A 45,045-nucleotide genomic window follows, 5' to 3' on the forward strand; every position below is an offset into this window, starting at 1 on the left:
TTTTAGTAAGACTCGCTACACTGTGCGATCTAAACACCTTAAATGATAGGTGTTGCTTCATAGGCGGTTTTTATTTACGCTAGCTTGTATAAAGATCTGTTTTTATAAACATAATCTTTTAGCTCACGCGAGTTGATTACTCGTCGTCAGTTTTTGGCGCAACTTTCTTCTTAGGGATAAATACTGTATCACCCACTGCCACATTCTTATGGAAGCTCTTATCGCGCTTAACCGGTTTTTTCGGCGTTTTCTTAGCTTGAGTGTTGGTTTTCTTCTTCGCAGGACCGCCTTTAGCAAAAGCAGGTTTACGCGGCTTAATACCTTTGAACTTACCTTTTAGTCCTTCAAGTACAGAGAAGGTAAGATCTTGTTGAAGGTAAAGCTCAACACGCTTGAAGCTATCCCAGTCTTTTGGACCAACCAAAGAGATTGCATCACCTTTGTTACCCGCACGGCCAGTACGACCAACGCGGTGCACGTACTCTTCTGTATGCTTAGGCATATCAAAGTTGATAACGTGGCTTACGTTTGGAATATCGATACCACGTGAAGCAACGTCTGTTGTTACCAAGATCTTGTAAACCGCACGCTCGAACTGGCTCATGATTGCATTACGTTGCGTTTGGTTTAGGTTACCGCTCAATGCCACCGCTTTAAGCTTCTTCTCGTTTAGCTTCTCGGTTAGGCGATCAGTATCAGCACGAGTTGCCGTGAAGATCATCACCTGACGGTATTCAGCTTCTTCAATAACACGATCTAAAATCGCTTCTTTATGATCGAGATGGTCACACAGGTAAAACTTCTGAGTGATATCAAGGTGCTGTTCGTTAGAAACACCCACTGAGATGCGTTTAGGCGAATCTAGCATTTCATTTGCAATGTCGTTCACTTCCGCGTGATCAAGTGTCGCAGAGAACATCAACGTTTGACGGCGACGGTGTTTAGCTGCATTCGCGATACGACGCAATTCAGGTGCGAAACCTAAATCTAGCATACGGTCAGCTTCATCAAGGATTAGCGTTTCAACACCATCTAAAAACAGTGAGCGGTGCTCAAGGTGATCCGCAAGACGGCCTGGAGTCGCAACAATAAAGCGAGGGTACTTACGCAGAGCCTTAACTTGGTCGTTAAAGTTTTCACCACCCAAAATAAGTGTGGCTTCGTAAGATAGACCACCAAGCATGCTACGCAGCTCGCCATAAACTTGTTTTGCTAGCTCACGAGTAGGAGCCAAAATTACACCACGAGGATCTTTGGCAGAAAACGCTTTTGTTTTTAATGCCTTATGTATCATTGGCAACACAAACGCCAATGTTTTTCCTGATCCCGTTTTTGATGAAGCCAATAGATCCTTACCAGCAATAGCAACAGGGATCGCTTTTGATTGGATCTCTGTCGCTTTCTTGAAGTCGTAATGTTTTAAGTTCTTCAGTAAGCGGTTATCTAAGCCTAAATCTTTAAAGTGCAAAGGACTCTCCAGTCATGATGGTATTGAATAAAATTAATTTAACGTGACATGATACCGCGAAAGTACTTTATAAGGATAGAGATCACAGAAAATTTATCCCTTTATCTCTCGTTTGCTAGCACATTGTATGCATTGATCGTAAAGAAATAACTCTCCAAAACACATCAAAACCGGCTCTCACCCCTTCATCTCATAAACGAGACATAACGTGACGCTCAGCTAATTACCTCAAAAATTTAGTAATTTCTCTAGTTATTGTTTTTGCAGTTAAAAAATTAGTCGCTACAATCATTAATGAAGCGACTATATGATAAAGAATGTATAGCGCATCTTTTGATGATAAATAAGCAAGGAGTTCTTATGAATAAGACGTTAATCGCAGCTGCAGCCTCAGTTTTCATTTTAGCTGGTTGTTCTTCTGAGCCAGAAGAAGCTGCAATGTCACAAATGGATCAATTGACTAACCAAGTTGCTGAGCTAACCAGTGAAGTTGAAGCACTTAAAGGCGATAAAGCGGCAGCTGAAATGAAAGCTCAAGAAGCAGCTGCAGCCGCTATGGCAGCAAAAGAAGAAGCGGATCGTGCTAACGACCGTATCGACAACATCGCAGAGTCTTACACTAAATAGTTTGAGAGCTCAGTGCGATTAAGCTGTAGATTAAATCAGTCGCAAAATGCAGTAAATAGACAGCACCACCTCTTAACGGATGTGGTGCTTTTTTTGGGCGTTACTAATTCGAGTAAACAAAGATAAACGCCCCTTATTACAGAAGAGGCAATCAAATTAGAACTCAATCACAGGTGGTGCTATCTCAACAGGCACGCCATTTTGAGCAAATATCACCGCTTTCGCTTTTGAATTTGGTAGATCTGCATCTTCAAGCCACCATTTTAATTCAACGGGGATTTGCAATAATTTCTTAGAGCCGTCGCTTCGCGTCAATGGTTCGTGAGCTTCAACAAACACGCTTCTATCTGGCTCTAAAGACACTTTGATAGGCTCATCGATTATTGTGACTTGCTCACCACGACTAACCTGTTCAAAAAGCCACTCAATATCTTTAGGTTCCATACGGATACAGCCGGAGCTGACTCGCAAGCCTATCCCAAAGTCTTTATTGGTGCCGTGTATCAGATAATCACCTGCACCATAAGCAAGTCGTAATGCATACTCGCCCAGAGGGTTTTCCGGCCCAGCAGGAACCACTTTTGGTAGCTCAATCCCTTTCTCTAGATACTCTTTACGAATTGAGTTTGGAGGCGTCCAAGTCGGATTGGGTCTTTTTTGGCTTATCTTAGTGATCATCTCTGGGGTATCTCGCCCCACTCGACCGATGCCAACAGGAAATACGTGCACCTGATTTTTCTCAGGTTCAAAGAAGTACAACCTTAACTCGGCAAGGTTAATCACAATGCCTTTTCTCGGCGTATCCGGCAGAATCAGACGACTAGGAATACTTAACACATAACCTTCAGCAGGAAGAAAAGGATCAACGCCTTTGTTTGCCGCCATTAAAGAGAGAAAACCAATATCGTATTGCTTAGCAATGATGGCCAACGTTTCGCCCGCTGCCACTTCATGCTGCTGTATTCTGCCGACGATACGGCTTTCAGCCGGAGGCAGTACAAAGGTCGCCGCAGACACACACGACGAAGCCATCGCTGCCACAAGCATGGTGACCCTCACTAGAGGTAAAGCTACCTTACGTATCTGTGTTCTCATTGAGTGCAAAGGCGTCGAGTTAGCGCAATACGACATACAATTCCTTGGTTTGTCTTTTTATCAAAGTTTAGATTATCGCTGATCAAACGTCGCGACAACGTATTGTTGCTCCAAGCTGATATGCAACAGGCCTTTATTTGTCGTTTTTCTTCTGGACATAGCGTAATTTAACCACACAAAATCGATTGCCTCTAAATTTTCAACATATTTAGTTATCTATATGAATAATACTTTAAAGGTAGAGCAAATTTGTGACAAACATCTCACGGAGCCTCGTTTTAACTCGCTAATATTGCCTCAACAAAACGAATTCAATTCAACAGAATCGGTAATTAATAAAACCCTGTTCCTATAATTACCGTTAAAACTTTGGAGAACGACCATGGCTACACCTCATATTAATGCTCAAGCTGGTGATTTCGCAGAAACTGTACTTATGCCAGGCGACCCGCTTCGCGCAAAATACATTGCAGAAACATTCCTTGATGACGTGAAGCAAGTTTGTGACGTTCGCAACATGTTTGGTTACACAGGCACTTACAAAGGTAAGAAAGTTTCTGTAATGGGCCACGGTATGGGTATTCCATCGTGCTGCATCTATGTACATGAGCTAATTGCTGAGTACGGCGTAAAGAACGTTATTCGCGTAGGTAGCTGTGGTGCGGTACGTGATGACGTTAAACTAATGGACGTTGTTATCGGTATGGGTGCATCGACTGACTCAAAAGTAAACCGCATTCGTTTCAACAACCATGACTTCGCGGCAATCGCTGATTTCGGTCTTCTAGAAGAAGCCGTAAACCAAGCACGTGCACAAGAAGTTCCAGTTAAAGTTGGTAACGTATTCTCTGCAGACCTTTTCTACACTCCAGAAGCTGACCTTTTCGAAAAAATGGAAAAGCTAGGCATCCTTGGTGTTGATATGGAAGCAGCTGGTATCTACGGTGTTGCTGCGGATCTTGGTGCTAAAGCTCTAACTATCCTAACAGTATCTGACCACATCATCCGTGGTGAGAAACTAAGCTCTGAAGATCGTCAAAAATCTTTCAACGACATGATGAAAGTTGCTCTAGAGACTGCAATCAACATCTAACGAATTGATAAGATACATTGAAAAGCGTTACCCCGCAGCCAAGCTCACTTGGCTGCTCAAATAATCCCGAGGGGGAGATCGTGTCTAACGACAAGCTGCCAAAAGATGCGGATGGTTTGCAACTCAACTTTTGTAAAACATTGGCGTGTGACAACTTTGGCTTGAGCGATGCAAAACGGTATGTTTTGCAACACGCAAACCCTAAGCGTCCAGCGATGGTTTGTCGTGAATGTGGAGCTTTCCCCCCCTTACTTAACAATCGTGAAGTGTTAAGCGAACTTCATCGCCTAAGACAACTTCACAGCGACGGGCTCCCTGCTTGTCGTAATGATGATTGCGATAACTTTGGCTTATCGGTTCATACCCACAAACATCTTTATCATGCCTTCGGCTACAGTGGCGATAGGCAGCGTTACAGATGCAAAGACTGCCAATCAACCTTCGTTGATAAGTGGTCAGGATCCAACAAAAAACTTCAGTTTCAAGAGAACCTCATGGGCTTATTGTTCATGGGGTATTCAGTACGTGAAATTTGTAGAAAGTTAGAGATCAATCCAAAGACTTTCTATGATCATGTTGACCATATCGCCAGTCGCTGTCGTCGCAAGTTAGCGATGATCGATGCTCGTTGGGTCAACCATGCTAAAGATTACGAATTCGCTTCTCACTACCAACGCCTGCAACCGAAAAGCAACAATGGTGTAGTATGGATAGCGACTGGCGAGGCACACTCTGGCTACATCCTTTGCCAACACGTCAATTACTCTCAAAATGAAGAACCATCTGGAAGTGCTGATCACAACCCTTATGATGACGTTGCACGCTTTGTGTCTAAAGAGCACTCTTCAGAAGCGAATCTCGAACTTCCTCAGCCGTCTGACAAACTGAAAGAGCGCATTGAGCAGCAATATCAAGTAATTCTTGCGAGAGGCAATGTAGAGGACCCAATGGGGAACCTTACGACATTCAGTTACCCTTCGAAAGGCGCGCTAATTCGACCGCCTTATACTTCCTATGCTCACTTCCTACACGTGCTTGATATGTGTGACGAGAATAAGCATGTCACGATCTATATGCCACAAGATCCATTACTAAGATCTGCCGCTCTAAGCGTTTGCTTGCCGCGTATTCAGAGTCAAAATGTTGACCTTATGTATGTAGAGGAAGACTCAGGTTGGCAAGATGACCAAAATTTTGAAAAGATCGACATCGTTCATATGAGTTGGTGGCGCGATCGTTGGGCTATCGCGAGTCAAGGTGACAGTCAAAAAGGTATCTGCTACCTAACGGGTAATAATCCAGAACCAAAACAGTGGCTTAATACAGCTTCAATTCAGCAAACAAAGTTCTATCAACAACGTTTTCAGTTGTTATTTGATAGCTTCATCAATGAGCCAAGACGTAAACTTCGTCCTGGGGGCATTCTTCCATTGCTCGACATATTTAGATCTTGGCACAATCTGTGCTACCAAGATAAGCAAGGGTTGACGGCAGCACAACGCTTAGGTGTGACAGAGCAGCCATTAACTCTTAAGCAATTGCTTTCATAGAAATTTACCATCTAGACAAGCGCTCTAGAACTCATTGATTTCAAAGCAAAAGCATGAGATAACACCCAAAATTGGAAAAGATACGTGTCCCCTTTATGCTCAGCGAGAGATAATTGATGCTTATCATCAATCACACTCCTATAATGATTGTGTTATCAATATGTTCGATAATTATGGATCTAAGCCTTGGACAAAAATCAGTACCTTCTTGAAACCGAACTAGAACAACTCAAAACTCGCGTTGATTCTGAGCCATTGGTGATCCTAGAGATTGCACAACAATGCCTAGTCAGATCAGAGCAAGTTCTGTTTGAAGAGGGCGCTATCCAGTCATTCATGTTAATGGCGAGATGTTGTTGGAACCTTATGGATTACCAGAAAGGTTTAAAATACATCAAGGAAGCCTACAAACGCCAAAGCCGATTAGATACCGATCATTTTCTCCCTGAAATTCTCCACTTACACGCTCTCCAATTCTGGGGACAAGCCAAGTATTACTCCGCCCAACAGTTCTGGATCAATGCATTAGAACAATCTGCACTGGTTGATGAAGTGGAGATTCAAATTGAATGCCTCATTGGCCTTGGCAACATTTGGCGAATGACTCACGAATATAAACTTGCACGCTCTACCCACCAGCTCGCTGTAAAAGTAGCGAATAACAGCCGCATTGGTTGGTTAGAAGGCAAAGCAAGAATACTTCTCGCATGGGATTACTACCTGCTCAACAACTATGTTGAAATGCTATCGGTGCTCGACGGTGCAGAAGAAGCACTAAAAGAATATAAAGATAATACTTGGCACGCTGAAGTATGGGATTTTCGAGGCCTTGCCCTACTTGGCCTTGAACGTTTGGATGATGCAGAACGAGCCACAGCCAAAGCGCACAAGCTAGCAGTAGAGCACAACCTTGTATGGATGAAAGCGCATTCCTACATCAGTCGAGCTAGACTGGAGCTCTTAAGAAAGAGGCCAGAACAAGCCGCCGAGTTGCTAAGGCTGGCAGAAGAGTCAGCAAACGAATTCGATAATGGCGAACTGCTTAGCCAAATTTGTTATCAACAGTCTTTAGTCGCAGAAGAAAATCAAGATTTTGAAGCCGCATTGATCGCTTTTAAGAAGTATCGTCAATATTCTACCGGCATGCTTAAAGAACAAACAAATCGTGTCGGTTTAGACAAAGCGCGCAGTTCAAAACGCCAGCTTGAACAGAGAGCTCGTAAGCTAATTAACCGCATTCGAGGTCAACACGAACACGACCCGGAAAAGCACCTCTCTTATGTCGTTTCCGAAACCTTCTGGTGGGAAAAACTGGTACTATTTAAGACGGAGCTTAAACGCTCTAATCACTGCATCATCATGTTCCATCACATCGATACCGATTACTTAGATGTCTGTACCGAGATAGCACATACCTTGTGTAATCAGAACGACTTCATTGCAAGGCTAAGTTCGGAACGTGTGGCTCTTATGCTTTCCGAAAAAGACGAAGCTGCTGACCAGATCTTCAAAACTCTGACCACCATGCTAGATATCTATCCATGGCACAGAAAAGGATTAAAAGGTTCGAGACCGACCGTCAGCCTCAACGATATTTTGACGTTCCCGTTCACTCTTGAACAACTAGAAGAAGACGATGCTGAGGTAACAGAATGATGGAAACCCTATTAAGCAAGATTACAGATGCAGGTCTAGATCCTTCATCGGTATCGGGTGAAGAGGCGATCATATTCTGGAATCATATTCGCCAACACGTTTCGACGACACAAACAGAACAAGCACACTGTTACATCATCAGCTCTGAGTACCGCGCCGAGTTACAACAAAATCAAACCAGTATTGATGAATTAAAACTGGCACTCGACCTACTCCACCTTCCTACAGATATAGAAGATATTCTTACTGTAAAGACCAGCTTAAGTAATCGCTTGGTTGAAATTGGTGATTACACGTCGGCACTGAATGAATTCGTCAGCTCATCGACAATCGCCGTTGAGCACGGACATATCGATGAATATGTAATGGCTATCTTAGGTATGGGGAACCTGTGTGACGCTTACGGAGACCACAGCAGAGCTCTTCGCTACTACCAAAAAATCAATAGCATAGATCACGCGATAAGCAGTCGATCACTTCGTCTGAAATTCAAGCTTTATATGGTAGCAAGTCTGCTACTGCTCAACCGAATAACGGCGGCCAGCGACTTACTGAACGAATGCGAAGAACTGAGCATTTTAGTGAGTGATAAGCTACTCACAGCTCAGATACTGTTGTATCAAGCAAAAGTGCTCCGTGCTAAGAAAAAGCACCATGAAGCGCTTCGTTGTCTGTCAAAAATTCAATATCCAGCCAACAGTACTCAAGCAAGTTGGCTCGCGACCATGACTCGTCTAGAGTTAGCACATTGCTTGAGTGCGACCGGAAAGCAAGACTATGCAAGTATGATCTTGTCGAGCACCCACAAACGTGTGAAGCCCGGCTCGTCACCTGTGCTTGCGAAGCGCTTCTATGATTCTCTAAGTGATGTATGTTTGAATCAAGGTCGTTTTGAAGAAGCGCTGAGCTACGAGAAGAAAGGCTACCGAATTGAAACGGATCTGATGAAGCAGATCCCGATCAGCGAACTTGGTGCAAGCCAACTGCGCCGTCTATCACGGTTTGAATTACAACTTAAACTCATTCTCTCCGAACAAGAGAACAAAGAGCTTAAAGAGACAACAGAGCAACATAAAAATACAGTTGCTCAGCTACAACAAGATGTTTTCACCGATCCACTGACCGGGTTACACAACCGTCGCTGGTTAGATGTGAAACTGAAAGATCTACTGCTACACGAAACGCCTTTCGCATTAATGGTTATCGATATCGACCACTTTAAGTCAATCAATGATGAACTGAGCCACTTAGTGGGTGATAAAGCGATCGTCAGCGTTTCTCAAGAACTGCGTTCATACTTTAAGTTTAGAGGCGCGTCATGTGTCAGGTTTGGCGGAGAAGAGTTCCTCGTCATCCTTGAGAATACTGACCTTGCGAAAGCAGAAATGCACTCTGAAAATTATCGAGAGCGTATCTTCCAATTTGGGTGGCATGAAATACTCGGCGAGCGCGGTTTAACCGTTAGTATCGGTATCACTTTGCATCGCGATGGAGAAAATACTCAGCGTACCTTCTATCGTGCAGACAAAGCCCTATACCGAGCTAAAGCCAACGGCCGTAATCAAGTGTGTACAGAGTAGTAACACGTCTGTCTGTGGGTCTGTAGCTCTGTAGCTAAGCCCGCCTCTTATTGATAAAAGAACAAAGAAATTCCACCTAATGCGGCAAGTGTCCCGATGATACTTTGCTTTGACACCTTCTCTCCTCTAATCGCATAAATCACCAAAATAAAGACCGGGCTGGTCGCTATTAATGTTTGAGCAATCGCAGGGTTAGCATTTTTCAACGCCACTTGCTGAAGCCATAGAGCGAGAAACGTCCCGACAAAGATTGCCCCTAATAACCAAAGTTTATCGAGCTTGGTCATTGCCCATAAATCTCTTTTTATCGACGAGTACGGCTTCTTTTCAACGAAAGGGATAATCAGCATTACGGCAAACACGCCAATCGTCAGGCGAATCAAAGCACCTAACAATGGTGGAATGTCACCCGCCACCAATGCGTAGTGGGAAATCACCACACCCGACGCCTGACAAACACTTGCCATAAGCCCATATCCAATGCCACCCCACTGTGCTTTGTCATTAGAAATATCATTACCGTTCGCTGATTTCGACGGCTGAAAGACCACAAAGGTCACCGCTAAGGTTGTTATCACAACACCGAGCCAACTTTGCAAAGTGAGTGCCGCGCCAAGAAACATTAATGCCAAAACACCAGAAAGAGGTGGAGCCAGAGATTCCAGCAACAAGGTCTTATTGGCACCAATTCTTTTTAATGCCGCAAAATAAGCACTGTCACCAACTGCGATACCAATGACTCCCGAGATCGCCAAGATCCCAAAATGGTTAGCACTCAGTTCGAATTCAGGCATTGGTATTAACGGCATGACCAACAGCATCATGCCAGAGGCTACAACCCCCTTAACAATGTTCAACTGCATCGCAGAGAAGCGATGCCCAAACTGCCCATAAATCCATGTCGCACACGCCCACACCATCGCAGCGCCAATGGCCGCTAATTCACCTATATACATCCGCATTTATCCTTTATTTATTGTTGTTATGGCTATGATTATGGCTATGCGCATCGTTTGAATCAGAACTGTCATCTTGTCAGCAAGAAATCCGAAATAACCTATTCAAGTTCAATTGGATTTTATAAGATCCATCAATGATTTTATTCTCATTATTAGCAGCAACATATTATTTTCAGATTGGTAAATCATTTTTATAACAATTACTTGGATGATAGCGTAGTATATTTGTAACTAACATCTAACATTACAAGGATCTGTTATGTTTTTAGACTACTTTGCACTCGGTCTACTGATTTTCGTAGCATTAGTTATCTTTTACGGCATCATCGTTATTCACGATATTCCTTATGAAATTGCGAAAGAACGTAATCACCCTCATCAAGATGCTATTCATGTCTCAGGCTGGGTTAGCCTATTCACTTTACACACTATTTGGCCGTTCCTTTGGATTTGGGCTACGTTGTGGCGCAAAGATCGTGGCTGGGGCTTCGCTAAGCTTGAAGAAGAACAACATGATATTCATCACCGAGTCGACACTCTCATCGACCAAGTGAGTGCACTTCAGAACGAAATCGCACAGTTAAAGCAAGCGGGCACTGAGCAAAACAGCACAGAGAAACAGACAAACAACGTTCAAGATCAGGAGGCTAAGTAATGGATTTACTGCTGATAATGACCTACGCGGCGCTTTGTATTACGATTTTCAAAGTATTCAAAATCCCACTAAACAAATGGACTGTCCCCACTGCCGTACTGGGTGGTGTTGTCCTCATCGGTACTTTGATTCTATTGATGAACTACAACCACCCTTTCACACAAATCGGTAATCAAGTTTACTCAACGACACCGATTGTTTCAGGGGTTCGAGGCAAAGTCATCGAGGTTCCGGTTGAAGCAAATAAGCCTCTCAAGCAAGGGGATATCCTTTTCAAAATAGACCCGATTCCTTTTGAAGCTGAAGTTGCTAAGCTGCAAGCCAAAGTAAAAGAAGCGAGTCAAGGAGCCTTAGGTCTAGAGTCGCAAGTTGGAGAAGCTGAAGCTGCCAAAATAAAAGCCATTGCAGAAAGAGACAAAGCACAACGTGAATTCTCTCGATACAAGCGAGGCTTCGAAAGTGGCGCATTTACAGAGCAACAACTCGATACTCGTCGACAGGCATACAAAGCCGCAGAAGCTGCAGTGAAAGTAGCCGAAGCAAACCAACAACAAGCTCAGATCGCACTTAACTCTGAGATTGGCGGTGAGAATACAGCGGTTGCAGGCTTACTTGCTGATTTACGTAAAGCTGAATTCAATCTTGACCAAACGGTAGTAAGAGCACCAACCGATGGCTACGTAACTCAACTCGCTCTTCGTCCTGGTGTAATGGCTGTACCACTACCATTAGCGCCGGTGATGACCTTTGTTCACACTGAGGCGCAATTCTATACCGCAGCCTTTAGACAAAACTCACTACAACGCCTGCAACCTGGCTACGAAGCTGAGTTTCTATTTAGAGCACTACCAGGAAAAGTATTTAAAGGACGCATTGATGAAGTCATCCCAGCCATTGGTGAAAGCCAATTTCAAGCTCGAGGCACACTTCTAGGTACTGACGCACTGCGTACTAGCGGCCGTGTATTTGTTAAGCTGACCATCACTGATGATCTGTCTGAGTACCATTTGCCTATGGGTACTGCCGTGGAAGTGGCCGTTTATTCTGACAGCTTCACTCACGTATCTATCATGCGTAAAGTGCTTATTCGCATGAAGAGTTGGCAAAACTATCTATATCTAGACCACTAACCGTATCTAGACCACTAAACGGTCGTAGATATACGACACCCCCGCTTAACACATTGTTAATATGAATCAAAAAGCCAGACTCGTTCTGGCTTTTTTGTTGCTTGATTAACCGTAAAATTGCGTTTTTTACATGATATTAATGCGTCTAGATGGAATTTTAGACATCTAGACACTTACCTTCCCTTATGGAAGGGTTCTACTGTATAATGCGCGCCTTATTTTTTATATTTGCCCAAAAAACGTTCTCATTGAGACGCATATTAATAATGGCGAATATTATGCTTTATTTTCAGTATTCGAGGTTATCTATGAACTTTTCAGCTAAAACAGTCGTCGTTATTGCTATTGGCGCGGCACTGTACGGCATTGGTGGTTTACCTATGTTTGGTGTCCCAGTGTTTGCTAACACGACATTGAAACCAGCAATGGCAGTCCTAGCACTGTTTTCTGTTTTGTTTGGCCCTATTGTTGGCTTCTTGGTTGGCTTTATCGGTCACTGGGTAACGGATTTGTTCGCAGGTTGGGGGGTATGGTTAACTTGGGTATTAGGCTCAGGTATTGTCGGTATGGTTATCGGCTTATTCCCAATGATGACTAAGAATCGCCTTCAACAAGGTGAACTACCAATGAAAGATTTTGCACTGTTCGTGGTTCTTGCCCTTGCGGGTAACGTTGTGGGTTATGGTAGCTCTGCGTTCCTAGATACCATCCTATACGCAGAACCGTTTACTAAAGTCTTCACTCAACTGTCTATCATCGCTGCGGGCAACACTATTCTTATCGCAGTGGTAGGCTTCCTGATCCTAAAATCAGTCGCTAAACGTAACAAACAAAGCCGTAACCTGACCGAGGCATAAACGCTAATGACTATAGCATTTTCGAACTTCTCTTTTAGATATGAGTCGCTGGATAAACCGACGCTAAAAAATATCAATCTAAGGATAGAGAAAGGAGAGAAAATCGTCATTATTGGACCAAGTGGTAGTGGTAAATCTACGCTAGGTCAGTGTCTCAATGGTCTGATACCTCATGCAATTAAAGGTGAGGTATCTGGTTCTTTAGAGATCAACGGCAAGAATGTCTCTGAGTTTTCAATGCACGACTATACCGAGCAAGTCGGCACAGTATTACAAGATACTGACAGCCAATTTGTGGGGTTAAGTATCGGTGAAGATATCGCGTTCGCATTAGAAAACCAGTTGATGTCGAACATTGATATGTACCCGTTAGTTAAATCGACTGCAAAAATGGTCGACCTAGCGGATATGCTTGAGCGCTCTCCTCATGACCTTTCAGGTGGTCAAAAGCAACGAGTATCGTTAGCGGGTATTTTAGTCGATGATGTCGATATCTTGCTGTTCGATGAGCCTCTAGCAAGCCTTGACCCTAAAACGGGCAAAGCAACGATTGAGATCATCGACCAACTTCATAAAGAAACCAACAAGACTATCGTGATTATCGAGCATCGCCTTGAGGATGTTCTGCATCGCGATATCGATCGTGTGATCTTAATGGAGCGCGGTGAAATAGTCGCGGATATGACTCCGGATGACCTCTTAGCGTCCAAGTTACTTGATACGCACGGTATTCGTGAACCTCTCTACTTATCTGCACTTAAAGCAGCGAAAGCCCCTCTGACTAACGAAGATAAACTTTCAAACCTCAAAGCTTTGGATTACAAAAGATTCCGCCCAGCAGTTCAAGCTTGGTTTGCTGAGCGCCCGGCACCGGTAGCAGAGAAACAGTACCAGCCTTTGCTCGAAGTTCATGGCTTAACTTATTCTTACGACGGCGAAAAAAATGCACTCGAAGATGTGAGTTTCAAAATTGGTAAGGGTGAGTTTGTCTCGATTTTGGGCAAGAACGGTTCGGGTAAATCCACTATCACCAAACTCATCATGGGTGTGATAGATGCTGATTCAGGTTCTTCCTATCTAAATGGTCAAGACTTATCTGAACTTTCCATCTTTGAAAGAAGCCAGAAAGTCGGTGTGGTGATGCAAAACCCGAATCATATGATCTCACATCATATGATTTTTGATGAGATTGCTTTTGGTCTTCGTAACCGCGGTATGGCAGAACAGCTGGTCACAGAAAAAGTAGAGAACGTTCTTGAGCTTTGCGGGTTAAGTAAGTTCCGCCACTGGCCCATTGAAGCTCTGAGCTATGGTCAGAAAAAGCGTGTAACGATCGCGTCTATCTTAGTGTTGGAGCCTGAACTCCTCATCTTAGATGAGCCAACAGCAGGCCAAGACTACCGTAACTACACATCGATGCTGGCATTCATCCAAAAGCTTAACCGAGATTTGGGCATTACTGTTGTGATCATCTCACACGACATGCACTTGGTTCTAGAATACACCACACGTTCGATCGTAATCGCAGACAGTAAGTTAATTGCTAATGCAGCCATGACGGAAGTGTTTAGTCAGCCATCGCTTTTAGAACGTGCGAACCTTTGCACCACCAGCATTTATGAACTTGCGACTATGATGAAAATCGACGACACCAACGCTTTTATGCAGTACTTCATCGACGACGAGAGAAGCTCGCTATGAATGCATCAAAAGTAAAATTTGGCATCAATTACATTGATACTAAATCACCGTTACACGCACTGAACGGCATCACTAAATTTGTACTTTTTCTCGCTTGGGTCACTGTGGTTTTAACTACGTTCGACCTGAGATTGATTGCGTTGCTTATTGTGACTGGTTTATTTCTTCTAAAGCTCACCAATGTGCCTGTGCGCATTTATAAGCCTTTGTTATTGGGAACGGTGAGTGTATTAAGCCTAAATGCTTTGTTCATGTATCTGCTTGCTCCACAGCAAGGTACAGAGCTCATCGGCAGCGAGACCCTATTGCTGACACTGCCGGGTAACTACTCGTTGAGCCAAGAGACTCTGTTTTATTTAATCACTGTCACGCTCAAATACATGAGTATGTTCCCGATAGCGTTAATATTCGTCTTTACCACGCACCCGACCGAGTTTGCAGCAAGCCTCAACCGTATTGGCGTTCCATACAAAATCGCCTACGCGGTCAGCTTAACACTGCGTTATTTACCTGAAGTTAAAAAAGACTTCATCAATATCATGCACGCGCAACAGGCTCGTGGCGTTGAACTATCGAAGAAAGCACCTTTACTCACTCGCATCAAAAACGTTGCTAAGGTTCTAGGTCCGCTCATTTTTTCTAGCTTAGACCGTGCAGACGAGATTTCAAACGCAATGACGTTACGAGGTTTTGGCAGACATAAGTCACGGACTTGGTATAGCTATGCGCCTTTGAAACGTATCGATTATGTTTGGCTAATGGTTATCGCCTTTATCGTTGTGTTAGCGATCGTAAAGCGTGTTTTAGAACCACAATTATTCTGGTATCCATTTTAGGTTTTTCATTGAAAGCATCGCTTAAATAACGTGCTGTATAATGTTCTACTTAACGAAATTCAAGCCGTTTTAGAGTGAAAATCGAAACAAAAAAAGGGAGCCTCAGGGCTCCCTTTGTCGTCTTTGTGATCACTTACTTACTGTGATTGTTATTAGTTTAATTTGTAAAACACCGTTGATAGTGGTGGCAAGCGCAGCTCAATCGACGTATCCAAACCTTCGCTTGCTATTGATTCAACCTGAGCAACCTGCTTCACTTCAAAACCGCTGCCTGCGTAATCAGCCGAGTCAGTATTCAGCAATAGCGAGTACTGGCCTTGGGCTGGAACACCTAAGCGGAAACGCTCATGAGGAACGGGCGTAAAGTTAGAAACAACCAATACTCGTTCACCCAACTCACTAATACGTTCATGAGCTAAGATACTTGCTTCAGCAGAATCTTGTAGACGCCATTCAAAACCTTTCGGGTCGAAATCAAGATCGTGCATTGCCGCCTCAGAGCGGTATAGATTGTTCAAATCTTTCGTTAAGCGTTGAACACCTTGGTGGCGTTCATATTCCAACAAGAACCACTGCAGTTGATCATCATGATTCCATTCAGCCGTTTGACCGAATTCAGCGCCCATGAAGTTCAGCTTTTTACCCGGTTGTGCATACATGTAACCCATGTAAGCGCGTAGGTTAGCCGTTTGCTGCCACTCATCACCCGGCATCTTGTTGTGGATAGAGCCTTTACCGTAAACCACCTCATCGTGAGACAGAGACAATACGTAGTTTTCGCTGTGAGCATAAACCAACGGGAAGGTAATCGTATCGTGGTGATATTTACGGTTGATTGGATCTTCTTGAATGTAAGACAAGCTATCGTGCATCCAACCCATGTTCCACTTAAAACCGAAGCCTAAACCGCCCATAAAGGTTGGTGCTGAAACACCTGGGAAAGCCGTCGATTCTTCAGCAATTGTCATCGCATTCGGGAAGTGTTTGTACACTTCTTCGTTCATCCACTTAAGGGTCGCGATAGCGTCGTAGTTTTCATTGCCGCCGTCAACATTCGGAATCCACTGATCATGGCTACGCGAGTAATCGAGGTACAACATCGAAGCAACCGCATCAACACGAATGCCATCGATATGGAATTGTTCGAACCAGTACAATGCATTTGCTACTAAGAAGCGACGAACATGCTCTTTACCTAAGTCGTAAATGTACGAGTTCCAATCTTGGTGCCAACCACGGCGTGGATCTGGATCATGGAACAAAGGCGTTCCATCAAAGTTAGCTAAGCCGTGATCATCACTTGGAAAGTGTGCAGGAACCCAGTCCAGAACAACACCTAAACCGGCTTGGTGACATTGGTCGACGAAGAATTTGAAATCATCTGGAGAACCAAAACGACTTGTTGGCGCAAACAAGCCTATTGGCTGATAACCCCAAGAGCCGTAAAACGGGTGCTCTGAAACCGGCATCAACTCTACGTGTGTGTAACCGAGATCCGTTAGATATGGGATTAGCTCTGCCGCTAGCTCACGGTAGTTTAGGAATTCACCTTCAGCATTGCGCTTCCAAGAGCCGGCATGCAATTCATAGAATGAAAGGGCTTCTTTGCGCTTTTGCGTCACTGGGCGATTCTGCCATTGAGAATCTTGCCACTGGTAGCGAGCGTGATCGTAAGTCACAGATGAAAATGATGGGTACTGCTCAGAGTAGAAACCCCATGGGTCAGCTTTATGTGGCAAGCCTTCGCCATCAGGTCCTTTTAATTCAAACTTGTATTGTGCGCCTTCTTCCAGATCAGGAATGAATAAGCCCCACATACCATAATCTAGACGCTGCATTGGGTGGCGACGACCATCCCAAGCGTTGAAGTTACCCACCAAGCTAGCCGCTGTTGCATGCGGTGCGTACACCAAGAAACGCGTGCCTGAAATCGTCTGTCCATCACGCTCTAGCGTAATAAACTGAGCCCCCATGTGATGATACATATCTTTAGGTGTATGAAGATCCTCATAACTCGCGTACAGATCATGGTATTGGTATGGATCATCGATGATCTGCTCTACTCCATTCCAATCAACCGCAAGCTTGTAGTGAGTAAAACGTAAGTCTCTTTCTTGCTTAAGAATGAAACCACTTTCACCCTCTCGCGCTAACTTAATACGAGGTTCCTTTCCAACAATCAACTCGACTTTATCTGCCCCAGGAATCCACACTCGTAATGAACCTTGTTCAGAAGGTAAGTATGGCCCTAAAAACGCAAATGGGTCTGTGAAGCAAGCCTGTGATAGTTGGGTATATATTTGTTTTTGCTTTGAAATCGAACTTAGTTCCAAAACGCTTCTCCCTAACCAAACATCCAAAAAACATAATACAAAAATGCCCGCTATTAGTGCGGGCAATATAACGACGGTTTATTCTACCAGATGAGCATTCAATATTGAGTGACCGAGGTTGTAGTTTCGTACGGCGTAAGCAAAAAACCACCTCTTTTCAAGCCACTCGACTCCATTACTTAGCTGCTTTTTCTCGTACATCAGTTAGCTTAGATGCGATACGATTCACGCCTTCATGAGCGAAGATTTCGTCCAAGTTCATTGATAGTTTACGACGCCAGTTAGGGTACTCATCGACCGTACCAGGGATGTTAACGGGCTTATCCATCTCTAGCCAATCTTCCAACTGAACACTCAGGAGTGTTGAGCCACCAGCCGCAACGTGCAACTGAAGCGCTTCAGCAAGATAAGAATCCATCGGCACTTGACTTGCATCACGCCCAACACCTTCAGGTAGGAAGCCGTGCCATGCCACTGAGTCTAAGATACCTTGCTTGCACTCCAAGCGGCTATCGAACAAAGTTTCTAGCTGTTGTGCGTCTGGGTATAAACCAATCTCTTGACCCATTTTTAAGTCATCACAGTGCCAGAAGCCGCGAAGCGTTGGCATATCGTGAGTACACAGTGCTGCCATCGATTGTGACGCGTAGTGCTTAGGAGAAATAAAACCACCGTCATTTTCTGATGTTTCGAAGAAGAATACTTTGTAAGAATGCACGCCAGCATCAGCAAGGATGTCTACGATTTCATCCGGCACCGTACCTAAGTCTTCACCGATAACGCTGCATTGGTAACGGTGAGATTCAAGCGCCAGAATAGACAGCATGTCTTGCACTGGGTAGTAGATGTACGCACCTTTCGTTGCGTTCTCACCCTTTGGAATCCACCACAAACGCAGCAGACCTAAAACATGGTCAATACGCAATGCACCACAGTGCTTCATGTTGGCACGAAGTAGTTTGATGTAAGCGTCGTAGCTGGTTTCTTGAAGCACTTCTGGGTTTAGTGGTGGTAGACCCCAATTCTGACCCAAAGGACCAAGAATATCCGGTGGAGCACCAATGCTCGCATCCATCACTAGGTTGCCTTCATCAGCCCATGTCTCGCTGCCAGAATCTGCAACGCCTACCGCTAAATCACGGTAAAGGCCAACCGCCATGCCTTTCTCTTCAGCAAGAGACTGTGCATCGTTGATTTGGCAATCGGCTAACCATTGTAGGTACATGTAGAGATGCACTTGATCTAGGTTATCTTTGATGTATTTCTGGGTCGCAGGGCTTTCAAATGTGCGGAATTTCTCTGGGAATACAGGCCAGCCCCACATACCTGAATCTTCAGCATGCAGTTCACCGTGCAGAGCATCAAACGCCGCTTGATGCATCAGGCTTTCACCGCCCTCTTCAACGAACGCTAAGAACGCTTGTGCGCGGTCGCTGTTTTTGTCTAGATGACGAGTCTTAAATTCTGCGAATAGCAGAGGTAAGATGCTCATCTTCAGCTCAGACACTTCAGTGTAATTCACCCAGTGCGCTTCACGAGCTTTCTGTAGGCGCTGCTGGAACTCGGCGCTGCCTACCGTTTGTTGCGCTTCCGCGCTTAATGCGAACTCAGGAACTGAACTCACATCAATGTATAAGACGTTCAACCAACGACGTGAAGACGGGCTGTATGGGCTCGCACCTTCCGGGTTTGCAGGGAACAGTGAGTGAATTGGGTTTAGACCAACAAAGTCACCACCGCGAGACGCGATATCCGAAACAAGCTGTTTTAGGTCACCGAAATCACCAATACCCCAGTTGTGCTGAGTTCTTAGCGTGTACAGTTGAACACTTGGTCCCCAAAGCTTTTTGCCTTGCTCAATGGGTGACTGCTTGAAGCACGCTTTTGGCGTAATAATCAACGTCATCTCGTAAGGTTTCTTACGGCGCTTACGACTCACAATGAGCTTGTGATAACCCCATGCCAAATCACTTGGCAATGCAAACACTAAAGGGCCACCCTCGGCACGCTCGTCACGAACGACTTGAGATTGAAGATAGCCTTCAAGTACCTCTCCTTGCTCGGTTTCTAAGCGCCAGCTGAACTCACTTTCACGAGCACTCACACCCAGATTGAGTGTCACTTCTACTGGCTCACCGTCACGCAAGACAAGAACCGGGTCTAGTACATCTTTTCTGTGCTTTCTTTCTGCAGATTTAAGCAGTGCATCATCGCTGCTTGTATCGTAGCCCAATGAAGCCAATAGAGACGTAATCGTCTCTTCTGATACTTGTGCTTCATCGCCCCACGCACTAACGTAACTATCGGCAATATTTGCCATTTCTGCGACTTGTTTTAATACGGTCTGTTCTTTCATCGCTCTCTCCGAAAACGTTCTGACGCTTTCAATTTTTGTAGGGTTGTCTATTTAATTTTTACTAATCAATTAGCTTGTGACAATCAGTTTGTAAGCATTGCTATCTGAATAAGCCGTCTATTTGCTCACAAGCTAATTGAGCCAAGGCAGAAACTGCCTTGGCTACTTTGCAACTATTAACGGTTAACCGCTTCAAGTTTCCAAATGTTGTTCACGTAGTCGCGAATTGAGCGGTCTGATGTGAACTTACCAACCAATGCCGTGTTAAGAATCGCTTTCTTAGCCCAACCAGCTTGGTCTTTGTATTGTGTGCCCATGTCTTCGTGTGCTTTCACATAAGATGCGAAGTCAGCAAGACATAGGTAAGGGTCACCACCGTCTAGTAGGCTATCAAACGTTGCACGTAGAAGACCTGGTTGACCTGGAGTGAACTCATCGCCAGTCAGTAGATCTAGAGATGCTTTCAATAGTGGGTCTGCATTGTAGTAATCGTATGGGTTGTAACCCTGAGCTTTCAGTGCAACAACACCGTCAACTTCTAGGCCGAAGATGTAGATGTTTTCATCACCAACTTCTTCACGAATCTCAACGTTTGCACCATCCATCGTACCGATAGTTAGAGCGCCGTTTAGAGCCATCTTCATGTTGCCCGTACCTGAAGCTTCTTTACCAGCTAATGAGATTTGCTGAGAAACGTCTGCTGCAGGGATGATGATTTCAGCCATGCTTACACGGTAGTCAGGGATGAATACCACTTTAAGCTTGTTACCGATGCGAGGATCGTTGTTGATCTTCTCTGCAATCTTGTTAACCGCGAAGATGATTTCTTTTGCTAGGTGGTAACCCGGTGCTGCTTTCGCTGCGAAGAAACATACGCGTGGCTCACACTCGAAACCAGGTTCGTTAAGAATACGGTGGTACAGAGACAGAATGTGTAGCAAATCTAGGTGCTGACGCTTGTATTCGTGCAGACGCTTAATTTGAACGTCAAAGATAGCGTTAGTATCTAGCTCGATACCCATGTTCTCTTGAACCCAATCCGCAAGACGCTGTTTGTTTTCTTTCTTAACAGCCATAAATTCTTTTTGGAATTTCGCGTCTGTTGCAAACTTAGCGATGCCTTCTAGCTGCTCAAGTTTTGCTGGCCACTCAGAGCCAATCTTACCTGTGATTAGATTAGATAGACCTGGGTTACAGAACTTCAACCAACGACGTGGCGTGATGCCGTTCGTTACGTTAGTCAGTTTACCTGGGAAGATTTCGTTGAACTCTGGGAACAAGTCTTTCTTAACCAGTTGAGAGTGAAGTGCGGCTACACCGTTTACTTTGTAAGAACCAATCACACATAGGTTTGCCATGCGAACCATGCGGTGGAAACCTTCTTGGATGATAGAAAGCTTCGCTTGTTTCTCACCGTCACCAGGCCACATCTTGCGAACTTCTTGCATGAAGCGGTGGTTGATTTCAAAAATGATTTCCATGTGACGTGGAAGAAGACGGTTGATCAGCGATTCAGACCAAGTCTCTAGTGCTTCTGGAAGTAGTGTGTGGTTCGTGTACGCGAACGTATGTGCACTGACTTCCCATGCTTGATCCCAAGATAGACCTTTCTCGTCGATCAGGATGCGCATTAGCTCAGGAATCGCAATCGTTGGGTGCGTGTCGTTCAGCTGAATCGTTTCTTGCTTAGGCAGATCTTCTAGAGAGAAACCTGCTGCTTCGTGACGGCGTAGAATATCGCGAACAGACGCTGCTGAGTGGAAGTACTGCTGCATTAGACGCAGTGTCTTACCTTTCTCGTGGTTGTCGTTCGGGTAAAGTACTTTAGTGATGTTACCTGCATCGATTAGCGAGTGTTGCGCTTCGAAGTAATCACCGTTGTTAAAGCTTGCTAGTGAGAATGGTGCAATTGCCTGACATTCCCAAAGACGCAATGGATAAACCGTGTTTGACTCGTAACCTACGATAGGTAGATCCCAAGGCATTGCTTTTACTTCCATACCTGGAACCCAAGTACGAACTTCTTTACCGTCGATGAATTCAACTTCTACATGACCGTAAAAACCAATGTGTTGTGCTAGCTCTGGACGAGCGACTTCCCATGGGTAACCTTCAACACCACGCCATGCGTCTGGTGCTTCTTGTTGACGACCATCTTGGAAAGACTGTTTGAATAGGCCGTATTCGTAGTGAAGACCGTAGCCTACTGTTGGGTACTCTTGTGCAGCACAAGAATCCATAAAACAAGCAGCAAGACGACCAAGACCACCATTACCTAGCGATGGGTCGCGTTCTTCTTCTAGAAGGTCAGTTAGGTTTTGGCCTAGCTCTTCCATTGCATGAGTAATCTGTTCGTACAGACCCATGCTGATCAGGTTGTTACCTGTTAGACGACCAATCAAAAACTCTAATGAAAGGTAGTTAACGCTCTTCGCGTTTTTGATTTTTTCATCATTTTCAGTTTCTAGCAGATCAAATGTTGTTAATTCTGCTAGCGCACGCCCCATTGCTAGGTACCATGCGCGGCTATCTGCTGTTTCAATCGTTGTTGCGTAAGTTGCAGATAAATGCTTTTTAACGCTTTCTTGGAACGACACTTTATCGAAAGTTTTTTGCTGAGTTGGTTTCATTTCAGAAATCTCGCTTTTAATAGTTCTAATTCATCTGTGACATATCGTGCATGGTCACCATTAACTAAACATCCTCCCGTTAATACGACTAACTAGGAGTAGATGAGAGGGCGTAGGGGGCGTACCGATGTAAGGTTAGTGATCTGACTCTCATGTTCTAACTTCGAACAAAAAGTTGGAGTGACTAAGATCACAAGCTCCCGTTCGATAACTTAACGTTAATTGATGTGAGTTTTATTTAACCGGAATAAACTGATTAGCAAATCTGAGTTTGAGATCACGAAATTATTTTCCATATCTCATCTTTTACATAAATCTCAGTGTAAGACCGAACAAAGTCACATTCACAAACCACCACGCAACGTGAGCAAAGTCCCAAATTAAGGGCGTAGAAAGCTAAAAACATGCAAGACCGCAAGGTTTCTGAGGAGAATCATAGTCGGTGCCATTTTTCTTCACGTAACATAAGCACAGACTTAAGTAATTAGGCAGATGTGATTGGGCAACTCTTTTACGGTTTTAGAATCCCCAGAACATAGGCCACGGAATAGGTGAAAAACTTCGACATGTGGATCCCTTCGAAACTGACTCGTCCCGGCCGCTTACATAATGCAATCCTACGACCTAGGGTTCTCGATCTGCTCCAGAACGCAGATTGCTATAAGCTTGTATTGTTCCGTTCTCCAGCGGGCTATGGCAAGACCACTATGGCTGCACAGTGGCTATTAGATAAGCCGAATGTGGGTTGGTACAGCATCGATGATAGTGACAACGATGCCTTCCGTTTTATCAACTACCTACTCCAATCACTCAATAAAGCGACTCAAAACTCCTGTCCCAATGCCCAAAAACTGGCAGAGAAACGACAGTTTTCATCGCTGCATTCTTTATTGAGCGAAGTATTCGCCGAGATGTCGGACTATCATCATGAATGTTTTCTTGTTTTAGACGACTACCATTTAGTCAACAATGATGACATTCAAGAAGCAATGCGCTTTTTCCTCAAACACATGCCCGACAATCTTACGCTAGTTGTAACCAGTCGTGGTACCCCCCCCCTAGGTACGGCAAACCTTCGCGTTCGAGACTTAATGATCGAATTAGGTAATGACTCGCTGGCTTTTGATACCGAAGAGACGACGCGCTTTTTTAATCAGCGTGTTGCCGATGGTATTGATGACACAACGGCAGACAGTATTTGTACCTATGTAGAGGGTTGGCCTTCTGCACTTCAACTTATTGCGCTGCAAGCCCAACATCAAAAACGCACGCTGGCGCAGTCTGCTGAGTCCTTCTCCCACTTTAATCAAGCCCATCTTTGGGACTACTTGGTTGAAGAGGTTTTCGACCTGTTAGACAAAGAAACTCGACAGTTCTTGATGCAGTGTTCAGTGCTTGACCACTTCAACGACGAACTGGTTTGTGCGCTAACACAGCGTGAAGACGCACTGGGTATGATCGAATCATTAAATCGATTCGGTTTATTCATCTACCCGCTTGAAGGCGAAAAGAACTGGTATCGTTTCCATAACCTGTTTGGTGAATTTTTGGCACATGAGCGTCAAGCTCGAATCCCTCAACAAGAAGCAGAGTTGCACCGAAGTGCCGCGAAGGCGTGGATTAAACAAGACACACCACACCAAGCACTGCGCCATGCACAGCGCGCTGAAGACCCAGAACTGATCATTCAAATACTAACAGACCACGGTTGGCCGATGTTCAATCAAGGCGAGCTTTCCTCGTTAGAGATGGCGATCAAGCAACTGACTACGGATCAACTTTACAGCGACCCTAAACTGTCCATGTTACGAGCTTGGCTAGCACAAAGTCAGCACCGCTACGAACAAGTAGGGACATTATTGGAAGAGGCTGAAACACAATATCAAGCTCGAAATATTGAACTCGACACTCAACAGCAAGGGCAATACAACGCCCTACGCGCGCAAGTTGCGATTAACAGTAATGAACCTGAAAAAGCCTTGGAATTAGCAGAACTTTCGCTAAGTCAGCTGAATACCACCGTTTATCGTAGCCGAATTGTCGCCACGTCTGTTGTTGGTGAAGTCAATCACGTAATGGGCAACTTGAGCCGTGCACTGCCGATGATGCAGCAAACAGAAAAACTGGCACGCCAGTATCAAGTTTACCACCAAGCGCTTTGGGCAATTCTACAACAGAGCGAGATCTTAATTGCACAGGGTTACGTTCAAGCGGCATTCGAGCTGCAAGACAGTGCGTTCAAATTGATCGAAGAACACCAGCTAAAATACGTGCCTCTGCATGAATTCTTACTGCGTGTTAGAGCTCAAATATTCTGGTGTTGGAACCGATTAGATGAAGCGGAAGAGTGCTGTTACAAAGGCTTGGATATCCTTGGTCACCATTCGCCAAGTAAGCACCTTCACAGCTATTCAATGCTGGCTCGTATTTCACTGAGTCGCGGTGAAATTGATAAAGCATCTAAGTTTATCGACCAAATTCAGCACCTATTGCGTCAATCGACTTACCACGTGGACTGGACGGCGAACGCTTCTCTTTCTTTGATTCTTTTTTGGCAAGTAAAAGGCAATAAAGAGGCGATACGTGATTGGTTGAATGTGGCTGTTCGACCTGAATCGGCAAGCAACCACTTCTGCCAACTGCAATGGAGAAACATCGTTCGCGCTCACATCATTCTTGAGCAGTATGAAGAAGCGGAAGAAGCGCTGACTTTCCTTAAGAGTGAAGCTCAGCGTTCACATCTGATTACAGACACCAACCGAAACTTGATCGTTGAAGCCGTGTTACGTACACAAATTAACGATGAAGACAGCGCACGCGTGCTACTTGAAGAAGCGCTTCATATGACTAACCAAACCGGTATGGTCGGCAACTTCTTAGTAGACGGCGGGACTATCGGACATATCTTGGATAAGTTGAGTAACAAGCCTGGCTTAGGTGACTTAGAACGCCATCGCGCTCAACAGATCATGAAAGATATCTCGACCACCCAACGCAGCCGCTCGGTTCACTTTGATGAAGACTTTGTTGAAAACTTAGTCAATCACCCAAACATTCCTGAACTTGTGCGCACGAGCCCACTCACCCAGCGTGAATGGCAAGTACTTGGTTTGATCTATTCCGGGTTCAGTAACGAGCAGATAGCTCAAGAACTCGATGTTGCAGGTACCACCATCAAGACTCACATCCGTAACCTTTACCAAAAGCTAAACATTGCTAACCGCAAAGAAGCGATCAGCACAGCGGAGAATTTACTGCAGTTGATGGGGTACTAAACGATTCGAGATTAATTCGAGAAAAGCTTAAGCTAGTTACCTATGGTGACTGGCTTTTTTTTCGTTTGGAGCATGGGGTTAATAGCAGATAGCTGATCATAAAGAGCCAAACGACAGACAAAAAAATAGCCAACCGCAATAATCGCGATTGGCTCTATATATTTGTGAACAAATCATAAGTTCACTAACAACGTCAGTTGGCTAGGTGACCCTCGGCTTAAGAAGGGTCAATGTATATAATGCAGTTAGCGTGCCAACTTTAATTCAGCCGTTTTATAAGCCCTGCATCGCATAAAAACCTCTAATTCATGATGCGAATTGCAAAGTGCATTTGCATAATGCAACCAAGATGCAATATCGATAGAAAACAAGTTTCAGTGCAGCCGGTGATAATAGGACACCAAGCAGTTGTGTTTTAAATGTAAGGCAGATGTTCACATCAACGTATTGCCTTACAATTAAAGAGGTAATAAAGCACCTCGCCAAAGGCATATTCATACTTTTTTTACACTAAAGTTTGTATACTGCACAAAATCATCCTCAACTCTATGAAGCAATGAACTACTTAAGTACTTTTTTCAAAGGCATGGCAATGGGCTCAGCAGACGTTGTTCCTGGCGTGTCGGGCGGAACCATCGCATTCATCACTGGTATCTACGATACGCTGCTAGAAAGCATTCGCAGAATTAACCCTAGCGTACTTGGCTTATGGAAACGCGAAGGCTTCAAAGCCGCGTTTAATCACATCAATGGTTTCTTCCTAATTTCACTGTTCGCGGGCGTATTCACGAGCATTACGACATTCGCAAAATTGATTTCTTGGTTATTAGTCACCCACCCTGTTCCACTGTGGTCTTTCTTCTTCGGCCTGATCTTGGTGTCGGTTTTCCATATTCTTAAGCAAGTAGAGAAACGCGATATGATTCGCTTCGTGTTTTTGCTGCTTGGCGTTGCTTTCGCTTATAGCATTACCGTGCTTAAACCGCTGCAAATGGAGCCAACCAGCATCAACGTATTGATTGCGGGTGCGATTGCTATCTGCGCGATGATTTTACCCGGTATTTCAGGCAGCTTTATTCTGCTCCTGATTGGCATGTATGGCCCCGTGCTTGGCGCCGTTAAATCATTTCAAGTCGATGTACTTGCGCTATTCCTTGCGGGCTGTGTGATCGGACTGCTGACTTTCTCACATGTACTGTCTTGGCTATTGCGCTCATTCCGCGACTTCACATTAGTATTCTTGACTGGTTTGATGATCGGTACACTGCCGAAGATTTGGCCGTGGAAAGAAACGATCAGCTGGCGTACAAACTCTAAAGGTGAGCAAGTTCCTCTGATTCAAGAAAACTTGTCACCGTTTGATTTTGAAGCCGTCACTTCTCAACCTTCACAGCTAGTAATGGCAATTGTGATGATGCTTGTAGCGATTGCTCTGGTCCTTGGGTTAGAGAAGTTTGCAGAGCGCAACGCGGACTGATCATTCTATCCATTCTCAAGCGTATTCAGAACGGATAGAACTTAGAAAGACTAAGCTCATGAACCTATGACACAGACAAAAGCGAAGCCAATGGCTTCGCTTTTTTAGTTCTACCATACGCACAAAATTACTTTTTGATACAAGCACATATTGAGGGATATGATAACATCGCCGCTCTTATAAAATTAGATGAGAACACGACATGCACTCTGCATTAAAGGTTGCTGCTCTTGGGATCGCTCTCGTGGCAGGCTTTTATGGGCCGCAAGCAATTCAGCAATTTGAATCAGCGATGGAGCGAGCCTCTGCTGAGGTTAACTTAGATGATTACTGCATGCTTTCCACCACATCGTGTGAGCAAAATACAGTTACGATGACACTTGATCGCGAGACGGCTCAACCTCTGGCTCCCACCAAAATCAAAGTAGTGTGGGAAGGCGCAGCCTCTGACACATTAATGCTGTCGCTTACAGGTTTAGAGATGGAAATGGGCTCGGCACGTTTTCAATTAAAAAACATTGGCAATAATACCTATGAAGGTGATGTAATTTTACCTGTATGTACTTTAGACAAGATGACATGGATCGGTGAGCTCACTGATGGTGTCGATACTGTAAACCCGGCAATAAGGATGGCAAGATGAGTAGAAATTGGTCGTTAGCATTGGTTGTCGCTTTTGTCCTTGGCTTTGGCGTTAAAAGTTATCTTGATGGGCAAAACGAAGCTCAAAAACAACACGCGGCAAAACAACAATTCTCCGCGACAACCCTTTTCGGTAAAGATAACCAGCCAACGGAAATCTTTGACCAAACCGATGACAGAGTTCGTATCGTTTACTTTGGTTTCACACGTTGCCCAGATGTGTGCCCTACTTCTCTAGCAATGTTAGCCGGAGCACTTAACCAGATTTCTGATGAAGCAAAAGCCAAGATTCGCCCGATGTTTGTTTCTCTCGATCCAGAACGTGATGCCGCTGAAGCCTCATACGAATACGCACAATACTTCCACCCAATGATGGAAGGATTAAGTGGCCCGTTAGATGTGACAACAACGCTTGCACACAACTACGGTGTTATTTTTAGAAAGACCAAGCTTGAAGGTTCAGAGTTGGAATACACCCTAGACCACAGCTCATATTTCTATTTTTTAAAACCCGATGGCACGCTGATTACCAAAGTGCCGCATACGTTAACGCCAGCGCCAATTGTTGAAGCTATTAACACATTAACGCGCTAACGTACCAAGTCATCAGCGACGAGAAACAACGTGTACAAAAATAAAGAACTTAACGAATAAAGTTCGAACAAAAAGTCAGGTCCCAGACCAAAACAAAAAACTAAGGACAACAACATGAAGTTAAAAGCACTTGCTCTAGCAGGCTTATTGCTCACTCCTCTTGCTCAAGCGAATAGCGACATTATGGTTCATGACGCGTACGCGCGCGCAACCCCGCCTTCAGCAGTGAACAGCGCGGTATTCACGACTCTGATGAACCATAGCGATAAAGATCGCGCTATTGTTTCTGCAACAACACCAGCAGCAGGAAAGGTTGAACTTCATGATGTTATCGTTGATGGCGACGTAATGAAGATGCGTCAAGTTCAAGCGATCACCATCCCTGCAAATGGTAAAGCAGTACTTAAACCAGGTAGCTTACACATCATGTTGTTTGACTTGAAAAGCAGCCTAAAAGAAGGTGAACAAATCAAAATGACACTGACCTTCGCAAACGGTGAAACACAGACCTTTGATGCGCCAGTGAAGAAAGTGATGAGCGGTATGAAAAAGATGAATCACGATCATCATTAATCAGATTTACAACCGATGAAATAATTTAAGCCACGATGACTTCTCGCCATCGTGGCTTTTTGCTAAACTGAGCTCGCTTTTTATTCAAAGCCTGACCACATTAATAACCAAGGAGAATAGAAGATGATTGTAATGAAGACACTAAAACTGGCAGTAAAAGTAACGCGTTAACTTGTTTGGTTAATCCAACTTAAATACCGATCGACCAACTTATCGTCACTCTTTGACGACCGCACACTTTTACCCGGTTTACTATTGATCGTAAGTGATCAATTCCTGCATGCCTGTAAAGCATGACTCAATCCGGGGTCCTATCTATTTGAATTCGACCCAAACTCAAAACATTTTTGACGCTCGACGCTTTTAATCTCAGCAACTCTTTTTGGTCTCATTAACTCTTTTGATCTCATCAACAATAAGAGAGCTCACAAGAAGTTAATGCTCTCATAAGACTTTAATGCAGTGATAAGACTTTAATGCTCTCACAAGAAAAGAAAGCTCGCACGTCTGGGTAAATAGACATGAATTCACAAAACGCATTTTCTCATCCAATGTCACTTCAACAACTTGGATGGCAACCTGTATTACAACAACTGACACTCGAAGACTATGACCAATCCGTCATTGCTCGTATTACCGCGCACCATCGCAGCGGCTATACACTAGCGTCAGAACAAGGCGAAATCGTTCTCCCTATCCATCAAAACCAACCCGCAATGACGGTTGGCGACTGGGTAATCTTGAACTCTGAACTGCAATTCGGCCGTTTATTAGACCGTCAATCACTCTTCAGCCGTAAAGCTGCAGGTAGCCGTGTCGCCGAACAATATATCTCAGCTAACATCGACACGGTTTTTATCGTGGTTTCGTTAAATAACGACTTTAATCTAAGCCGTATTGAACGCTACCTAGCGCTCGCCAATGAAGCACAGGTTGAAGCCGTTATCGTACTCACCAAGAAAGACTTGTGTGATGACTACGAAAACAAAGTACAACAAGTGCAAAGCTTAGATTCTATGCTGATGATCGAAGCGGTGAATAGCCTAGACCAAGACTCAACTCAAGTTTTGTCGCCTTGGTGTAAAACGGGCAAGACTGTGGCTTTAATGGGTTCATCCGGTGTGGGTAAATCTACCTTAGTCAACTCATTACTTGGTGAGGCTGAACAAGCCACAGGTGGTATTCGTGAAGACGATAGCAAAGGCCGACACACAACCACATCACGATCGCTCCACTTGCTAACATCGGGCGGCTTACTGCTCGACACTCCAGGAATGCGAGAGCTACAACTTGCTGACTGCGCTGAAGGCGTGAGTGAAACCTTTTCTGATGTGGAAGAGCTAGCCATGCATTGCCGATTCTCTGATTGTCATCATGAATCAGAACCGGGTTGCAAGATACGCAAGGCGATTGAAAGTGGAGAATTGTCTGAGCGACGATTTGCTAACTATCGAAAGTTATTGCGAGAACAAGCCCGAAATGGCGCCTCGTTAGCGGAACAACGCGCCAGCAATAAGCAACTTTCCAAGATGTACAAAACCGTACAATCAGAAGGCCGCAATCTTAAAAAAGCGTCTGACTAAGGTTTAAGGTTAACGGCTATAAGCTGTATTGAAGATAACCTAACTTAAGATAACTTTAATTTAAGACAATGAGCCCCATCGTGTTAATCACGTGGGGCTTTTTGTTTCAATTTGATAATGGTGTGGTTATTTATGCACACAATGTTCTTTTCTATAGCCGTTTACATTTCTACATTTGCAGTGTTTTGAATCTATCAAATGAGAATCAGCAGATTTATAGCTCAATCAAAATACATTTATTTAACATTTAGCTCTAAAAACACCACATAGCGCAAACAATAACCCTAAAAGTAAACTATCCCTAGACACCCTCTTAGATCCCGCTAATATGACCGCCAATTCCGCTAGTGTATAGTTGGATTTGGTACAACTTCATAAAAAGATACATCACTATAATAAATTAACAATTGCAGGTATTTTATGCAAAATCACAACATGCTCGCCCGCATCGCTCGTGGAAATCTCGTTCTACAGATCCTTGCTGGTATTGTTTTCGGTGTCGTTCTCGCCATGGTTTCTCCTTCAGCAGCTCAAGATGCAGGCCTATTAGGTAGCCTGTTTGTTGGTGCTCTGAAAGCTGTTGCCCCAATTTTAGTATTCATTCTTGTTGCAGCCTCTATCGCAAACCAAAAGAAAGGTCAGCATACTCATATGCGTCCAATCATTGTGCTTTACCTGATTGGTACGTTCTCTGCTGCACTGACTGCTGTAGTACTGAGCTTCATGTTCCCAACCACTTTGACACTGGTTGCTGGCGCTGAAGGTGCTAACCCTCCTCAAGGTATTGCAGAAGTTCTTCATACGCTTCTATTCAAGCTTGTAGACAACCCAGTTAGCGCACTAATGAATGCGAACTACATCGGTATTCTTGCTTGGGCAATCGGTCTTGGTCTTGCTCTGCACCACGCATCTGCAACAACCAAAGCGGTTTTCGAAGACCTAAGCCACAGTGTTTCACACATTGTTCGCTTCATTATTCGCCTTGCCCCATTCGGTATCTTCGGTCTTGTTTCTGCAACATTCGCAACAACAGGCTTCGATGCACTGGCAAGCTACGGTCAACTTCTAGCAGTACTACTAAGCTCAATGCTGATCATCGCACTTGTAGTTAACCCACTGCTTGTATTTATTAAAACAAAACAAAACCCATACCCACTCGTACTGCAATGTATTCGTGAATCTGGTGTAACGGCATTCTTCACTCGTTCAAGCGCTGCAAACATCCCAGTGAACATGAACCTTTGTAAGAAGCTAAAACTAGACGAAGATACTTACTCTGTATCGATTCCTCTAGGCGCAACGATCAACATGGCAGGCGCTGCAATCACCATCACTGTGTTAACGCTTGCTGCTGTACACACTATGGGTATTGAGATTGATATCTTCACTGCGATTCTACTAAGCCTTGTTGCTGCAGTATCAGCATGTGGCGCATCGGGTGTTGCTGGCGGTTCACTACTGCTTATCCCGCTAGCGTGTGGCCTATTCGGCATCTCAAACGATGTAGCGATGCAGGTTGTAGCGGTTGGTTTCATTATCGGTGTGATTCAAGATTCAGCTGAAACAGCGCTTAACAGCTCAACAGACGTAGTGTTCACTGCTGCTGTATGTAAAGCCGAGCAAAACAAAGAGCAATAAGCCTTTAGCTGCTTAGAACCTAAACGGTTCTAAGCTCTAAGCTCTAAGCTCTAAGCTCTAAGCTCTAAGCTCTAAGCTCTAAGCTCTAAAAAGCAAATCGTACACAAACAAAAAGGGAAGCTGATGCTTCCCTTTTTTTTGTTTGAGTGCTTTACCCGCCGCAGTCAATAATACCTACCGTATGACTTAGCGGCTTAATACAGTCAGTTATAACATCTACACTCATATAACATCGTTGGATTTTTTAAATTGTAGAACTACTCGTTTCAGTCATGTACAGAATACAGGTAATAACTCATAAACACGGTTTATTAATTGCTCTTCCAGTTAGACTCGACTGCCGGTTGGCTAAAGTCCAAAGAACCGCTATTAGAGTTAGCTTGCTTATCTTGTGATGCTCGATTTACGCTTGCCTTGTCACCATCATGGTTTTCAGCCGCCTGTTGGTGATTGTTGCCATTTAAACCTTGAGCACTTGAAGCTTGAGCATTTGAGGCTTCAGTATCCAAATCCGCCTTATCGACACCTAACTCATCACTTTCTTCGTCAGAGGCTTCTTTCACTTTCTTATGCACTGGGATATCGCGTTTGTAGAGCTTGTTGAGCGCTTTAACGATAGAGTGCTTGGTGATTGCTTCTTGCGTCAACTTGGTCATTATTGGCTTAGTCAGGGCCTGTAATCCCACAACGGCGTCAACACCAAGATCCCCACCAACTTTATCTCTCAAATACCTCGCATCCGCATAGCCAAAATGAGCCGATAAGAATAACCAGATATACGCGATAGCATTGCCGTGCTCACCATGGTCAATCCACGCCTCACCGGCTTTAAACATCGCTTCTGCACAGTTTTTTTCAGCTGCCGTTTCAAACCAGTAAACCGCTTCACGATGATTAGCGACAACACCAACACCGTTCAAATAGCTCATACCCAATTTGATTTTTCCGTCTAGGCTATTCTTTTCAGCCGCTTTTCTGTACCACATGAAAGAGCTTTCTGGAGAATAATCCGGGTTCTCTCTATCTAAGCACCAATCCCCCATGAAAAGCATCGCTTCGGTGTTACCACTAACTGCAGACTCTTCAATATAGGCGCTGCCTTTCGGAAGGTTTTTCTCAACTCCGCGACCAAACACGAGTGCTTTACCCACCTCGAATTTTGCAAGCGGATCGTTATCCAGTGCTGATATCGCTAACTGCCAAAAATTGGCCTTTTCTCTTAAAATTAGGTCTTCTTTGCACTTCATACTCAGACGCACAATGCCGTACATGCCGTTGACATTGTCTAAATGGGCAGCTTTATCGTACCAATACAGAGCTTCCTTAAGATTGACTCGTTCGGCCTCTTTCGCCAAATACAAAATCGACGGCACATGCCCTGTTTCAGCCTTAAATTGACGATCTTTTTGCTCTTGGATACGTGCTTTTTCAATCGCTTTTCGGTAAGCGACAGCGCGAGCTTTACGTTCTTGTTCCAAGCGCTTTTTTCTTAGCGACAAAGAGACCAACCAAACAGCAATCAGTATTAACGAAAGAGCGGTCGCACCAATTGCGATTCCCATTGTACTCATAAAATATTTTGTCCTAACTCGGCTAATAGCACCCTACACAGGAAAGCAATCAACCTATAGCGAGCAGTATGTTTGAATGACAGGGAAAAGCGCAGTTATTAAAACGTTCCGCCCTAAAATGAATTTTGTTCAGTATCTCAGGAATACATAATGATAAAAAGCCTACGAGTATCTATCCGTCAGCACTCCATTAATGCTGTGATCCCGCTCGCTTTTTCTCTATAAGTCTTGGGCGTTACTTATTCTATCTTATCTATCAGCTTATGGCCTAGACTTTCCAACTAACCTTGCTGCATCTTTTCCCAAATGGTCGGAGAGCCAATATAGTCTTGAACCGTAGTGATGAATTCTTTAACTAGCTTGGTCTGCTTACGGTGTGGGTACACAGCATAAATAGCCGTATCAACCGTCGAGATTGCATAATCTGGAAGTAACGTAACCAAGCCCAATTCTTTCATTGAGGCGTACAGGTTTGATTGATCAAGGAAGCCATAACCTAGACCATCTTTCACACAAGACACCATGGTGCGAACATCACTCACCTTATAGTTACCGCGAATCGTTAGGCTTTGGAAAGTGTTGCCATGCGGCCCTTCACTGATACGCAGATGATCAACCGTCATATCACCATTGGTATAGATAACCGCAGGTAAGGAGAGCAAATCTTGTGGCGTCTTTGGCTCACCGTGCTCTTTCACAAAGTCGTTCGATGCAACGAGCATGAAGTTACTGTCGGCAATCTTCTTGGCAATCAAATTGGATTCAACAAGCTTACTGAAGCGAAACGCGATATCAAACTGCCCTGCAATAATATTCGCGATCTTGTCGTCTAGTGACAGCACAATCTGAACATCCGGATACTTTCTCATGAACTGAGTAATAATAGGTTGCAAGTATTGCTGACCAAAATAGATCGGCGACGTAATTCGTAACACACCTTTGGGTTCAGATTGGTACGAGTCGGCAATGCCTTGAATCTGATTAATAGTATCTTTCAGTACATAGGTTTGCGCGAGAATATCTTCCCCTGCCGACGTCAACGAGAACGAACGCGTAGAACGGTTGAGTAACTGAACACCTAAATCTTGCTCCAGCTTTTTGATCTGTTTAGAGAGCGATGAGTTGTCCATATCGTGTAAGGTTGCCGCTTTGGTAAACGACCCTTGTTGAACCACATCTAAGAACAATAACAACTGATTAGTATTTGGCACTGCGCCTCTCCTACAATAAAACTCGACTAACGTTCATCTTTGGGTGTATCCATAACAACCATGGTCGTAATGGATTGAACCTGAGCACATTCCCCAAGCACATCGGCATGAAACTTCTTATAGCCCGGTAGATCTTTGGTCTCAACTCTAAGCAAGTACTCGTTAGCACCAGTAATGTTGTGACACTCCACCACCTCTTTCTCCATACTGACGTGCTGTTCAAACTCTAGCTGAGCCGCTTTGCTGTGGCTCGACAAGCCAATCGAAACATAAGCAATAAAGCCAACGCCCATCAGGCCATTATCCAGAACCGCGCGGTAACCTTGAATGATCCCTTTACGCTCGAGATCCTGTACTCGCCTTAAGGTCGCTGAAGCCGACAATCCTATACGTTCTGAAAGCTCAATGTTGGAGATTCTGCCGTCCAATTTAAGCTCTTGCAATATCCTTTCGTCAAATCTATCCATAAGTACGTATTATTGTGCATTAAGTGATAATTGAGGAAATAAAAGCACATAATTGCCTCACTTTCCACCTACTATGTTTCTCAACACGTGAAAGTCATGACCGGTCAGTCACTTCGTTCATTTTACTGCTGGAGAATCACAATGCCTTTAGAACAACTTAGCGCACTTGCCTTGTTTGCGTTTGTCTCGACCTTCACACCAGGTCCAAATAACATCATGCTCATGACATCAGGAGCCAATGTTGGCTTTGCTCGTACCATTCCGCACATGCTGGGCATTGCTCTGGGGTTTGCAGCCATGTTGCTATTGGTTGGCTTCGGCTTAATGGGGATTTTTAACGCCTATCCGGTCTCTCACCAAATCTTGAAATACCTGAGTCTTGCTTACCTCGTGTACCTTGCGATTAAGATAGCATTGAGCGGTAAAGCGAAAAGTACTAAGGCTTTTAAACCCATGACCTTCATTGGCGCGGCAAGTTTTCAGTGGGTGAACCCGAAAGGTTGGTCAATGGCGCTGACGGCAATTTCAGTGTACAGCAGTGGTAGTTCATGGTGGGAGCTCGCGATCATCGCCAGTATATTCACGTTAGCCAACTTGCCATCAGTGACATTCTGGACGGCAGCAGGCAAACAACTGCAACACTGGTTAACAACACCAGTACGCATCAAGAGCTTCAACTACGGTATGGCAGGCTTACTTCTAGCCTCAACGATTCCGATGATCTAATCGACTTACTTTATCTATTGATGGTTAGTACACCGGTGCTAACCATCCGTTTCTTTAAAAGAGCTTAATAATCTCGCTTAGCCATTGACCAAATGTCGCCTGCCCACTCGGCGTTAACGTCCAGACAAAAGCCACAACATTAAGTGACACCGTCACGAAAAATACAAATCTAAATGGTTGCTTCTGCGTTTTATGACGCAGTTTATCTTGAGCAATTAACGCCCCTAACCAACCACCAGCAACAGAAAAAATATGCAGAGTTTTCTCTGGTACACGCCAATTACCATTGATTGCCGCTCTCTTGTCCTTCGCGTACACAAAAAACGTCACTATTCCGACAACTAAATACCACACCAAGAGCGCTTTTGAACTTTCTGAAAACAACGCAGATACCGCTACCAATACCAGATAAGTAATAGCGATTTGAATAGATGAAGACAACATCAACTCCTTTGGATAATGAACAACATAGCGGCACCATTCCACATTAAAGACTCACTAAGGCTATTTGAGGCGAATGAGTACAAACTTTTTTTGATAGGAAAAACAACCTACGAGTGAAGTGCCACTAAGCTCACATAAATAAGGCGTAGTTATCACCCCTAGCGACTACTCCTATCTTCTACGCCTATGGCTAACCAACTGTATTTTATGAGCTATTGAACCAATAAAAAAGCGCGTTAACCACCACAATCCGTGATATCGACACTAGGTTTCCTATTTTTACGGATTAAAAATAACTTAATACATAAGCGTCACAAATAGTGGAGCATCGTTAAGCCTAGGATATTCATCTTCGTAAAAAATATGGATATCAAAACGTGAACGAAATAAATACCAGTAAACACGAGATTCTACAAAGTACCTTGAAGATTGCAAAAACAAAGAGCTTCAATATTACGAAAACAAACAGCTTCAAACGTTCAGCTTTAGCCAAGGCGATATTGCCTCTCGTCACCGCGACCTTGATAGCAGGCTGTGGAAGCGACACTAGCAAAACAAACTCTGACAGCAATAGTCTATATAAAGCCGCGGAAAACGAAGTTGTTATTTATTACAAACGAGATGTTGCAGCGGCTCGCGCTTCTGGCTCGACCTACGACGGCTGGGGGCTTCACCTTTGGAATGGTGAAGGTTGTACGAGCACTGACTTAGTCGGCATGGGATTAGGTAACAATGGGACTGACTGGGATGTACCTTATGAATTCAAGGGCATCAATGATACCTATGGCGCCTACTACGTGTTGAAAGTCGACCCAGATGCATCCGACCCTCATAAGTGCATCAACTTCATCTTGCATAATGGCGGCGATAAGGCGTTTGGCAGCGCCAACTCGAAAATTGATCTCACCAAACTGAGTCAATCTCAATCTGTATTCGGTTTCCATGGCAGCAGCGCGCTGTACTACGAACCGATTTCAGAACGCCCAGTTAAGATTGATGGCCAGAAGGCACATTGGTTGGACTCAAACACAATCGCTTGGGAAGCTGCAGACGGTGCCGATTCTCTCAAGTTGTTCTACGCACTCGATAACAGCATCACGATAAACGATGATAAGGCGATCGTCGGTGGGCAGGCCGTTGAACTCAAAAAAGATGGCAAGCTATCCTCTGCATTAAAAGAACGCTTCCGTCATCTAGCAAGCCTACCCGCTTTATCAATTGATGTTGACGCCAGCACGCTGCGGACCATCTTGAAATCTCAGATCATTGTTGTTGCGTATAATGCGAGTGGCGACGTTATCTCTTCAACTGAAGTTCAAAAGCCCGGCGTACTTGATGCTGTATTTGCCAACAAAGAGACGGGTAACGCAATCGGAGAAACACTGGGGGCGATTGTGGAAGGCAGCACGACGACCTTCAAACTTTGGGCTCCTACCGCGCAAGATGTTGAACTCGTCCTCTACAGCGAAGACCGACAAAGTTCAAAAGTGATCCCAATGACGGAAAGCTTGGAAACAGGCATTTGGGCAACGGATTCAATTTCTAACGCCGTGAATAGTTATTACCGTTACCAAGTGAAGGTTTATCACCCAACCACTGGTAATATCGAAACTCGCCTTGTGACCGACCCATACTCACTCGGCTTGTCGAAGAATTCAGCATACTCTCAAGTGATTGACCTTGATGAAGCAGCACTGATGCCACAAGGTTGGGCTGGATATAAGCGCCCAACGGTGAAGAAAGACGAAGACCACGTACTGTACGAATCACACCTTCGTGACTTTAGCTTCAGTGATAAGTTAGGTACAGCAAGCTTAAACGGCAAGTACCTAGCGCTAACAGAAGCCGATCGTGAGTCAGTAAAACACTTGAAAGCTCTGAAAGATGCCGGTTTAACTACGCTTCATATCTTACCTGCATTCGATATCGCTACCATCAATGAAGATGACGCGAGCCGCGTGGATATCACCGACACCGTAGGCAAACTCTGTAACGTAAAACCAACGGCTACTTTATGTGGCACCGAAGATGAAAACAAAACCATCGAAACCGTACTCAACAGCTATAACTCTTCAACAGGCGATGCCCAAGCTCTAATGAACGATCTGCGTATGCTAGATAGTTTTAACTGGGGCTACGACCCATTCCATTACACCGTTCCAGAGGGAAGTTACGCGACAGATCCTAACGGTTCAAAGCGTATTCTTGAATTCCGTCAAATGGTTAAAGCTGCGCACGACATGGATCTTAAACTGATCATGGACGTGGTTTATAACCATACCAATGCGTCTGGCGTGAACGATAAGTCAGTACTGGATAAGATCGTCCCTGGGTATTATCACCGCCTGAATGTGAACACTGGTGGCGTGGAAAGCTCAACGTGTTGTGACAACACCGCAACTGAAAACCTAATGATGGGTAAGTTGATGGTCGACTCACTCAAGGTATGGGCTGACGACTATAAGGTTGATGGTTTTCGTTTTGACTTAATGGGCCACCAGCCAAAAAGCGTAATGGTTGAAGCATTGAAAGAAGTGCGCAATATCGACCCAAATACCCTGTTCTATGGCGAAGGTTGGGACTTTGGCGAAGTAGCAAACAACGCTCGCTTCGAACAAGCCAACCAGATCAATATGGCAGGCACCGAAATTGGCACCTTCTCTGACCGTTTGCGTGATGCAGTACGCGGCGGTAGCCCATTTGATGGCGGTGTCGATTCTGAAGGTAAGCACCCACTTCGTTTTAACCAAGGCTTCGGTAACGCCGCGTTTGCCAACGAAGAAACCAAAGTTGATCAAGATTCAGTCAACGGTCGTTTACACAACCAAGATCTTGTGCGCTTAGGCATGGCCGGCAACTTAGCCGAATACGTATTACTGGATTACAAAGGCGATACCAAACTGGGCAAAAACGTCGACTACAATGGTGCACCTGCCGGCTACACCAAAATGCCATCAGAGAACATCTCTTACGTTTCCAAGCACGATAACCAAACTCTTTGGGATAACAACGCTTACAAAATCGCCGAAGGTACAAGCTCTGCAGAACGTGCTCGTATGCAGTCGGTATCGCTCTCGACCGTCATGCTGGGTCAAGGCATCCCGTTCATACACATGGGTTCTGAACTGTTGCGTTCTAAATCGATGCAGCGTGATTCTTACGACTCTGGCGATTGGTACAACCGTGTGATGTTTGATGGTACTGGCAATAACTGGAATGTTGGCTTACCTCGTGAAGACAAAGATGGTGCCAATTGGGAACTCATCAAAACCATCATTGCCGACAGCACAGCCAAGCCTGCAAAAGAGGATATTGACCTCACCAAGCAGCAATTCCTAGAGTTGTTAAAAATCCGCAGCTCAAGTGAACTGTTCCGCTTAGACACAGCAGAAGAAGTCATGAAGCGTGTCGACTTCCGCAATGTGGGCAAAGATCAAATCGAAGGCCTGATCGTGATGTCTATTGATGACGGAATCTCCACAGGCAAAGACCTAGATACTACCGCTGATGCGATTGTGGTTGTTGTAAACTCAACGAGTAAATCTCAATCGTTCAAGATCACGGGAGCGACGGGCTTTACACTCCATACCATTCAGAAGAACTCTGCCGATGACATCGTCAAAGGCGCCACCTTTTCCGCTGAGACTTTCACCGTACCGCCATTAACCACCGCAGTGTTTGTGCAAACTCAAGGCGCGTCACAAGGTGCTGGGTTATCGGTTGATAACTCACAAAAGGACGTATCTAAGATTCCGCCATATGGCAAAACGACCGTCTATGTACGTGGTGCAATGAACGGATGGAACCCGACGGACGCTTGGGCGATGAACTTCGTTGGTAACGGCGTTTACTCTGTCACTGGCGCTTTGGCTGTGGGTGAATATGGCTTCAAGTTTGGCGGTTCTACTTGGGGTATCTTGGATATTGGCTGTCACTCCGTCGACTTAGCTAAAGGCTCGATCAACATTGGCAGCGAAGGCGACTGTAAGTTGAATGTAACCGAAGCGGGCAACTACACATTCACACTGAATGCGATTCATCAACTCAATGACAGCGCAGAAAAAGCCGTGGTATCTGTGACGAAACAATAAGCTTCACATTCACATAATCATCACAGACGAGCCTGTTTTTTTGGGGAAAAGCGAGGGGAGGTATTAACCTCCCCTTTTTTTGAGCAGCCGCTCACATACCACAGCAACTACGCCCCGATTTTCTTACCCAAGGAGGATAAAGCCGCATTCTGATTAAGCTAGCCTCCTAACGATAACTTCTATATCAAATATAACGTCTAACACAGCTTCAACGACAAAGCCCTACAGCTCCACTTCTCGAGATGGAATATAAGTATGTACAACAAGAAACATTCAATCTATCAAGTTTTTACCCGTTTGTTCGGCAATCAGAATACACAGAACACACCTTGGGGAACCATTGAGCAAAATGGCGTGGGCAAGTTCAGTGACTTCACCAATAAAGCTCTGACAGAAATTAGAGAACTCGGCATCACTCATATTTGGTACACCGGAGTACCACATCATGCTGTGATCAACGACTACAAGCACATCGGCATCTCAGACGATCATCCAAGCATTGTGAAAGGACGGGCTGGCTCACCTTATGCCGTCAAAGATTACTACTCCGTAAACCCAGATCTTGCTGACAACCCAGCGCAGCGTTTACAGGAATTCGAAGCCTTGATCAAAAGAAGCCATGACAATGGTTTGAAAGTCATCATTGATATCGTCCCTAACCACATTGCCCGTAATTACCAAGGCTTGAATAACCCAGAGGGCGTGCGTGACTTTGGTGATCAAGATGACACGACGGTTGAGTATCATCGCAACAATAACTTCTATTACATTCCTGACAGCACATTTGAACTGCCTGAGATCGAACCTGCGTTCATTCCTCTTGGTGGCGAACAACACCCGAATTTAGCCTCACCATTTGTTGAGTCCCCAGCCAAATGGACAGGAAACGGATCGCGCTTGAGCAAACCCAACTTCGACGATTGGTATGAAACCGTAAAAATTAACTATGGCGTGCGACCAGACGGTTCAAAAGACTTCCCTGAACTACCGAATGATTATGCGATGCATGATCACCTCGCCCACTACCATTTCTGGCAGCAAGTTGATGTGCCGGATTCATGGGTTAAATTTCGAGACATCGCATTATATTGGTTAGAAAAAGGCGTCGATGGATTTCGCTACGATATGGCAGAAATGGTACCGGTCGAATTCTGGAGCTATCTCAATTCATCAATCAAAGTAAAGAATCAAGACGCCTTTTTGATGGCGGAAGTGTACCAACCGGACCTTTATCGTGATTACATTCGCATGGGTAAAATGGACTATCTGTATGACAAAGTCGATCTTTACGACGGCCTAAAAGCAGTCATGCAAGGTAAGGCTTCAACGGCAGTCATCCCTGAGATCCAGCATCAAATGATGGACATCGAACATCACATGATGCACTTCTTAGACAACCACGATGAGCAGCGTGTCGCGTCTCCTGATTTTGTTGGTAACCCACACATTGCCAAACCAGCCATGTTAGTCAGTGCGCTATTAAGTAGCTCTCCCACCATGATTTACTTCGGGCAAGAAGTCGGCGAACCGGGTGCGGAGAACGCAGGTTTTGGGCAACCTTCTCGCACGTCTATATTTGACTACATCGGTGTTCCTCAACATCAAAAATGGATGAACGGAGGAAAGTTCGATGGTGGGCAGCTCAACGATGACGAAAAGCAACTCAGACTCTTCTATCAACAAGTGATGACCTTTTCATTGAACCATTCATCGATGACCGGAGCGTACCAAGATTTACACCAATCCAATCAGCTAAGTGATTCTGTTTATGCTTTCTTGCGTTTTGATAATCAAGAACTGGTTATCGCCACTGCTAACTTCAGCCAAAGCAAAACAGACCATATTCAGTTGAAGGTAACGGAAGAGGTTATTCAAAAACTAGGCATTGCTGACGGAAGCTATACGCTCAAAGAACATATTGAAGGCGTCCAACAACAGACGCTGTATGTGGAAAATGGTGTCGGTTACTTCAGTGCAGAATTAAACCCCCTAGCCGCTTTCGCTTGGGTGTTAACCCTTTAATCAATCGTTCTAAAAGTAACCAGCAATGACGGCGTTAAACAAGAGGAAACGGTACTTAACGTCGTCTTCGGATAGGAGCGCACTAATGTGCGCTCTGAGTTATTGCAAAATAAACACTGCGATACGCTGGGTATAAAATACCAACCGAGCATCCTTTGTGCTCCGTGGGGCCTCACTTGCGTTCAATGGTATGTATATGATCATGTTAAATACTCCTGTAATTTACATAAGCGCCCATGCGCTCACTACTATATTTATTAAATTACGCCAAAATGACGTCCAAACAGCTTGTTTATTTGCCTTTTCAGCGGAGTAAGGACAATAATATCGCCACCAACGATAACGCTCATCTGTCTATCTCCAGTTCAGTCAACTCTCGTCTGACTTATCTTTGCCCCTTTCTTCGTTAGATCTTATAGTGATTCATATCTTGTAAATTTGAGTTTACCCTACTCAAACTTATCTGAGCGAGTTGATGGATAGAGTTTCCATTATTCGGTAAAATTGTGCTGCTTATCTTTCATGGTTTTTCTATAACTTATTGATTTTAAATTAATTAAACATGAAAGATACAGCGTTTTGGAAGGGTGGAAAGACGACGATTGGTCGTCTAATAAGCGTTAGTCATTTCATTTCATCAACCTTACTTTTCGTTGAGCAGTAAAGGTGAATCGATTTACCTCACATTTTTTTGACTGATGATATGTAATATCAATAGTTTGTATGTGTTATGACGTAACTATGATTAATTATAAGAAAAAAATTTATCTACTATCTCTATGTTTACTTTTTGGCTGTAAGACAACGGAGCAAATAGTACAAGAGCGTGAGGTTGCTATTTCCAATATGGATAACTTAGATATATGTTACAACCTAGGAAAACAAGATGATTTCAACTACTGGAAGCTTATTAAGAATGAACAGTTCCATAGGAAAAATACAACTCATTCATGGGATGTTCCGAATGATCTGTGCAACAAAGCTATTGAGATGGGTAGAGCGGCTCTACTGAAAAGCGAGATGCGAGAGCAGAGACACAGAGATGAATTAGTCGATACTATTAATAGTGCCTCTAAGTCAATAAGTGATGGGTATAAGAAATCGGCAGATGCCTATGGCTCGCAAACTAGAACAACCTGTCAAAGCTACGGCTCTGAAACCAACTGTATTTCATATTAGTGAATGGCTAATAAACTGTTTAAGAGTGATTTTCAACGCGCGGTATTTTCACCATGCGTTGTGTTTAGTATGGCGTGCGAAAGCATTTGTATTGCGTGTCTAACGCCTTAATTAGGTGTTAAATTACAGAGGCAAGAATGAAGAAACTAGTTATTGTTTTGTTGGCAACCTTCCCATTGTTTGCATTATGTGATGACTCCAAAAAGTACGAAGAGCTACTTACAGGTTTCAAAGAGTCTCAAGCATACAAGAGCGTAGCTATTGGTGTTTGGGATTGCGTTTCCCTGTCTGATAAAGATGTTGTCTCAGTGTTAAGTTTACAGCCAGATCATATGGTCTATTACAATGCGCTAGACAAGTATTATTTCTCCCTGCAAGACAGCAGTGATAAAAAACGTGTAACGTTACTTGAAAGAGGCTTGAAGGCAGTCAATAAAATAAAACACAGCACAATGGCTGACGAATTGGAATTTGATTACTCTACTCATATTGTTAGCTTCAAACCATTTGCTAGTGCATATGGTAATTTTTCAAATTATCAGTGTACGAAACGAAAGTAATTTAACAAATGATCTGCTCCAGTCAGGCTGGAAACCAAGTTAAGTGATTTTCCATACTTCTAGTTATTCATAAATTGCTAATTTAGGGGAAGCCATAACACACTTTTGTCCAGAGACGTGTTATGCCGCCATGCTTTGGGACAAGAACGCCTTAGTGCTATGACTCTAAAACGCGTGTGCCTCAAAATCCGTCAGAGTTAAACCCATACATATCCTGTTCCTGTTTTTCACCAGATTATTTAGTCGTGAAGATCTCGATACGATTGAAATTAATGTGAGGCGGATGATATAAATGTAACCTTTAAATGCAGGAATTAATAAATTTAGATATGGTACAAATGGATAACTTTCCCACCGTAGGACTTAAAACCTCGTTACCCATAAGCATATTGGCACTTGCCATATATTACCGTATCCGCCCCACGAACCCACGGGGCGACTTGTCAGTGTTTGAAGTTCCAAGGTA

General features: G+C 44.3%; 32 protein-coding genes. 22 read left to right on the forward strand and 10 right to left on the reverse strand.

The features are described from left to right. Positions 1 to 136 precede the first annotated feature (136 nt). Positions 137 to 1,468, reverse strand: a complete 1,332-nt coding sequence (locus tag ACED42_RS16045; RefSeq protein WP_009845828.1) for a DEAD/DEAH box helicase — start codon at positions 1,466 to 1,468, stop codon at positions 137 to 139. A gap of 360 nt (positions 1,469 to 1,828) precedes the next feature. On the opposite strand from ACED42_RS16045, the gene ACED42_RS16050 reads away from it, so the two are divergent. Continuing rightward, entirely contained in the window at positions 1,829 to 2,095 is a 267-nt protein-coding gene (locus tag ACED42_RS16050; protein WP_009845829.1) for an Lpp/OprI family alanine-zipper lipoprotein, read from the forward strand. A gap of 156 nt (positions 2,096 to 2,251) precedes the next feature. Here ACED42_RS16050 and ACED42_RS16055 read toward each other — a convergent pair whose 3' ends face one another. Next, a complete protein-coding gene (locus ACED42_RS16055) occupies positions 2,252 to 3,226 on the reverse strand; it encodes a L,D-transpeptidase family protein (RefSeq protein WP_032555087.1) in 975 nt (324 codons plus the stop codon). Between the two features lie 346 nt (positions 3,227 to 3,572). Here ACED42_RS16055 and deoD point away from each other — a divergent pair, with 346 nt between their 5' ends. The 4 genes from deoD (at position 3,573) to ACED42_RS16075 (ending at position 9,069) form a co-directional block, all read left to right on the forward strand. Further along, on the forward strand, positions 3,573 to 4,283 hold the full coding sequence (gene deoD, locus ACED42_RS16060) for a purine-nucleoside phosphorylase (protein WP_004732072.1): 711 nt from the start codon (positions 3,573 to 3,575) through the stop codon (positions 4,281 to 4,283). 80 nt (positions 4,284 to 4,363) lie between these two features. Beyond that, positions 4,364 to 5,833 carry a transposase gene (locus ACED42_RS16065; protein WP_009845831.1) on the forward strand — a complete coding sequence of 490 codons (1,470 nt, stop codon included), beginning with the start codon at positions 4,364 to 4,366 and terminating at the stop codon, positions 5,831 to 5,833. A gap of 186 nt (positions 5,834 to 6,019) precedes the next feature. Continuing rightward, the gene (locus ACED42_RS16070; RefSeq protein WP_009845832.1) at positions 6,020 to 7,489 is read left to right on the forward strand and encodes a hypothetical protein; all 1,470 of its coding nucleotides are present in this window, start codon (positions 6,020 to 6,022) and stop codon (positions 7,487 to 7,489) included. Continuing rightward, a complete protein-coding gene (locus ACED42_RS16075) occupies positions 7,489 to 9,069 on the forward strand; it encodes a GGDEF domain-containing protein (protein ID WP_029225485.1) in 1,581 nt (526 codons plus the stop codon). Before ACED42_RS16070 ends, ACED42_RS16075 begins: the two co-directional genes overlap by 1 nt. 47 nt (positions 9,070 to 9,116) lie before the next feature. Here the strand turns inward: ACED42_RS16075 and ACED42_RS16080 are convergent, their stop codons facing one another. After that, positions 9,117 to 10,025, reverse strand: a complete 909-nt coding sequence (locus tag ACED42_RS16080; RefSeq protein ID WP_029223175.1) for a DMT family transporter — start codon at positions 10,023 to 10,025, stop codon at positions 9,117 to 9,119. A 262-nt stretch (positions 10,026 to 10,287) separates the two neighbouring features. Here ACED42_RS16080 and ACED42_RS16085 point away from each other — a divergent pair, with 262 nt between their 5' ends. The 5 genes from ACED42_RS16085 (at position 10,288) to ACED42_RS16105 (ending at position 15,207) form a co-directional block, all read left to right on the forward strand. Next, the gene (locus ACED42_RS16085) at positions 10,288 to 10,683 is read left to right on the forward strand and encodes a DUF3302 domain-containing protein (protein ID WP_009845835.1); all 396 of its coding nucleotides are present in this window, start codon (positions 10,288 to 10,290) and stop codon (positions 10,681 to 10,683) included. Beyond that, complete coding sequence (locus ACED42_RS16090) at positions 10,683 to 11,813, forward strand: HlyD family secretion protein (protein WP_017096246.1); 1,131 nt, start codon at positions 10,683 to 10,685, stop codon at positions 11,811 to 11,813. Before ACED42_RS16085 ends, ACED42_RS16090 begins: the two co-directional genes overlap by 1 nt. A 308-nt stretch (positions 11,814 to 12,121) precedes the next feature. Then, a complete protein-coding gene (locus tag ACED42_RS16095; RefSeq protein WP_009845837.1) occupies positions 12,122 to 12,670 on the forward strand; it encodes an ECF-type riboflavin transporter substrate-binding protein in 549 nt (182 codons plus the stop codon). A 6-nt stretch (positions 12,671 to 12,676) separates the two neighbouring features. Continuing rightward, positions 12,677 to 14,371, forward strand: coding sequence for an ABC transporter ATP-binding protein (locus ACED42_RS16100; protein WP_017096247.1), 1,695 nt, complete (start codon positions 12,677 to 12,679; stop codon positions 14,369 to 14,371). Continuing rightward, positions 14,368 to 15,207: an energy-coupling factor transporter transmembrane protein EcfT gene (locus tag ACED42_RS16105; RefSeq protein ID WP_009845839.1), complete on the forward strand. Its 840-nt coding sequence runs from the start codon at positions 14,368 to 14,370 to the stop codon at positions 15,205 to 15,207. Before ACED42_RS16100 ends, ACED42_RS16105 begins: the two co-directional genes overlap by 4 nt. Before the next feature lie 152 nt (positions 15,208 to 15,359). On the opposite strand, the gene glgB is transcribed toward ACED42_RS16105, so the two are convergent. The 3 genes from glgB to ACED42_RS16120 form a co-directional block, all read right to left on the reverse strand. Next, positions 15,360 to 17,540 carry a 1,4-alpha-glucan branching protein GlgB gene (gene glgB / locus ACED42_RS16110; RefSeq protein WP_017100917.1) on the reverse strand — a complete coding sequence of 727 codons (2,181 nt, stop codon included), beginning with the start codon at positions 17,538 to 17,540 and terminating at the stop codon, positions 15,360 to 15,362. A gap of 175 nt (positions 17,541 to 17,715) precedes the next feature. Further along, on the reverse strand, positions 17,716 to 19,896 hold the full coding sequence (malQ, locus tag ACED42_RS16115) for a 4-alpha-glucanotransferase (RefSeq protein ID WP_102249432.1): 2,181 nt from the start codon (positions 19,894 to 19,896) through the stop codon (positions 17,716 to 17,718). 176 nt (positions 19,897 to 20,072) lie between these two features. Further along, positions 20,073 to 22,526 carry a glycogen/starch/alpha-glucan phosphorylase gene (locus ACED42_RS16120; RefSeq protein WP_371703325.1) on the reverse strand — a complete coding sequence of 818 codons (2,454 nt, stop codon included), beginning with the start codon at positions 22,524 to 22,526 and terminating at the stop codon, positions 20,073 to 20,075. 566 nt (positions 22,527 to 23,092) lie between these two features. On the opposite strand from ACED42_RS16120, the gene malT reads away from it, so the two are divergent. The 7 genes from malT (at position 23,093) to sstT (ending at position 32,308) form a co-directional block, all read left to right on the forward strand. Then, positions 23,093 to 25,801 (forward strand): HTH-type transcriptional regulator MalT, encoded by a 2,709-nt coding sequence (gene malT / locus ACED42_RS16125; RefSeq protein ID WP_029223176.1) that lies wholly within the window; start codon positions 23,093 to 23,095, stop codon positions 25,799 to 25,801. A gap of 556 nt (positions 25,802 to 26,357) precedes the next feature. Continuing rightward, on the forward strand, positions 26,358 to 27,278 hold the full coding sequence (locus ACED42_RS16130; RefSeq protein WP_065678496.1) for a DUF368 domain-containing protein: 921 nt from the start codon (positions 26,358 to 26,360) through the stop codon (positions 27,276 to 27,278). 202 nt (positions 27,279 to 27,480) lie between these two features. After that, entirely contained in the window at positions 27,481 to 27,921 is a 441-nt protein-coding gene (locus ACED42_RS16135; protein WP_009845845.1) for a hypothetical protein, read from the forward strand. Further along, on the forward strand, positions 27,918 to 28,514 hold the full coding sequence (locus ACED42_RS16140) for an SCO family protein (protein WP_065678498.1): 597 nt from the start codon (positions 27,918 to 27,920) through the stop codon (positions 28,512 to 28,514). Before ACED42_RS16135 ends, ACED42_RS16140 begins: the two co-directional genes overlap by 4 nt. 114 nt (positions 28,515 to 28,628) lie before the next feature. Beyond that, positions 28,629 to 29,087 (forward strand): copper chaperone PCu(A)C, encoded by a 459-nt coding sequence (locus ACED42_RS16145; RefSeq protein ID WP_017096254.1) that lies wholly within the window; start codon positions 28,629 to 28,631, stop codon positions 29,085 to 29,087. A 521-nt stretch (positions 29,088 to 29,608) separates the two neighbouring features. Continuing rightward, positions 29,609 to 30,670 carry a ribosome small subunit-dependent GTPase A gene (gene rsgA, locus ACED42_RS16150; RefSeq protein ID WP_371703328.1) on the forward strand — a complete coding sequence of 354 codons (1,062 nt, stop codon included), beginning with the start codon at positions 29,609 to 29,611 and terminating at the stop codon, positions 30,668 to 30,670. 420 nt (positions 30,671 to 31,090) lie between these two features. Continuing rightward, positions 31,091 to 32,308: a serine/threonine transporter SstT gene (gene sstT / locus ACED42_RS16155; RefSeq protein WP_009845849.1), complete on the forward strand. Its 1,218-nt coding sequence runs from the start codon at positions 31,091 to 31,093 to the stop codon at positions 32,306 to 32,308. A gap of 311 nt (positions 32,309 to 32,619) precedes the next feature. On the opposite strand, the gene ACED42_RS16160 is transcribed toward sstT, so the two are convergent. The 3 genes from ACED42_RS16160 to ACED42_RS16170 form a co-directional block, all read right to left on the reverse strand. Next, positions 32,620 to 33,870, reverse strand: a complete 1,251-nt coding sequence (locus ACED42_RS16160) for a tetratricopeptide repeat protein (protein WP_371703335.1) — start codon at positions 33,868 to 33,870, stop codon at positions 32,620 to 32,622. Positions 33,871 to 34,160: 290 nt separating this feature from the next. Beyond that, a complete protein-coding gene (locus tag ACED42_RS16165; RefSeq protein ID WP_371703329.1) occupies positions 34,161 to 35,090 on the reverse strand; it encodes a LysR family transcriptional regulator in 930 nt (309 codons plus the stop codon). A gap of 26 nt (positions 35,091 to 35,116) precedes the next feature. Beyond that, complete coding sequence (locus tag ACED42_RS16170) at positions 35,117 to 35,557, reverse strand: Lrp/AsnC family transcriptional regulator (protein ID WP_009845852.1); 441 nt, start codon at positions 35,555 to 35,557, stop codon at positions 35,117 to 35,119. Between the two features lie 141 nt (positions 35,558 to 35,698). Between ACED42_RS16170 and ACED42_RS16175 the strand changes: the two genes are divergently transcribed. After that, complete coding sequence (locus ACED42_RS16175) at positions 35,699 to 36,283, forward strand: LysE family translocator (protein ID WP_009845853.1); 585 nt, start codon at positions 35,699 to 35,701, stop codon at positions 36,281 to 36,283. A 54-nt stretch (positions 36,284 to 36,337) separates the two neighbouring features. On the opposite strand, the gene ACED42_RS16180 is transcribed toward ACED42_RS16175, so the two are convergent. Beyond that, positions 36,338 to 36,727 carry a DUF1294 domain-containing protein gene (locus tag ACED42_RS16180; protein ID WP_371703331.1) on the reverse strand — a complete coding sequence of 130 codons (390 nt, stop codon included), beginning with the start codon at positions 36,725 to 36,727 and terminating at the stop codon, positions 36,338 to 36,340. Positions 36,728 to 37,179: 452 nt separating this feature from the next. On the opposite strand from ACED42_RS16180, the gene pulA reads away from it, so the two are divergent. The 4 genes from pulA (at position 37,180) to ACED42_RS16200 (ending at position 44,579) form a co-directional block, all read left to right on the forward strand. Next, positions 37,180 to 40,818 carry a pullulanase-type alpha-1,6-glucosidase gene (pulA, locus tag ACED42_RS16185; protein ID WP_371703337.1) on the forward strand — a complete coding sequence of 1,213 codons (3,639 nt, stop codon included), beginning with the start codon at positions 37,180 to 37,182 and terminating at the stop codon, positions 40,816 to 40,818. A 255-nt stretch (positions 40,819 to 41,073) separates the two neighbouring features. Further along, positions 41,074 to 42,840 (forward strand): alpha-amylase family protein, encoded by a 1,767-nt coding sequence (locus ACED42_RS16190; RefSeq protein WP_371703333.1) that lies wholly within the window; start codon positions 41,074 to 41,076, stop codon positions 42,838 to 42,840. A gap of 741 nt (positions 42,841 to 43,581) precedes the next feature. Further along, on the forward strand, positions 43,582 to 44,019 hold the full coding sequence (locus ACED42_RS16195; protein ID WP_231847886.1) for a hypothetical protein: 438 nt from the start codon (positions 43,582 to 43,584) through the stop codon (positions 44,017 to 44,019). Positions 44,020 to 44,156: 137 nt separating this feature from the next. After that, on the forward strand, positions 44,157 to 44,579 hold the full coding sequence (locus ACED42_RS16200) for a hypothetical protein (RefSeq protein WP_012603836.1): 423 nt from the start codon (positions 44,157 to 44,159) through the stop codon (positions 44,577 to 44,579). Positions 44,580 to 45,045: the final 466 nt, after the last annotated feature.

Origin of the sequence: Vibrio sp. FF145 (assembly GCF_041439075.1) — a bacterium.
In the GTDB taxonomy this organism is placed as follows: Bacteria; Pseudomonadota; Gammaproteobacteria; order Enterobacterales; family Vibrionaceae; genus Vibrio; species Vibrio tasmaniensis_A.

Coding starts and splice junctions, on each gene's coding strand:
- ACED42_RS16050 (WP_009845829.1), top strand. CDS start 1,829: ATGAATAAGACGTTAATCGCAGCTGCAGCCTCAGTTTTCATTTTAGCT.
- ACED42_RS16055 (WP_032555087.1), bottom strand. CDS start 3,226: ATGTCGTATTGCGCTAACTCGACGCCTTTGCACTCAATGAGAACACAG.
- deoD (WP_004732072.1), top strand. CDS start 3,573: ATGGCTACACCTCATATTAATGCTCAAGCTGGTGATTTCGCAGAAACT.
- ACED42_RS16075 (WP_029225485.1), top strand. CDS start 7,489: ATGGAAACCCTATTAAGCAAGATTACAGATGCAGGTCTAGATCCTTCA.
- ACED42_RS16080 (WP_029223175.1), bottom strand. CDS start 10,025: ATGTATATAGGTGAATTAGCGGCCATTGGCGCTGCGATGGTGTGGGCG.
- ACED42_RS16085 (WP_009845835.1), top strand. CDS start 10,288: ATGTTTTTAGACTACTTTGCACTCGGTCTACTGATTTTCGTAGCATTA.
- ACED42_RS16090 (WP_017096246.1), top strand. CDS start 10,683: ATGGATTTACTGCTGATAATGACCTACGCGGCGCTTTGTATTACGATT.
- ACED42_RS16095 (WP_009845837.1), top strand. CDS start 12,122: ATGAACTTTTCAGCTAAAACAGTCGTCGTTATTGCTATTGGCGCGGCA.
- ACED42_RS16100 (WP_017096247.1), top strand. CDS start 12,677: ATGACTATAGCATTTTCGAACTTCTCTTTTAGATATGAGTCGCTGGAT.
- ACED42_RS16105 (WP_009845839.1), top strand. CDS start 14,368: ATGAATGCATCAAAAGTAAAATTTGGCATCAATTACATTGATACTAAA.
- malQ (WP_102249432.1), bottom strand. CDS start 19,896: ATGAAAGAACAGACCGTATTAAAACAAGTCGCAGAAATGGCAAATATT.
- ACED42_RS16120 (WP_371703325.1), bottom strand. CDS start 22,526: ATGAAACCAACTCAGCAAAAAACTTTCGATAAAGTGTCGTTCCAAGAA.
- malT (WP_029223176.1), top strand. CDS start 23,093: ATGTGGATCCCTTCGAAACTGACTCGTCCCGGCCGCTTACATAATGCA.
- ACED42_RS16130 (WP_065678496.1), top strand. CDS start 26,358: ATGAACTACTTAAGTACTTTTTTCAAAGGCATGGCAATGGGCTCAGCA.
- ACED42_RS16135 (WP_009845845.1), top strand. CDS start 27,481: ATGCACTCTGCATTAAAGGTTGCTGCTCTTGGGATCGCTCTCGTGGCA.
- ACED42_RS16140 (WP_065678498.1), top strand. CDS start 27,918: ATGAGTAGAAATTGGTCGTTAGCATTGGTTGTCGCTTTTGTCCTTGGC.
- ACED42_RS16145 (WP_017096254.1), top strand. CDS start 28,629: ATGAAGTTAAAAGCACTTGCTCTAGCAGGCTTATTGCTCACTCCTCTT.
- rsgA (WP_371703328.1), top strand. CDS start 29,609: ATGAATTCACAAAACGCATTTTCTCATCCAATGTCACTTCAACAACTT.
- sstT (WP_009845849.1), top strand. CDS start 31,091: ATGCAAAATCACAACATGCTCGCCCGCATCGCTCGTGGAAATCTCGTT.
- ACED42_RS16160 (WP_371703335.1), bottom strand. CDS start 33,870: ATGGGAATCGCAATTGGTGCGACCGCTCTTTCGTTAATACTGATTGCT.
- ACED42_RS16170 (WP_009845852.1), bottom strand. CDS start 35,557: ATGGATAGATTTGACGAAAGGATATTGCAAGAGCTTAAATTGGACGGC.
- ACED42_RS16175 (WP_009845853.1), top strand. CDS start 35,699: ATGCCTTTAGAACAACTTAGCGCACTTGCCTTGTTTGCGTTTGTCTCG.
- ACED42_RS16180 (WP_371703331.1), bottom strand. CDS start 36,727: ATGTTGTCTTCATCTATTCAAATCGCTATTACTTATCTGGTATTGGTA.
- ACED42_RS16190 (WP_371703333.1), top strand. CDS start 41,074: ATGTACAACAAGAAACATTCAATCTATCAAGTTTTTACCCGTTTGTTC.
- ACED42_RS16195 (WP_231847886.1), top strand. CDS start 43,582: ATGATTAATTATAAGAAAAAAATTTATCTACTATCTCTATGTTTACTT.
- ACED42_RS16200 (WP_012603836.1), top strand. CDS start 44,157: ATGAAGAAACTAGTTATTGTTTTGTTGGCAACCTTCCCATTGTTTGCA.